Source organism: Paenibacillus sp. Soil522 (genome assembly GCF_001428245.1).
In the GTDB taxonomy this organism is placed as follows: Bacteria; Bacillota; Bacilli; order Paenibacillales; family Paenibacillaceae; genus Pristimantibacillus.
The window spans coordinates 1-57,671 of record NZ_LMRV01000040.1; the positions used below are offsets into that span (position 1 = coordinate 1).

The following is a 57,671-nucleotide window of genomic DNA, read 5'->3' on the forward strand; positions in this document are numbered from 1 at the left end:
AGCTGCTGTTTCGTCCAAAGTCCCATGTGTTCTCCCAACCTTTCGTCTATTCCTATTTTAATAGGTTTTGGAGTTTACACAAAGAATTTTACAGACTCATGTAGAACGATTGATTTTGTTGAAACAGTTGTAAAAAGCTTGGACTTACTAATAAAAACGCATGGTATTGTTGGATTCAAGGAATGTTGGTATGAACATGATTTTCCTCTATCCAGTTTCTTGAAGCTAAAGAACTTCTATATCACGAGTAAAAATTTCAGCGTAATTGAGTATGAGGATAAAGGCTGTCAACTTGCTAAAACGGACATAAATAAGGACATTGAATTGTTATTTCGAGTCATATAAGCTTAATAAAAGAGTAGCTATAAAATAAGCATCACCATTCGATGGTGCTTTTCTTATGTCTATATAAAGCCCATCAGATAGTCGTGGCTACATTATAAGATTCGTGAGGGTAGGAGAATACATTAAAGACCTCAAAGAATAAGCCTGCCTTTAAATGTAGTGCGAGGATAGATTCGTTTGTTGAGGTGCGTCTGAAATGATCCTGTAGGCTCAAATTCAATCTCTGGCTGACTTGGGCATTCCTGATTCGTTTTGACACTGAAGATAGGCTTATGTGTGCTGTAGAGGGCTTCAATAATCTCTTATTCGTGTTAGTGCGTGATGGAACCTTCATGTCTTTTGCAAAGACTAGAAGGTTCATTTTACTCATATCAAGCTGCTTATTAGCTGCGTCTATATTGAACTATCATTACCCGATAGCCTGTACATAAAACGAATTAAACGGGATTACTCATGTTAAAAATGAAAGCAGCTACTATATCCTCAACTTCTTTAATGTTTTCGATATTCTTAGCTTCCTTGTATCCATCATCTAATTGTTTTAGTGTAAATGGTTTATTTACTAAGCTATCAAGTTCCTTATCAATATCCTGTAAGAATGGTGATCCAGCAAGAGTTTGTAAGCGTGTCTTATTCCAATGCTGTTTTAAGTGGGTATTCAAATAATCATGAATAGTTATCATTGTTTTCCTCCAAAATCAAATTTAGTTGAGCATATTCCTTTTCGACAATAAGCGTAAATTCCCTCTATCTACTAAAAACAAAAAATGTGATTATATACAATTGAGAAAGTTAACTCACCATTAGCTTAACGGGTTCTTCAATCGTTTAGCCTAGATCGTCATCGATGATTTTGTGTCTGAATGCAACTGGAAGTTAAGCATCTGGCTGCTGAACCGTCATCTGTAGCTGTGAGGAAGTACGCTACTCCTTCTGGATCATTCATCCTCGATAGACGAAGGCGTAGGCTGCTCAGAAATGGTTCTCCATAAAGCTTGGAGATGTTGTTGATACAAAAGACTCCTTAAACATGATGTAGATGGAAATTACGTATTATTATTTTGCTGCTCAGTTCTCTTCTAGTTTCGTTTGAGAATATTATCAACTTCTTTTTGTCTTGCCATTAGGAGTTTATCATGCAATAAATCTGGTAGTCCTTTAGGAGCGATATTCTTTGCTTCAAAACAAATATCATCAATCTCGTAAAGCGATGAGCTGACTGGCTCGCAATCTTTATAATCGAAGATTGTAATATTCCTTCCTTGTCCATGTAGTGAACTATTAAACCGTATTCCATCCAAGCCCAATGTTTTTATGAATTCGGCAACGTACTGGGTGGGGATATAACTTTTTTTGTCTGAATTTGCTGGTTTTGAAAAGTCATTCATTATTAAGTACATAAGAATTTCCCCCACACTTTGAAGGTCTTTCAAAGATTCATATGAAAAATCTGCTACAGTAATTGGCGAATTCACCCTTATCTCTGCAATGCTAACAACGCTTTTCAGATAAGGTCTCACTTCGACCATAGCTGTATAAGCATCTTCTGCTGTATATAGGTATTTAATAAAGGCAGGATTGGCTCTACCGTCATTTATAAAGTCGTTTTTCAAAGGAATAAAGGATTCTTGCTTATTGTACCCCCAGAATCCAGGATCACGTTTTAAGTTATAATGTTGTAAGAAGAATGCATGTTCTAGGGTGAAGCTAGAGTTTCCAGAGTTATTTTCATCGTTCTTAGCAAGGTCATTGAGATGTCGTACAGCTGATACGTCACCGTCAAATAGTCTTGCTCTGTATAAAACTCGTTCTGATTCAATGATTGTTTTATGATTTTCACTTAGATTTGTAATATAGTCTAAGACTTCATGGCTGATAATGAACCTGTTTTTGTATAACACTTCGTCTTTAAAACTACCCCATAACTCACTTGCATCGTGCAGTGCATCTTTGTTGGTCAGGAAAAACCCCTCCAAATTCAAAATGGTTACTACTGTAGATCGCTGTTCGTTATTGTTGTCGTTAAGGATTGGCTGTTTGGTTTAATATTACAGATAGATTTCCGATAGAAGAAGGCACATTTTCGTTAGCCTAGGAAATAAACTTAACGAGCATTGTACCTTATATGAAATCTGAATTTTATGTAACCGAACTAGGTGCTTGAAGTATAGATTTTAATTGGTTTATTCCTAGCCATGGTCTTTTTCGATGAAGCATTCTATGACAGTTAGAACAAACCAAAGCAATGTCCTCAATTTTGGTTATTGAGTTTCCATTTAACTCACTTACAGGTATTGTGTGATGTGCTTCGATAAAGTCTTCTCCTAAAGCCCCATATGTTTGTCCAAAATCAAAATGGCATACCTGACATATCAGTTTACCTAGCTGTTGCTTCATGTTCTGCTTGGCTAGTTTGACTACTTTTGAACTACGCTCTCTTTGCTTGTGAAGCTTCTCGTACAGGCGACCTTCTGGGAATTCACGCCGCACCTCTGGGGCGTCTTCAGAAAGTTCATCAGCTTTTAGCCTGTTGTCGACAAGTGCAAAGAGATCGTCGATGAAAAGTTCTAGTTTGTCTGGCGATGTTGGAATTGATATTGAGACATTAACATCACCACCAAAGTAGTGTTTGAAGTATGCTATTCTCTCTGGGTTTTTAATATCGTGCTTTTTAGGCGCATATTTCCATAAGAGATTAACACCTATGTGGGATATTGTTTGAGTTTGATGTAGCTCGACAATTGGACTCGACGATTTGACTTTTTGAAAAAGAATAAGGTGATAGTTTCCATCTTTTTTCTCGTGCCAATCAGTAAACAAAAAATAAAGGGCTTCGCCAGTGGATTTTTCAATAAAGAAAGAGTCAATTGCAAATGAGAGGGACGTCCTTTTATGAACAGTTTCAATTTGATCTTGTCTTAGTTTCGTGACTTTATAATTGTGTAGTTTATCTGACTGGCTATTTATCAAACCGACAAGATCAATTACAATATCATACTTCAATTATTTCATCCCATTTCCTCTAGTTTAGGTGTCTAGCAAATAAGCGAATAGGATAGTATAAGTAATCACTCTTGATTTGTAGTATTTGACCAATTTAACAGTCAATTATTATCCTCGATTCTTTATGAGATATACTAGGTCATTATAGCTAAAATGGAAAGATTATCAAAGAGTTTTGGAGGATACTGACAAAAGTAGTCGAAATCAAACATAAGCCAAAAGGTATAAACAGAATGATTAATGGAGGAACAGATCATGCCTATTCCCAAAAATATAAAAGCAAATCATATTATTAGTGCCATTGAATTTATAGACAAACATGGTATTGCTAACCATAGAGAATCAACAAAATATGTGGTGGTATACAATGAAAAACATTATCCACCTAAGTATGCGATTAGCATAGCAAATAGATATGCTAATGGCTCTGAACTAGAGCCTTCTGAATTCAGCGGAGGGGTTGAATCCAATAACTTTCTTAAGCGTTTAGGGTTCATTGTAGTGGAGGATTTCAATAATACAAAGTCAGATTTAAATGATATAGATGCTTTGATTAGGGGTTTTCATAAAACAGTAATTGACGCCTACAACACAGCTAGAAAAGAGTGTGGTTATAATGCATCCCTTTTCATCCAACTTATCAATAGAGATGGAGCTGTAAAGGTAGCACAAGATTTTCTTGCGAAAGACAAGGTTACTACAGGTTTTGATAAGTTATGGGAAAAGGGAAGGTTGGATTTAACTATTGAAGCAAGTGTACTGCTTCCTCAATATGTTGGCTTATTTTCATTAAAAGAACGTAAAACTGCCTATGACCGTTTAAAGCAGTATGAGTATGAAGTTCAAGGTATTGGCTTTAATGAGAATAAGTTAAGGAAAACAATCGAAGCAGACATTAAATCAGATGAAATTGAAAATGAATTAAGAAAAGAAGGAGCTTCAAAAGAATATTACGGAAAGAGATATGAACGTAATTCTCAAAATAGAGAGAGTGCAATACAAATACATGGCGTTGATTGTTACGCGTGTGGATTTAATTTTGAGAAAGTATATGGTGAAAGAGGAAATGATTTTATAGAGGTACATCATGTCAATCCGCTTAGTACGTTTGGTGGCGATGAGGTTGAGATTAATCCTGAGACTGATCTTGTACCTGTATGTGCTAATTGCCATAGGATGATTCATAGAAGACATGATGATGTACTAACGGTGGAACAATTGAAGTCTATGTTACGAAATAACAAGTGTAAACAATAAATTGTTAATTGAGGGTAGGCATATTAATGGTTAAGCTAACAAACATAAAGAATGTCTTTAGGTTGTACAAAAGTGATAGTTCAACTTTCGAATCAACGTTCTATGATCTCATAAGTGGTGACAATGAAACCAAACAAACCAAAGGGCTTGCGTATTTATTTTCTGTTTATCCTGGGTTGATTTCAAGACTGCTGCAAAACAAGTCAATTAGTACACTGCTTAAGAATAAAGTTAATGTAAATTTCAAATCTCTTGAATCATCAGATTTGGTAACAATTGATGCTGAAATGTTATCAAACGGCAAACCTATCATACGAAGAGATATTACAATAACATTCTATAAAGATAATAAGAAGCTACTTCTCCTTGTGATTGAGGCGAAGAGTATTAAGCAAAACGATGTCGGGGATATTACAAGTCAATTGTTAAGTTATTTTGATCCAACTTCTTTCCCAAGTGATGTTAACGTCCCTAAGATAGGTATAACGTTGTCAAAGTATCGTCATATTTTTGACAATGACAAGCATTACTTTGTAAGCCTAACTTGGATGGAAGTAATCGAAATACTTAATGATGTACTTGCTTTAATAAAGGAAGAGAGTATTCTACAAAAAAGACTTATTAGAGAATACCTGAAGTTTTTATTGGAGGTAGATGGTGGAATGAAGTTTTACGAAAAAGAAGTATTATCAGTTCCAGCAGCAGGTACAATACAACAGATTACTCAATATGACATTCATTCTTGTCCTAATTCTTATTCATACAAAACACCGTTGTACATTGCTTTTAGGGAAAAAGGCGGGTACATGGACACACTTTATCAAATTGAGGACATAGTTGTTATTAATCCGAATAATCCATCATATGAAGTTATTATTGATAAAAGTAATTTAGCTGGTAAAGAGAGAGTAAAGAGATATATAGAGGATCGAAGAGCAAACTTCGGATTCGAAAGGGACATTGAATACAGATTTTATGTATTATCCAAAAAGAAGAATATACGGTTGGTTCATAGACCAAGAATTAGCGGACTTTCAGGACATTGTTACTTTTCATTGTCAGAGTTATTGAATGGTCACGTAGATGTAGTTGTTGAATCTAAAGAATAGCTTCAATATAAAAATCAGCCATCCCTCATATTGAGTGGATGGCTTCTTACTGCATTCAGTCGCTTGAACGGTGGTTACAATTGCCGTTTACGTTAAAGATCATGACAAAACGTCAGTCAAGGTTTTTAAGAGATTTATCGTTAATATAGGTTATTCAGACGCTTCCATAAAACTTATGTTTCATCGAAGGTGGTCAGAGGAAGCGGCAACATCCTCATTTGATGGCGAATATTCTTTAAGTGCATTGATAATATGGATGTATTCAGTCGGAGTGAACTCTTCGTTATGTTCTAGGTATAAATCTTCACCGTTTGCATTTACGTAAGTTAGATAAGCTTCTTCATAGGGAACATTGTAGAGTCAGAGTGCTTAATGTCCCTAAATGAATAAGAACTGAAACCAATTTTGTTACGAACTGACTTAGTATTTGAAAAGTAGAATTGTAGTCCATCATATGCATATACGATTGCAATTTTATCAGAATGTCCAAAAGTGATGACTGCAAGTAAATCAATAAATGACAGTAAGTCAACCTGAGAAAGAATTTCTTCAATACTTTCTCTATCTACATATTTATGTTTCACTACATCTAATACTGAAGGTAACTTCTTTTCTTCAATCATAAAATCTTGAACATGAGCTTGATATACCTGAGTGTTTTTATAACATTCAATGTTCTCTGAGCCTATGTATTTTTCTACAAATTCTTCGGTGTATGGTTCAGTCAAGGTATCTCCTGTTCTTAAGTAAATTTCTTCGTCCATGAGCAATACTGGCATAGGGTCTATCGTAAGTCTGAGGACTGCAATCGCTCCAATACATATTTCTGTAAGTTGTGTAAATTCATTATGGAATGTTGATTTGTCTTTGTGCTGGTTAATTGCATGATTACGTGAAACATAGAAAGTATTGAATCCTAACTTGTGAACAATCTTGTTAAGGCGCTCTTTTGCACTTTGAAGATCTATGAAGTAACTAACCATTTGCTTTCTCATATCTGCAAAGACGTTCCCATTTGTGTTCAAGAATTTTATCATCTGGTTAAACATTGGGAATGTACTTTGAGACTTCCACTTCTTCAACTCTTCCTCACGTTTCTCTGATTCCAATTCCATTAGATAGACCATTGATGTTGATATTTCTATAGATTGTCTTAATGAGTAGTAGGCACAATCAAAGTAGCCCATCTCATAAACAGATATTGCATTAACGATCAATTGGACAGATTCATGGATAAAAGTATTGGCGATTTGGGCATCGACTCGTCCTGTCCAACTACCTTCAATGTTTGATAGGTCACGATAATATTGCTCTTTTCCTGATAATTGGTATGGAATGAGATTTTGCTTTTCTCTATGTTCGATAAATAAGTGCATAAATTCACTCCCGCTCACTCTAACTTCTTCTACAGTTATCTTTGATGGTCATAACAATAAATGCGTCCATTAAAGCGCTTTTGGTTCGACGATGTTGAAGGCGAGTATAAATCCGCAGTCAACTGCTAATTCAATTGCTAATTCCTCAAAGGTCTGTTGTATCTTACGTCGTCTTGCCATTGTTGATAGTCTCCTAATCTGTTGAAATATGGTAGTATGTTATATAGGTCATTATAACTGGAATGAAAGGTTTAGAAAACCAACACAACTGAAAGAAATGGAGTAATATATGAGTTTCGTTGAGAAATGGCTTCAGATCATCAGAAATTGTAGCTTTGACAATACATATAAAGCTTCATGGGCAAAGGCTATTACAGAGTTAGCAGTAGAGTTCAAAGATGATGGCTCTACTGAACGAGTTGAGATTAGCTTGAAAAGTATCGCTGAGAAGGTACTTCGCTTTTACTTTGAACAAACGATATTCTTCAATCTTCAACAAAGTTCAAACCCTAATAAACCGCCTGTCATACTATCAATCGTACAGAATTTGATTAAGTATTATCAGCAAAAGACAGGTTCGCAGAAGCCAGTGAAATGGTACAAGTCTAATATCGAGAATATTTGTCCCTTGGAACTTAAAAAAGCTATAAGAGATACGGTTAGAGCATTGAAGACAGATGTAAGCTATCGCTTTATACGAATTGAAGGTAAAGATGTAGAGGGTATCTACGAATACGAACAAAAAGAAGATAGTTTGTTTATGAGTAAGGACAATCTAATTGCATTGAAGGAGAACTCGTTGATAGTATTCGATGCTATAAACTATCGTTGGGTTCAGATGCTAGAGCAGTTCAATCACTCGCCAAGGTTATCCAAGAAAGTTCGCATTATTGATGATGAACAAATAAGGCGTAAGCCGTTAGGTAAGTTTTCAACATACCTAGATTCCGAAAACCCTGACCATCTTTGCTTCTTATGTAGAGAGAAGATTGAGTATGAAACACCTGCTGTCGATCATGTCATTCCATGGTCGTATCTATATGCAGATGACATATGGAATTTGGTGTATGCTCATCAAACCTGTAATAGTAGCAAGTCAAATGTTATTCCAAGTGAAGAGCTTATCGCCAAGTTAGAAGCCAGAAATGTGCAATTGTTAGAACAACTACGTAGTAAAAGCATCAGGGACAAGCATTATGCAGAACTTGAAATGGCTATCGATAATAACTTGGTTAGGAAGTTTTGGATTTCATGTCAGGGGTGAGTTGTAAGTTGAATGTGAACAATGTCTATTTTGAGCAGCTTGATAAACTGTTAAAGGATGATGTAAAGACCATCACTTGTTCTGAAATGAGTGACCTTTATTTTAGCTTTGGTAGAAATCTGAAAAATCTCACTGGTATCTCAGCAAATTACACTTGGTTGTCAGAGTTCTTAATTTTTAGATACGTGTACCACTATTTATGCTTCAATGAAGGAGCTATTCTTGATGAAAACTCTAGAGTTCAGTTTCAAAACAATAGGGATGGTTTGACTCTGATACCCAATAAAACTGTTACTGTAAATGGGAATACACAAGTACCAGATGTGGTTGTGATGAAGAATGATTCGATTCTTCGACTTATCTCAGTGAAGACGACAATGCTGAAAGTAGAAGAGGATTTTGAGCGGATAAGTAATATTAGGGCTGGAGTACATTCGAACTTCAGGTCAGTCACAGTTACATTTGACGAAATGAGGAATAGCACAAAGCTAAAGATGCAAGAAGTTGAGTTAGATTATGAATGGCATAAGTATATAAGCTTGAAGAATGAGAAGCATACCTTTTATTCTGTTCTAACTGAGAAGCTTAAACTGAAAGAGGTGCTACTACAATGATTACATATAACAAGCTTGTGCGAGATAAGATACCTCAGATTATTGAAGCTAATGGTAAGAAGTGCGAAGTGAAAGTTCTGTCACAAGACGAATACCTACAAATGCTTAAAGTAAAGCTACAGGAAGAACTTGATGAATTCCAGAGTGCTGAAGAGAATAAGCAATTAGACGAATTAGCAGATTTAGTCGAAGTAGTATATGGGATTATTGCAAGTAAAGGCGTAGATATAGAAGCCTTTGAAAGAATACGACTTAAAAAGAAAGAAGAACGTGGTGGATTTGAGGACAAGCTTTTACTAATAAGTGTTGAATAGGACTAGCAATGTAAGTGAGATGCTAAAAAATTACTAAATCTAATAAAAGAATAGATTAAATAACCGATAGCGTGATTAATAGTTATATTGTAGTGTGAGTATTACTAATGTAAATGTAGTTGAATAGGAGTGAGTTTGATGGATGTTTCTGAAATAATATCTTCCTCAATTTTTGATTACCAAGTAAATACTCCTATTACAATTTATGAAGGCGAAATGTTACTTACATCTGAACATGAAAAATCCATTTTAATTAACGGGAAAATAGAACTTAATTGGTTACCAGTACCGCAGCTATATTTTGAGGGGTATGTTATTAAAGGCTTATCTGATTATTTTCATTTAAAATTTGTAAACTATAACTTAAGTACAAATAGTGGCTTCTCGTCAGGCATAATGATTACAAGTGTTACTCATGCTTCTGACACGAGTAATAAAATTGAAGGAATATGTAAAAATGAAATATCAAAAGGGTCGAATGAATTAACTAAATTAGAATTTGGAATTGTAAATTTCATAAATATGCATGGAGATTTTATCAAAAAAGGAGCTTTAAATTACACAGGCAGAACAGAACTACTATATAAGGATTGGAAGATAACGATCATAAAACGCTACGACTGTAAAAGCTATTATGAACAATTAAATAAAAAAGGTGGATACGGTGTTACGCATATCGGAGTATTAGAAAAATTGAATAAAAGTAGCTTTAATTATAGTGATGTAATAGATTTACTAGAAAATGTTAGCTGGGTATTATCATTTTGTGCAGGTAGATCAGTAGGTATTAGTGTGCTAAATGGATTTAATGGCGAACATTTGGTACGGACTATTTATCAGCTTCCAATTATTACAGATTGGAAAAAGCAAACTACTTGGTTGGCTCATCCCGTAACGGATGTTGGAATTAATGACTTGTTTATTAATTTCAATCAGCTATTGAATAACCCATTATGGACAAAGACGATAAAAATAATTTTACTATGGTATTTTGATTGTTATGTAAGTACGTATACGGAAAATAAGATTGTTACAACTCAGATGGCTTTAGAAATGCTTGCTTGGACCTATTTAGTAGAAGATCAGGCAATCCTCACAAAACAGGAATTTAAGGCAAGAGATATGACTGCCTATAAGCGAATAAAAAAATTATTAGAAACTCAATCAATTAAATTTGATATTCCAGATGTACACTCTTTAACGACTTATAAGAATAAATGTGATGATGGTATTCATCTGTTAACAAGGGTTAGGAATAGTATTGCTCATCCTGTTAAAGAGACTGATATAGCATCAATGAACTCAACCATTAAATACGGAGTTTTATGTATGGGGACACAATTCCTTGAATTATCTATACTACATATACTGAAATACAAAAGTGAAATTCATAATCGATTAAGTCCAAGTAAATGGTTAGGAGAAACTAATCAATTAGTACCTTGGGTTATCGTTGAGAATAAAGATGTGAAACCAGATTTAGATGAATAGAGAATGTTTGCTGCCTTCAACAAACCGCGGCGTGTTACATATGCCGTTGCTTTTTAAACTTAAAGTATCATCTCTGAAGTTAAAGCTTTTACTCACTCTTCCTATTTTATTAGTATATGAAGTAAGTGGATGTTAATAAATCAAATAAATAACCGTATTCCTGATATGTTTACTATGCTCTATTGATCTTTACTGAAAAATTTGCTGATGACGATCTCTTAACGTGATTACAGAGTTAAACATTGCAATTGTATTGAGTTAATCATTCGAACAAATGAAGCTGTATTTATAGGGGGAAAGACAATGGATGCAAAGAGTGTGATTAATGAAATAAATGAGCTTATAGAAAGTGGTCTTGGATTAGATCCAATAGAGACATTTCCAAATGGTCCGAAAAAGGGGAAAGAAGATTTTTACTATCAACATTACATTTTAAATCATGCACCATGGAATTTGAAAAATCTGATGATGCGTATCAGATGTTATAACATTCCGACAGAAGCATGTACACAAACTAGGGTGGAATTTGGATTTAGTCAAAGAGATGCTAAATTGTCAGATCCACAAAAAAATGCATTGAGGAAAATGATGCGAGCGTATGCTGAACTTCATGGATATGAAGTAAAAGACAATGAAAACTTTAAGATACATCGTGAGATCAATAACAATAAATTCTTAGCAATCGAAGAAACAATTAAGCGATTAACTGGACTTTTTAAAGATATGGACAAAATTCTTCAAACTTTATTGTAAGAGGGTAGCAAGTAAATCTAAGATTAGGTCTACGCGACCATGCAACTCTTATTTGTAGCTAAAATAACCGCATAGAACATGCGGTTATTCTTTTAGCCATAGGATCATTATTTTTACGTAGATAAAATCCGACTTTTATCTAATGCGTGATCTGAGAGCGCTGAAGGTTGTTTAGTGCTCTCAGACCTCCAACCTAGGCTAAATTGATTAGTTAGAAGCATCATATTCCAGAAGTGAAATCTGTTGCTATGAGATATACCTACATAAATGACTTTGATATATTTATTCAAGGTTTATCTTTTTTCTAATGAAGCTTACTATTTCTGTTCCAATCAGTTTTTTCTTTACACCGTCTAATCTTACATGTAATTCATTACCATTCACAAAATAAATCGCTGATTTATCAGGTGAAATAGGAGTAATTACTTCAATAATATAAAGGTCATCTATTATTTTTCTATCTCTATCGTATACAGGATGGTAGTTTATTTCAAAATGGTCTGGTGAGATTGCAGGATTTATTAAAAATAGTCTATCGTAGATAACTATTTTGATTTCATCCTTATCTTTGGAAGTTGCTACAACGCCTTTTACAACTTTCTCATTGGTAATTCCATAAAGCACTCTTCCTCCTCTTCCATTAAGAAACGAAGAAGCATACTCAGAAATAGTATTTTTCACGCTGTTTTTAGGGTTACCTTTTATCTCCTTAAACTCATAACAATAGTCTTCCTCGAAACGAACTACCTCATTAATAGTATATGTAAAGTAATTTTCTACTTCTTTATGTACTTCACTGTTAATAGAAATAATTCCTCCAGCTATCATATACGCTTCATTTACTTCTTCAATCAACTTATCATCAAGATGTGCTATCTTATCCATAAGTCTTGTTTTATCAATTGTTCTCAATTGATCTAGTTGAACGAATGAATCTTTTGGTAAGCCAGTTCTTTCAGCACGTAGTTCAACATGGGTTGGAAGTTTGGCTTTTCGTGTTTTGGTTGTAATTGGTGCAATAATAACGGTAGGAGAGAAGCGATTTCCAATATCATTCTGTACAATTAGTACAGGTCTTACCCCTCCTTGTTCAGAACCGACTGTTGGAGAAAGATCAGCAAAAAATAGATCCATTCGTTTAATAATCATATAAAATCCCCTCTATTATTACTTGAAAAAATTGTTTATTTAAGACATTAAGGATAGTTCGGCATTAATTGAAGATTTCCTCTTTATGGATAGGAATGTTTTCACAAATTCAAGTATTTATGTAAGGTATGCTCTGAGAGCGCTGGAGGTTGTTCAGCGCTCTCTTTTATATTACAAGGGAATTAGTATTCAAGAAGATGCTCTCCGTTCAGAATATAATTCTGTTGGTTATAAAGCAAGGAGGGAGGGTGATTGAAATTCATATACAGGACTTTTTCTATGTACTTTTGATAAACCAATGTGATTTATCTTCATTGGGTTTACAAAAACCACCAGTCATTTCAATAACACGACCAGCCGCTAGTAACTTTTGATTGTTATTAAGCCATGAAAAGTTTTCTGGATAGTCATACTCAACTTCTTGAATAAAGCCTAAGAAAAATTTACAAATAGTATCATTCTTTATATAGTCTACAACTTTGGATACGTCAGCATAAAACAGTTTATCATTTGTAGAGTCCAAATATTTGAATTCAAAAATGGCGATAGGAACTTCTAGTTCTTCCTGCTTCACTAAAATCGCCATATCGACATACTTACCTTGATAATAATATTCTGGGTAGATAAACATTTTAAAATAATCTAGTGTGGAGTCTCCAAGTTCTCTTCTCATATGGTAATAAAAACAGTCCTGAAGAGAAGCTTCTCTGTACAAACGACCAAGAATATAATCATTAGATATATTATTTAGCCAAACGGTTTTTGCAGTTTTCTCTACTAATTTTGATAACTTATTGAGGATCTCCATCTTCATACTTTATATCCTCTATTCTTTAAGTACTTGTTACTTTGTTTCTTATACATGACTAACGTTGATGTGCATAGCAATAAATCCTGTCATTAAATCGTTTTATCTTTGATGTAGCGTTTAGTAAGTATAGGTCACTATAACTAACTGACAGCTACCTATTTCTTCTCTAAATGGCAACTACAGCAAGTGTAGTGATTCCACGTATTTCCTCCAATACGTTTTTTGGGCAATTATCAATGAAATATTTGTAGCAGTCGGGGTTGTAAAGAATGACATGAACATGACTATATTCAAACGACAAATGATTAGGCAACCGCCATTCCCTTTCGTGAGTCCAATCGGTTAAATTGTTGTCATTAGATAAGCTAAAATCTACAATGCGCCAATGTTCATTTGGAGAAAGGTATTTTCTTGCAGTGGTACTGTCATCATAAATGACTGGTCTGCCATTTTTTTTATAAATGAACTGTTTCATAAAAGCCAAGCCTACTCCACAATATCTTAATTTTTCGGTTGGATTATTTTTTCTTCTTTCTTCTTCATGACGAATGTTTTGTATAAGTCCTGTTAGTGGAGCGTCTTGAAAGCAAACAGCAGGAGTTGAACCAGTAATATAACCTGTACTGGTAGTGCTACCATTAAGTTTCTTGTCCTGCAAGATTTTTAGCAAAGTATCAACTGCTTTAATATTAATTTGCGAAAAGGTTTGGTTTGTTAAGTCTTCGCTATGATTGGGTTTTGTTAAATGTGTACACATTCTAGACAAGTCGCTTCTTGAATTGAACCTTTCTCTCCATTGTTTTATTGTATATGCCATTTTACACATCTCCTTATGAATAATTAGTCCTATTAAGTTCGACTTACCAATATCTAACACCTTCTTGATAACGAATGTTTTTGAGAAGAATCGTACCGATCACTAATTCTTCCGTATAATTGCCTAAAAGTAGTATCAAAAGCCATCTCATTATCAAAGAAACATTAGACTGGACAAAGACCCTTTTTGAGAGTACAGTCTGGTCTGTTCTTATGAAATAGGAGGGATTTTTTATGGCTCGAATCGGCTATGGAAGAGTAAGTACACTTGACCAATCTTTAGATTTACAAACAGACGCTTTGATACAAGCAGGATGTATAAAGATTTTTGAGGAAAAAGTATCGGGTAAAAATGATGATCGAATAGAATTGGCAAAAGCTATTGAATATCTTCGGGAAGGCGATGCTTTAGTGGTATACAAGCTGGATCGTCTTGCAAGATCAACCAAGAAGCTTATTGAAATAAGCGAGCTGCTGGATCAAAGAGGTATTGAGCTGATTAGCATACGTGATAACATTGACACAACAAACGCCGTAGGACGTGCTATGTTTAAAATGATCGCTGTCATTGCGGAATTGGAACGCGATATAATTAGCGAGCGTACAATGGCAGGATTAGCCGCAGCTAGAGCGAGAGGGCGTAAAGGTGGAAGACCTAAAACTGACGAGAAGAAAGTTAATCAAGCCATCAAACTATACGACAGCAAGCAATACAGCTTGAACGAGATAACCGAACTAACAGGTGTATCCAAACCCACTTTATACAGAGAGCTATCAAAAAGAACGGAATCGAAGAAGTCTTCTTAAAGAAGGCTTTTTTGTTTTATGTATAAGGGGTGGGGGATCAATATTACTTTTTTAAGCTTTTCTCAATACTCAGACCCCATAGGCACTCCGTCTCAGCGACCTTATATATTGGAGGAACATAAATGGACGAATATTTTCATTTTATTGTAGAGAATCTTGATGTTCAGGACATTCAATTTTTGAGAATGTTATCAAATGATGGGGCGAATGCAAAGTATAAAGCATTGCTAAGTGCTAAAGCATTTGAGAAAAGTGGCTTATCCGAAGCAAAATATAGGAATGTGATTATACGTCTTGGAGCTGTACGCTTTATAGAGGTTAATACCACATCTAAGGAACATTCTTTATTCATTAATGGCTATGGTAAGAAGGCATTGGCGATAATTTTTGATAAACAATGATTAAACTCACATATTTGAAGTTTTAACATTCATCAATATATCAGTATTGGAAGCCTTTCATGTGAAGGCTTCTTTTTTAGGGAGCGAATGAAAAGGATAAAAATACTTTTTTGTTTTAATAAATGACCAGAACCCTAGTGACAGGAAATTCGTATAGGTTTTTTCATGGAAAATGAAGGGAAATGAGAAAGGGTGTCGAAAAAACCAAGATAAAGATATATGAACCGAAAAGTTTTATATCGGTTCAATATAATAAACAAGATGGAGTGGGTAAAATGACAAAAAATGAATTAGGAGAAATTCTGAAGCAAATGTATGATAAAGCACCTCAAGGTTATCAGGTAGCAAATATTCATTATTTTGGAGTGAAGTATGCTGAAGTTATAAATCGATATAATTATAATGTGAAAGATATTATTGGTTTATCAGGTCTAAATCCTTCATATGCCACAGAAGTAAGTAAAGGAATAAAGCTATCTAAATACGTAATGCCGAGGTCGTAGATATAGCGAAAGCTTAAGAAATGGTGATAAGAATGATGATTTATGAGTATTATAGTTTGTTAATAGGTGAGTGGGTGTGGTTGCTGGTGGAATTACAGCAGAACTTAAGTATGTTTAATTGAGGGGAATAGCTGCATTTCTAATGAGGAATCAAAAAACGTTAAGAGGGGTTCTCTTAACGTTTTTCATTCTGCAAATGCTCAAATTCAATTTCAACTAGACGTACAAGTTCAGAAGGTTTCATATTCAAGCCTTTAGATATATCAAATAAACTAGTCAGTGTGGGTTGATATTTACCGTTTTCAAGCATTGAAATGTAACTGCGTTCAAGCTTACTATCAAATGATAATTGTTCTTGTGTAATGTCTTTCTTAATTCTAAGGCTTTTAACGACTTTTCCAAAAACAGATTCAAGTTGCAAGGAAGGACTCCTTTTAGAATCATTATCTGAGAAATCGTCCGATTACCTTGTCTAGTATACTACTCAAAATGGTACACAATTACAATTTAGTGTGATAGAATTTTATAGTTACTATTTAGTTGCTTTAAATGGAAGCTACATTCAAAAAACAAAAAGTGGGTGTTCTTTATGAAGTCAGTCATGAAATTCATAAAAGAAGTAGAGGGTAAACTCCAGATTTATTGCGATGAATGTGGAATGGTAAAGGAAGTTCCAAGTACCCAATGTGCTAAAAGTCAGTTCTCACCTTACATAAACTGTATTTGTGGCAACGAAGGTAAGTTGTTGAGTGGAAGGCAAAAGAAAAAAGAGAGTATTCTTAATGCAATAATAACCTTAGTAATAGGAGTAGGTATAACTATATGGTTATTTACATTGTCAAGTTTAATAGGTTGGATTTCTTTGGTATTTTTCTTACTCATTACTTTAGGTTTTCTTGCTGGACAAGATGATACAGAAGCACATAAAAAAGGGAAGATACTAGATACTTTTAATTCTCATAAATCTAAACTAGTGAACTCAAATGCATACTATATCTCTTGTGATATGAAATCTGCATTGTGCATTGACAGTGTGGAAAACAAAATATGTGTAATGTCTTCGGAACTTAACATAGGAAAGGTTTATTCATCAAATGATATACTTGAAGTGGAAATTGTTGAGGATGGGAAATCAGTTATTAATACTTCTAGAGGGAGTCAAGTTGGTGGTGCATTAATTGGGGCTGTTTTAGCTGGCGGTGTAGGAGCAATCGTTGGTGGATTGTCTGGTAAGAAAATACAATCTGATACAGTTAATCGAATTGATATGAAATTGTTGTTAAATGATATTGAGAACCCAGTGATTATGATTAACTTTATGAATGACTTCAATTTCGCCACTAAAACCAAAAATAAAGAGGGAGAGAGAAAGGATAGTAGAAAATACAAAGAAGCTATTGAACTAGTAACACATTGGCATGGATTGGTAAGTGTATTAATAAAACGAGCAGATGATGGAGACAACGCTTCAAACCAAAAAAACTACATTACAAATTTCTCTATAGCTGATGAATTAACAAAACTAGTTGAACTACATAAAAATGGTATCCTTACTCAGGAAGAATTTGAACTGCAAAAGAATAAAGTGCTTTCGTAATAAATGAATAAAAAGTAAAACAGCCTTTGGGTACTTCACAAAGGCTGTTTCTATTAGCAGTGTCTCCGCATTAATGTAATAAAACATTTCCTTTTTAGCTATAAATTTCTGTCTAAAAATGTTTCTCTAACCATCGTTGTATCCAATGATAACGCCAGTGATGGTCTTCGGAATATATGGTAAGTATTTTGTGACATGAACCAAATGCCTTATGCGCTAGTTGTTCTCCATCGTCTAACGTGGCTTCAAATTTCATGAAGTACCTTATCCTTCAATATAATTAACTGGCTTTTAAAGTGTATTTATTGTACAGTTTTTTTAGATAAGCGTGTAGTTACTACAGTTTGAAGTATTTACCCTACGTATATATTTTAGTTTTCCCCGAGAAGCCTTATTTTATATGGATAACTGCCAATCGTTCAACTTTCATTATATAATTCAATTGCTGCAGGAACGACTCACAAAGTAAACATCGAACTCATTCTTCAGCTCATCCGCGAGTGCGGCAAAATTCCTGCCCAGCGGGATACGAAATATAATATCCGATAAAGCTGATCTTGATTTTATTATGCAAAACTAGCTTGTTTTGGTCATATATAGTAATGGATTATATGCGTTTGTCGATCGTTCTCCTCTTAGCAGGCAAGAACGCTCGGCAGACGTTTTTTTGTATGCCCGGATTCCCTTACATTCCAATGTCTTCATCGTATATCCCCGTGTGCGGCACCATATACTGATAAGGAAGGAAAGGGGTGAGCTTATGGAGCTATTTACGGTATCATTGCCTACAAGCCTCCAAAAGTCGGTTAATAAACTCGCGAATTTGTTGACGGAACAAGCGCTCGTCGATTTACATATTGGCTCAAATGCTGAGCAACCAGCCGTAATCGAATTTTTGCAGGTATCCGGTCAGGATATCCGGTGTCAGGCATTATTGCCGCATTTTCAACTGGAAGCGCATGGTCCAGCCGTGTATAAGTCAGCGGCGGCGGCGATTGCCGAATTCGTGGTCAGCGAATTGGAGCCGGGCATGCTGTCTATCATTATCCGCAGAAAATATCGGAATAATCATTCGACCGATGCGGCCGCTATTGAACGATATTGTCATGACTTGCTGCATGGGAAAGAGTGGGATGGCCTAGGCACAAGGTTTCTGGACGCAGACCGGTTAAGGCGCAAAAGCAAGGTGGCCGCTGAGGTCGAGCAGTTTTTACAGAAAAATACGCAGCTTAACGTGACAGGATTTACGACTTTCAGGCTGGAGCCTTATCGAAAGGAATTAGCCGAGGTCGTTGAATATGCTTTGGATGAATATGTACTCGATAAACAATACCAGGAGTTTATTTCCCTGTTAAAATATTTTGTTTTTCTCCAGGATACGAAGCTGCCGATGGTCCATTTGCTGCATAAGGGCGGGCATGATTTCATGCTCTATAATGACAGCTTTCAGCAGCTTGACCCGAATCCGCCAACGGATCGCATCGTAGCGGAAATGCTTGAAACGGAAATGAATATCGAGGATATGGTCATTAGCTCGTTGATTTCGGTATCGCCAAAGCATATCACGATTCATACAAGGCAGCCTGATATGCAGGTCATTCGAACGATTGAAACGATTTTTGATCAGCGGGTAACGGTTTGCGTGCAATGCGCATCGTGCAGCAGCAGCCTGGATGAGCTCATACAGCCTTAGAAAATGGAAAACAGCCGAAGCATACAGCCTTGACCAAACGCGCAAGTCGAGCTATAATGACACACATATACGATCTAATCAGCAATGACAAAGACATGTGTCTGCTTACGATATTTGGTCCAGAGAGAGGAAACCCGGCTGTAATTTCCTTCCATGATGTCCGCAGATGTACCCCTTTGAAGCTGTATGGCCCAACCTGTAGCTTACTCCATTTTGAGCGAGGCTGCAGCAGTATGCTGTACCGGAAATCTCCGTTACCAGATGATACGAGGACTGCAAGCCTTAAGCATTTGCGCTGGCACAGTCGAAGTAGGGTGGAACCACGAGCACACAAGCACTCGTCCCTTTTTTAGGGATGCGTGCTTTTTTTGTGTTCTTTTTGCTTGGAATAATGGAAGTAAGCGATTCGCTTACAGACAAACTGGAGGATGAACGAAAATGGCCATTCAAATCACTTTGCCGGACGGCGCGGTAAGAGAATATGCCGCCGGCACAACAATTGAAGAAGTAGCGCGCTCCATCAGCCCGGGACTCAGGAAAAATGCGATTGCCGGCAAAATCGACGGCAAGGTAGTCGATGTATATACAAAGGTCGATGCGGATGCGGCTATCGAGATCGTTACCGTAGAATCGGCTGACGGTCTTGAAGTATACCGCCACAGTACGGCTCACTTGCTGGCGCAAGCCATTAAGCGCCTGTACGGGAATACAAACGTAAAGCTTGGAATCGGTCCTGTAATCGAGGACGGTTTTTACTACGATATCGATATGGAGCAATCGTTGACGCCTGAGGATCTCGTGAAGATCGAGAAGGAAATGGAGAAAATCGTTCAGCAAAATATCGACATTCGCCGCCGCGTCGTCAGCAGAGACGAAGCGCTGGCGATTTTCACAGAGCTGGATGACAATCTGAAGCTGGAGCTTATTCGTGATCTGCCTGCTGATTCGGTCATTACGATGTATGATCAAGGCGAGTTTTTCGATTTGTGCCGCGGACCGCATTTGCCGTCTACCGGCCGGATTAAAGCCTTTAAGCTGCTAAGCGTCGCTGGCGCTTACTGGCGCGGCGATTCCAAAAACAAAATGCTGCAGCGGATTTACGGAACGGCTTTCCCGAAGAAAGCGCAGCTGGATGAACATCTCCACTTCCTGGAGGAAGCGAAGAAGCGCGATCACCGTAAGCTGGGCCGCGAGCTGAAAATGTTCACGTTCTCGCGTGAGGTTGGTCAAGGCTTGCCGCTATGGCTGCCGAATGGCTCAAAGCTGCGCAGAACGATGGAACGTTATATCGTTGACCTAGAGGAAAGACTGGGCTACGAGCATGTATATACGCCTGTTCTCGCCAATGTGGAGCTTTACAAAACCTCCGGTCACTGGGAGCACTACAGCGAGGATATGTTCCCGAAAATGATCATGGACAACGAGGAGCTTGTACTTCGTCCAATGAACTGTCCCCACCATATGATGGTATTTAAAAGTGATATGCGCAGCTATCGCGATCTGCCTGTAAGGATTGCCGAGCTTGGAACGATGCACCGTTATGAAATGTCGGGCGCGCTCACCGGGCTGCACCGCGTACGGGCGATGACGCTCAATGATGCCCATATTTTCTGTCGTCCAGATCAGATAAAGGAAGAATTCGCACGTGTCGTCAACCTGATCCGCAAAGTATATGAGGATTTCGGCATTAAAGAATACCGTTTCCGCTTATCCTACCGTGATCCGAAGGATACAGAGAAATATTTCCAAAATGATGAAATGTGGGAAATGTCGCAGCGCATGCTTCGCGAGGTAGTAGAGGAGCTTGATCTTCCGTTCTTCGAGGCAGAAGGCGAAGCGGCATTTTACGGGCCGAAGCTCGACGTACAAATCAAAACAGCGCTTGGAAAAGAGGAGACGCTGTCGACAGCACAGCTTGATTTCTTGCTTCCTGAGCGCTTCGAGCTTGAGTACATCGGCGAGGACGGCAAGAAGCATCGTCCGGTCGTTATCCACCGCGGCATCATAAGCACAATGGAAAGAATGACTGCGTTCTTGCTTGAAAACTTTGCAGGCGCTCTGCCGCTTTGGCTGTCGCCGGTGCAAGCGAAGGTCATTCCGGTATCGACTGCTTACGAGAGCTATGCGCGCAAGGTAGCTGAGCAGCTGCAATTAAGCGGCGTTCGTGTGGAGAGCGATCTGCGAAACGAGAAGCTGGGATACAAAATTCGCGAGGCTCAGCTTGAGAAGATGCCTTACATGCTTGTCGTTGGCGAGAATGAAATGCAAGCGGAGGCTGTATCCGTGCGTAAACGCGGCGAAGGTGATCTCGGCGCGATGCCTGTTGCTGAGCTAATCGCTTTGCTCCAGAAGCAAATCGCAGACAAAGAACAATAATGAACAATAATGTATAGCGCATAAAGCTTGAGCCATCGGGGCATTATTCTTCTGAGGAGGAAGTACCCAGATGGCCACAAGCTTTTTTTATTTTAGAAAAGGACTAACCGCCCTGCTGCTCCTTTCTGTTATCGTTATCGGTTTAAATGCAACGAGAGGCTTGGAGCCGGCCGCCGCTTCATCGCCTCAGCGCAGCGCTGCAGGCGACAGGGCCGCAAGTAAGAGCAGCAGCACAAGTAAACTGGATGCATCCGCCCGCGCCTCTAAACAGGCAAAGCCGGATACCGTTGAGGTTATCGCCACAGGCTATACGGCAGGCGTGGAATCGACGGGCAAACGTCCGGGGCATCCGCAATACGGCATTACGTTTTCGGGCGTGAAGGTGCGCAGGGATCAAGTGTCGACGATAGCTGCCGATACGAGACTTTTTCCGATCGGAACTTTGCTCTATATACCCGGCTACGGCTACGGCGTAGTGGCGGACACAGGCTCAGCCATAAAGGGAAAGCGCATCGATCTGTATTTTGAAACGATCAAGCAGGTGTACGAGCAGTGGGGTAAGCGGACGGTTCACGTAGAGGTGCTGCGAAGAGGAACGGGTAAGCTATCGCAGGCGTGGCTGAACAAAATCAATCTGGCAGTCGAAGCCGGTAAGCCTATCCCGCAAACATATTTGGAATCCTAAAAACCCGTATAATAAGCGGCAGGACTGCCATACTATCTTTGAACGGGGAGGTGACCTACAATGGCTAAAAACAAAAACAACAAAGCCCAAAACAATAAATTTAATGCAGAGTTCGCAGAAGAATTTAATCAAAACAATGCTGCCGGTAAACAAGCAGCTAATACAGCTCAGCAAAAAGCTGAGAAGTAGTATTTTTTGCCATGTAATAAATGAAGAAACACGGAGGAACCGATGCGGTTCCTCTTTTCTTATGTCCGGAGTATTGTTTTGACGGTGAGGCAGCGGTTGTAATAGGCGCAGATATTTCCATATCATAAAAAACAGTTTTCAAATGACCCTTATCTGTTGTATGATTAAATATGTAAGAGATAATAACATGACAAGACAGGTGAATTCTCATGACAGATCCAATCATGCATTCAGGCTTTGTAATTGCTGCCCATCATCGTAAAGCGGGCGAGGTTTTTCCTTTTATAGATGCCTACGTAGCTAAGAAAGAGCAGGAAATAGCCGAAATTGAACAGATGGTTGAGCGTTATGAGAAAAGAAGAATGATGGAAGACCGCGCTTATCAATCGATGTCTACTTTAAGAAGAATGCTGACGGGTAAGAAGCCTGATCATCACTTGGCCGTTGAATATATTCATTTTGTAAGAAAACCGATGGAGAAGGTTCGCGCGCTCCGCTTAGAAATCGATAGCGCCCGTTCCATCAAGAATGTGTCGGCTCCGACTGATATTGTGACCGTATCCTATGAGCTCGCCAGTGAAATGAAGGAGTAACGCATCTGAGCTAATAATAAATGAAAGAACCGTCCAGGCCGAAAGGGCTTAGACGGTTCTTTTCGTTTACTTGCTATTTTTCAGACGATCGTAATCGAGGAAATCATGCTCATGGCTGTAAGCAGGAACGCCGTGAATGCCGACATCGAGACCGATAAGCTCCTCATCCTTGGAGACTCGGACAGGCGTAACCTTGCGAATAATCAACATTGCCCCCCAAGTTATAACGAAGCCCCATACGGATATGATGACTAGTCCGATCGCTTGAACGCCAAGCAAGCTGAAGCCCCCGCCATAAAATAAGCCATAATAGCCTTTGCCAACGCCCTCCATTAATTCCGGGAGAGCGAACAAGCCGACAGCGAGCGTGCCGATGCAGCCGCTAATGCCGTGTACGGCGAAGGCGCCGACCGGATCATCGACTTGCTTGCCCTCCAGCCATTCGGTTACCAGCACCATCACAATTCCTGACACAGCACCAATGCAGATCGCAGCAATATCGGATACGAAGGCACAGCCCGCGGTTATCGCAACCAGGCCTGCTAGCGAGCCGTTAATAACCATCGGGGGATCGGCCTTCTTATAGCGGAACATCGTGAATAAGATACACGCTGCGCCGCCTGCAGCCGCCGACAGCATGGTTGTAATCGCGATATGCCCGATCGAGCCGTTCGTTGCGCTGAGCGTACTGCCGGCATTGAAGCCGAACCAGCCAAACCATAAAATGAACGCTCCAACGGAAGCGAGCGGCAGGTTTGAAGGCGGTACGATGTTCACTTTGCCGTCTGCGCTGAACTTTCCGATTCGAGGGCCAATGAATATCGCAGCAGCAAGCGCTGAAAAGCCGCCCAAGGCGTGAATGACAGCAGACCCGGCAAAATCAATCATTCCGAGCTTTCCAAGAAAGCCGTTTCCCGACCAAACCCAATGTCCGGCGAGCGGGTAGATGAAGCCTGTCATCACAATGGTATATAAAATATAAGCTCTAAAGTTGATGCGTTCCGCAACCGCTCCGGATACGATCGAGATAACGGCAATAACGAACGCACATTGGAATAACCAATAAGTTTCGTGAGTAATATTTAATGCTATGTGAGACAAGTCTCCTTTAATAAGAAAACCGGTCGTGCCTATAAATCCGCCGGCATCCTTTCCGTACATGAGAGCGAATCCCAAAAAATAAAAAACGAGTGCGCCGAAAGCGATGTCGACGAACACCTTCATAATAATGCTGACTGCATTTTTTTGTCTGACAAAACCCGCCTCAAGTAAAGCGAATCCGCCTTCCATGAGTAAGATCATCGCTGCTGTCAAAACGACCCAGATGGTATCCAGTCCTTTTGACAGTTCAATAACGTCCATTGCTTCATCTCCTGTTCCAATTATACATGCATAGTAATCTCTTCTGCCTAATCCGTTCATCATTATAAATAGTAGAAGTAAACAATGTCAACGCTGTGCGTGATGTTTCGTGACGCATGTCAGGTTTGAATTGGATAAGATCAACAAATGCTCGGTCTAGAGGCGGATTGCGATTTCAATCGGCCGTCCCTTTTTCTAATGAATGCTGTCCGCTATACTAGAATTATCAAACGACGATGGAATCGTAAGGAGCTGGTGCCGCTTGAACGGAAATTTCGCAAACCGGTTATTCACCGGGTTAATCATTATTGTTATCGGTGTCTTGTTTTTACTAAGGCAAACAGGTCATGTGACCTTTGATATTAGTGATCTATTTTCCACCTATTGGCCTGTCATCCTTATTATTATTGGCATTCGAGGGCTGCTAACCAGTAGAACGTATGGTTCGGGCTCAAGCTGGTGGGGAGCTGTCGTGCTTTTAGTCGGATGTATATTTCTGGGACGCAATCTTGAATGGTTCTCATGGTCCATCGGTGACATCGTTCCTTATATTTGGCCAGTTGCGGTTATTTTAATCGGCATCCATTTAATTTGGAGGCCCAAATCGAGGCGCCATGAGCCTCCAACCGATGATTGGAAATCATATCGCCCGTATTCGGACCAAGCAGCTGTTCCTCCAGCGCCGCCTTTGCACCCTGATCCAACGAAGCCGACGGCAGATCCCTTTGGGCATATGCAGGAAGAGAAGCGGGAAGGCACAGACCATAATCAATTTGAAGGCTATTCCGCAAGCAAGAAGGACTTCAAGGACTGGAAAAAAGATCACAAATCTGAATACAAAAAGCGTGCGCATGAGTGGAAAAGGAATCATAAGGAGCATGTGGAGTGGTGGAATCACGAAGACTCGAATGTGCAGACCCGTTCCGGATTTATCGGCGATATTCATATCGGTCAAGATTATTGGGATTTGAAGCCGCTTAACATCTCTCATTTTATTGGAGACACGGTGCTCGATTTAACGAAGGCGCAAGTATCGCTGGGCGAAACGAAAATTCATGTTTCTTCCTTTATAGGCGACGTAAAGGTTTATGTGCCGAATGATTACGAGGTAGGCGTGCAGGTCGTATCAAGCGCTTTTATCGGCGATGTGAAAATTTTAGGACAGAAAGAAGGCGGCATGTTTACGAACATCAATATCCAATCGCATTCCTATCAGCAGTCCGACAAAAAAATCAAGCTGATCGTCAGCACGTTTATCGGTGATGTCCGCGTCACGAAGGTGGGGTGAGTTCAGATGATGGTTCGGTTTTTGAGGAGCGGAAAGTGGGAGCTCATCGGAATGTTCGTCATTGCATCTGTGTTTTCACTGATGCTTGGAGCTGTGGCTTGGATTGGTCTTGCGGATGAAACAGGAATGACGGAAGTGCGCCTCGGGGCCGCCTCCGTCTTCCTGCTTGTGAGCGCGGCCTTCGGCTATTGGGCGGCACAGCGCATCGGGCGCAGGATCGATACGCTTCATTTATCGCTCAAGCAAGCCTCTAACGGCAATTATGGCGTTCGAATTACGGAAGGCGGACATAATTCATTTATTGAGGTGTACCGTGAGTTTAATGAGCTTGCAGAGCAAATGGAAGAGAAGATGAAATGGCTGCAAATGCGCGGTGAAGAGTATGTGATGACGGAATCGGCTTCGAATGAAGCAGCTGTGCTCGAGGAGCGCAAGAGGCTGGCAAGAGATTTGCATGATACGGTAAGCCAGCAGTTATTTGCCATTCATATGTGCGCATCTTCACTGCCTAAGCTGCAGCAGGTTGATCGTGAGCGTGCCGATGCCGTGCTGGAGCAGCTTGTTCATATGTCTAATTTGGCCCAAAAGCAAATGAGAAATTTTATTGCGCAGCTGCGGCCAATGGAGCTTGAGGGCCGGACATTGTATGAAGCGCTTGATAAGTGGTTTCCTGATTACTGCCGGCAAAACAATTTGCAGGGAGAGCTGGAATGGCGTCTGAAGGAACATTTATCCGAGGCGAAGGAGCATCAGCTTTTTTTGATTGCGCAGGAAGCGATGGCAAATATCGTAAAGCATGCAGGAGCGGGCGGCTGTACGCTTACGCTGGCGGATAATGAACGTCAGGTCGTTATGATTTTGCAGGATGACGGGATTGGCTTCAAGGCAAATGAGGTGAAGCAGGGCTCATACGGGTTGTCCACGATGCAGGAGCGGGCACAGAAGCTTGGCGGAGCGGCAGAAATATGGAGCAAGCCGGGAAGCGGTACGAGAGTAAAGGTTACGATACCTAAAATGTTGCGGGGAGAGCATGAATAATGTATGGATCTGAGCTAATAAAAGTAATGATTGTTGATGACCATGATATGGTAAGAACCGGCCTGCGAACTTATCTGATGCTGGAACCGAGGTTTCAGGTCATTGCGGAAGCGGGTAACGGGCAAGCGGCTATCGACATGCTGGAGACGTGCACGGACGATAAACGCCCTCATATTATTTTGATGGACCTCATGATGCCTGGAATGGACGGCATCGAAGCGACGAAAGCGATTATCTCCCGTTTTCCCGAAATGAAAATCGTCATGCTGACCAGCTTCCTTGAAGATGACAAGGTGTATGGCGCGATAGAAGCGGGAGCTGTAAGCTATGTGCTCAAAACCGTTTCCGCTGAAGAGCTTATCTACGCGATAAGCGGTGCGTTCAAGGGCATGCCGGTCATGACCGCCGATGTTTCCCAAGCGTTAACGAGAGGCTTGAGGCAGCGGACGGCTCAATCTGGCGATGAAGGCTTGACGGAGCGTGAGAAGGAAGTGCTGCTGCTCATCGCGGATGGACAATCAAACAAAGAGATTGCGGAAGAGCTGCATATCAGCGTAAAAACGGTAAAAACACATGTCAGCAATTTGCTTATGAAATGCGAGCTGGATGACCGGACGCAGCTTGCTGTGCTCGCTCACCGCAAGGGCTGGGCGAACCGCACATAAACGAAGAAATGGGCGGGTATACTACCAACTAGCAAAAATTGAAAAAAAGCTAGTAAAGGAGCAGCTGTCATGATACCCATTTCGTCCGTGCTGGAGTCACGGGAACAACATTTTTTAGAGACGAAGGAGCTGCTGGAGACGCAGCAATTTACGCTTGGCGGCAACTGGGAGTACGATGGCGGGTCCTTCGACCGTTCGCTCGATGAAGCGCATAAAGTATGGCTCCGCATTCCGTTTGAAGTCATTGCCGGCCATATCGATGTTGAAGAAAAGGATAATGAAGCGACGATCAAGCTCGGTACTCCCTATGTGCTCAAGCATCTCTACCGTGAAGGAAATGATCCTGAGGCATCTGTACGCGTGGCCGGTGCGCTATTTGATCAATTTCAATCCCCCACCAATCCCGATGCCGCGTTGGAGCCGCAGTGGATTGACCGCGCGAAGCAAGCGATGAATGAAGTCGAATAGCTTTTTCCAAGCTGATTTTTTAACATGAATGGGCAAAAAAACGTTCCTAAAATGACGAAGGAGCGTTTTTTTTTATTTCTGTTTAAATTCCTTTTAAGTTTGTTTTAAGGTAGAATGTGCATGATAGAGATAAATGAAATGACATGCAGCGTGGCAGCAGGCCAAGCAGACGCATGATGGAATAAGATTCAAGGAGGAGAACGTACATGGACGATCAAAACAACAAAAAGGGCTTCGACGATTTTTTTCGTGAAAACGATGAGGGGCAAGGCGCTGCTGAGAGCGCTGACAGTGGAATAAATGCTAAGCCTGATGTTTTAAACGAAGCGCAGGAGCAATCCGCTAAGCCATCTTATTACTATTCATATGGACCGTTTAAAGCAAACTCGCAGGAGGACGGCAGCCCATCCAATCATGGGTATGCTGCAGACAAGCCTAAGCTGATTCAAGATCAGCCTTATGGGATTACAGGAAACACTTCCCAGGAGGCAGCATATGCCCAGCAATCGGAAAGTCAGCTGGATTCGCTTGCTGAGACTGAGCAAGCAGCGCCAAGACCGTCTCAGCAATCGCAAATTCGATCCTTTACTCCTTCATCGCAGTCCTCCAAAGGAACATGGCAAGTACGGGAGCCGCGCCGGACGTCCTTTAAAGCGGTATTCGCATCGTTTCTTGCAGGCGTCATCCTTGTAGGTTCCTTAATGTATACAGCGGATTTAAATAACTGGTTTACGAAAGAGCAAGCGTTAGCATCAAATACGCAATCGAGCGGCTCGGGCTCAGCATCCACTTCCAATGCAGGGACTAGCAGCTCGGGTTCAGCTTCAACGGTAGCCGCCAGACCGGATAATATCGCTCATTTATTCGAGACAGCAAGTCCGGCCGTTGTCAAAATCGAAACGTATGTGAACACGGCAAAACGCAGCAACAGCGGCAGCATGCTCGATGATTCGTTTTTCCGTCAATTTTTTGGCGATGACTACCCGGGTACGTCACAGCCGGAAGCAGGACAACAAAATGAGGAAGGCCAAATGCAGCAGTCGGGCATTGGTACCGGATTTTTCTTCGAATCGAATGGATATATTTTGACCAATCAGCATGTGGTTGGCGATTCGGATCAAATCAAAGTCATCGTTCAAGGCTATGACAAGCCGTTTACTGCTGAATTGCTCGGCTCCAGCTACGATCTGGACCTCGCTGTAATTAAGATAACTGGCGATAAAGCGTTTCCGACGCTTCCGCTCGGCAACTCTGATAATATCAATATTGGCGACTGGGTAGTGGCGATCGGCAACCCTTACGGCTTCGACCACACGGTAACCGTTGGCGTACTGAGCGCGAAGGAGCGTCCAATTGATATTCAAGACACGCAAGGCGAGCGCAAATACGAGCATTTGCTGCAAACGGATGCGTCCATTAACCCTGGTAATTCCGGCGGTCCGCTTCTGAACGTGAACGGTGAGGTTGTAGGCATCAATACGGCTGTCAGCTCGCAGGCGCAAGGTATCGGCTTTGCGATTCCGACGAGCACGATTCAGGAAGTACTGGATAATTTGAAAAATAACACAACGATTCCTAAGCCGGCTGCTCCTTACATTGGGGCTGAACTGCAGGATGTAACAGAAGAAATTGCGAAACAGTTAGGCATGGACAAAGTGGAAGGCTCAATTGTTCGCAATGTATACTATAATTCACCAGCTTACTTGGCAGGGCTGCAGCAATTCGACGTCATTGCGGGTATCGACGGCAAGGAATATGAGAATACTCAAGCTCTTATTACAGCGATACAAGCAAGGAAAGTCGGCGATAAGATAGAGCTGAATATCGTTCGCAAAGGAAGCGGAATGAAGCTGCAAGTGGAAATTGGTGACAAGAATACGCTTGGCGCTCAATAAAGCTGAAAGAGATTGATAGAAATGAAAAGCGCAGAGAGACGCAGGCTCTGCGCTTTTTGTTGCAAATAGAGGGGGAAAAAAGATGAGACAGCATATTGTAGTGGTGGATGACGATGATAAAATTATTTCTTTGCTTCGGAGAAGCTTAGCATTTGAAGGGTACGAGGTGACGACAGCAGCTAATGGAATGGAAGGGCTGAAGGTGCTGCTCAAGACTGAACCGGACTTGCTTATTCTCGATGTCATGATGCCGCAGGTGGACGGCTGGGAGGTTTGCCGCCGCGTGCGCGAGAGCGGCAGTACGATACCGATTATGATGCTGACCGCCAAGGATGATATCATTGACCGCGTGAAGGGGCTCGACCTTGGCGCCGATGATTATTTGGTAAAGCCGTTTGCGCTTGAGGAGTTGTTAGCCCGGGCGCGCGCATTACTGCGCCGCAAATCGGATAAAATCGAGCAATCCGCCAATCAGCTGCTTTATGAGGATTTAATATTGGATATGGATGCCAGGGAAGCTGTACGCTCCGGACGCCGGATTGAGCTTACGTCCAAGGAATATGATTTGCTTCTCCTGTTCATGCAAAATCCGCGCCGCGTGCTTACGCGTGATGCGATCATGGAGAAAATTTGGGGCTATGACTTTAGCGGTGAATCGAATGTGCTGGAGGTATACATCGCGATGCTGCGCCAGAAGGTAGAGGACGGAGGCAGAAACCGGCTTATTCAGACGGTTCGCGGCACCGGCTATGTGCTTCGCGGAGAGGCAGGATAACATTATGTCCATCCGGCTCAGACTAACGCTATGGTATTCAGGGTTGCTTGCTGTAACGCTTCTTGTGTTTGGCATTACGATTTATTTATTTATTAACTGGAATACGTATACGGATTTAAAGGAGCAGCTTAGGGATCAGGATCGCAATATTGTAGTTACAGGCGGAACCACTTTTTTGGATCAACTTGATTTGGATCTGGATGATCGGAAATCGCGAATTGAAGAGAAGGACATGTATATCCAGATTGTCAACTATATAGAGGGTGCCATTAAGCAATCATATAATTTGCGGCAATTGAATTTTGTTTTCCCATATGCAGATGCTTCTACTAATCCCGAGAAGGGTATCAAGAAGGTTCAGGTGGAAATTAATAAAAAAAAATATAGCATGCTTATCCATCAACGACCTATTTTTTTAAATGATGGAACACTAGTAGGGCTTCTTCAGGTCGGCACAATTCCTTACAATGAAGAGAAGTTTCTGTCAGGCGTCCGCACGACACTTATATTTTCATCATTGCTTGTGGTCTTTATCGCCTTTACTGTAGGCTTATTCATCGCCCGTCAAGCACTTCGTCCGATTGAACGCGTCATCCGCGCAACGGAGCAAATTGAAAACGGGTCCGATCTGAGCGTGCGAATTCCGGCGATGGGACCAAAGGATGAAATCGGACGGCTCGTCAGCACGCTGAACGTGATGCTCTCCCGATTGGAAATGGCATACAATGAGCTCGATGAGGCGTATATGGCACAGCGCAGATTTGTCTCCGATGCTTCGCATGAGCTTCGAACGCCGCTCACGACAATACGCGGCAATATCGAATTGCTTGAGCGGATGTGGACGAAGGTTCGGGAGACGAACCGGGATGCTGAGACAGGTGACTGGCTGCCTCTTGATTCCGACCGCTACGAGCTTTCAAAGGAAGCGATGAGTGATATTTCCGCCGAGGCGAAGCGAATGAGTACGCTTGTGAACGACCTGCTTGCTCTCGCAAGAGCCGATGCGGGCTATATGATGGAGAAGACGCCGCTCGACCTGCTGCCGCTCACGGAGGAGGTCGTGCGCAGAGCGCAGCTCCTTCCGCGTACGGCTGAGTGGAAAGTGGGCGATCTGTCTGCTCTGGAGGGCATACGCGTTAAAGCGAACCACAATTATTTGCAGCAGCTGCTGTTTATTTTCATCGAAAATGCTTTCAAGTATACGCCTGAGGGCATGATCGAGCTGAGCGCATTAAGGAAAGAACAACAAGTCGGTTTTGTTATTGAAGATACCGGCATCGGAATGAATCCAGAGGAGATCCCCCATATCTTCGAGCGCTTCTACAGGGCGGATGAATCGAGAGGGGTGACGGTCGGTACAGGTCTCGGCTTATCGATTGCCAAATGGATCATTGACGAGCATCAGGGCTCCGTGGAAGTGACGACTCGCGAAGGAAATGGAACGAAGTTTACGATTTGGCTTCCGATAACCTTTTCTGACACGTCTCATTCGTCTATAATAGTAGCAACGGATGAATTAAAGGAATGATAATTTATACGCATACCCGGTCAGAAAGCAGGTGCAATAAATGGAAATCGTTAGAATATCACCGCGCGGCTATTGCTACGGCGTCGTTGATGCAATGGTGCTTGCTTTGCAAACAGCCAAAAATTTGGAGTTGCCGCGGCCCATCTATATATTAGGCATGATCGTCCATAATGCGCATGTAACGGAAGCATTCGAGCAGGAAGGCGTTATTACGCTTGATGGCGCAAACCGTCTCGATATTTTGGATCAAATTGATAGCGGTACTGTCATTTTCACTGCGCACGGCGTATCGCCGGAGGTTCGCCAGCGCGCCCGTGATAAAGGACTGTCAGTCGTTGATGCGACTTGTCCGGACGTTACGAGAACACATGATTTAATCCGCGCGAAGTCGGCGGATGGCTACCATATTATTTATATTGGCAAGAAGGGCCATCCCGAGCCGGAGGGCGCGATCGGAGTTGCGCCGGAGCAGGTCCATCTTATCGAGCGTGAAGAGGAGATCACTTCACTGAGCATTCCGGAAGGGCGCATCATTATAACGAACCAAACGACGATGTCGCAATGGGATATTCGCCATATCATTAGCCGTCTTCTTGAACGCTATCCTGCGGCGGAGGTTCATAACGAGATCTGCATGGCCACGCAGGTTCGGCAAGAAGCGGTTGCGGAGCAGGCTGGCGAAGCGCAGCTGTGCATCGTCGTCGGAGATCCAAGAAGCAACAACTCTAACCGCCTTGCCCAGGTGTCCGAGGAAATTGCCGGCGTCAAAGCCTACCGGGTATCCGATGTGTCCGAGATCGAGCAGGAGTGGCTCAAAGGGGTTGACCGTGTTGCCGTTACGTCCGGCGCTTCTACCCCGACGCCGCTGACTAAAGAGGTCATTACGTATTTGGAGCAATATGACCATAACAACCCTGATACATGGGAAATCCGCCGTACCGTAAATATGAATAAGCTGCTTCCTAACGTCCGGATTAAGTCAACCAATACGGATTCAGCAACGGCAACAGCAGAGAAGCCTGAATAAATCGCTTACCCCAAAAGTGAGGTGAAACGTATTATCCGTGAGGAACACGAACGAGGAATACGTTTTCCCTCATTTTTTTTAAGAGATGGGTTGACGGGAACGGTCTTCTCTTGTATATTTACTTTAGTGATTAAAAGCGTAGAAGCTACGAAGCATAAAAGCTATAAAGCGTATAAGCGTTGAAGTGCGAATACAATCAAATGAATACTTACAGAGTAAGCTTCATTTTACAAAACTTTTAAGGAGTGATCCCCATGATCGTTATTACTCATTCAAACATTTCAGAAGAACGCATTACAGAAATCGTTTCCCATATTGAAAGAGCCGACGTGCAGGCGCATGTGTCAAGAGGAACCGACCGTACCGTTATTGGAATCATCGGACATGCCGCGCCAACGCTTGCTGAGCATTTGCGCCAGATGAAGGGTGTAGAAAATGTTATCAAAATTTCGAAATCCTACAAGCTTGCAAGCCGCGACTTCCATCCCGACGACACGGTTATCGATATCAAGGGTGTGAAAATTGGCGGAAGCAACCTTGTTATTATGGGTGGCCCATGTGCCGTTGAGACTCCGGAGCAAATCGATGAGATCGCCCGTCTAGTTAAAGCGGCCGGCGGCCATGTGCTTCGCGGCGGCGCGTTCAAGCCGCGTACAGGGCCTTACAGCTTCCAAGGAGTAGGTGTGGAAGGTCTCGTCATGATGGCGGAAGCAGGCAAGAAGCATGGGCTTCTGACGATTACGGAGGTTATGACGCCGGAGTATGTGGACGTTTGCGCGGGATATGCCGACATCCTTCAAGTCGGTACTCGCAACATGCAGAACTTTGACTTGCTCCGCAAGCTGGGCACGATTCAAACGCCAGTGCTGCTGAAGCGCGGATTCAGCTCAACCTATGATGAGTTTTTGAATGCTGCTGAATACATTTTGGCAGGCGGCAATCCGAATGTTATGCTTTGCGAGCGCGGAATCCGAACGTTCGAGACTTACACGCGCAACACGCTCGATTTGTCAGCTATTCCGGTGCTTCAATCGCTTAGCCATCTGCCGGTTATTTCTGATCCGAGCCACGGCACAGGCCGCCGCGAACTGGTAGAGCCAATGTCCAAAGCATCTGTAGCTGCGGGAGCGAACGGGCTAATCGTAGAAATGCATACCGACCCGGACAACTCGATGACTGGTGACGGGGTACAATCGCTATTCCCGGATCAATTCGCTAATCTTCTGAAGGATCTGGAGCAGCTTGCTCCGATCGTCGGCAAACAATTCGATACGCCTAAAGCGCCTGCAGAGGCCTTTAAGAAATGGAAAATCTAATCCAGCTAACGAAAAAGGCTTTGTCATCCTGCGATGGCAAAGCTCTTTTTATGCTTGCTGATTTTTTACAGTTATATATTTGATTAAAACTGAAGATACTATATTATTCAAAGGCTGCGGGGCATTTCATTGCCTATTTAGGAGTAATTGTGAACAACTGTACAAACTTGTAAGTATAGCTCACATAACTCAAAAAATACCTTACATAGCTATTGACGGGGCTTAAGGGCTAGTTTTATAATAACGTCATGGATTTGGAGCAATAATTGAACAATACCTGTTCAACACTACGCTAATGTTCGGAAATGGAGGAAATTATTAATGTCAGTTCAAAATGTTTTGGACAATATTAAAGAAAACAGCATTCAGTTTGTCGATTTCCGCTTCGTGGACCTTCTTGGTCATGCACACCACATCACTCTGCCTGCAGCTGAGGTTGACTCTGATACTTTTGTAAATGGGGTAGCGTTTGACGGTTCTTCCATCCACGGTTTCCGTGGTATCGAGAATTCCGATATGGTTATGATCCCAGACACAGAGTCTGTATTTATCGACCCTTTCACTGATCACCCTACACTGAACATTATGTGTAATATCCATACTCCTGAAGGCGAACGCTATGACCGCGATCCGCGCAGCATCGCTCAAAAGGCTGAAGAATATCTTCAAACAACTGGCATCGGTACGACAGCATTTTTCGCGCCTGAGCCTGAGTTCTTCATTTTCGACGAAGTTCGCTATGAAAGCTCAATGAACGCTTCTTCTTACGTGGTTGAATCCGAGGAAGCTGGCTGGAACACGAACCGTAAAGAAGAAGGCGGAAACCTTGGTTCTAAAGTTCCGGTTAAAGGCGGATACGTTCCAGTAGCTCCGGTTGACTCCCAACAAGACATCCGCAGTGAAATGGTTCGCCTCTTGCAAGAATCGGGCCTTCGCGTTGAACGTCACCACCATGAAGTTGCAACAGCTGGACAAGCAGAAATTAACTTCCGTTTCGATACGCTTACTAAAACAGCTGACAACTTGATGAAATTCAAATATATCATTCACAACACTGCTCGCCAATATGGCAAAACGGCTACTTTCATGCCGAAGCCATTGTTCGGTGACAACGGTAGCGGTATGCACGTTCATACTTCTATCTTCAACGGCGATGCTCCTTTGTTCTACGATAAAGGCGCATATGCAAACCTGAGTGAACTGGCTATGCATTACATCGGCGGCGTGCTTTATCACGCACCGGCTTTGATTGCTATCACTAACCCGAGCACGAACTCGTTCAAACGTTTGGTGCCTGGTTATGAAGCTCCAGTTAACCTTGTATTCTCCAAAGGTAACCGTTCTGCAGCGATCCGTATTCCGATTGCAGCTGTAACGCCTAAAGGTTGCCGTATTGAGTTCCGTACACCGGATAACACGGCTAACCCTTACCTTGCATTTGCAGCGATGCTGCTTGCTGGTTTGGACGGCATCAAGCGTAAACTTGATCCAGTTGCTCTTGGCTACGGTCCTTTCGACAAAAACATTTACGAATTGCCGGAAGAAGAGAAAAAAGAAATTCGCAGCGTTCCTGGAACGCTTGACGAAGCGCTTAACGCTCTTGAAGCTGATTCCGAATTCTTGACTGAAAGCGGCGTGTTCACGAAAGAATTTATCGATAACTATGTAGCAATCAAACGTCAAGAAGCTAAAGCAGTTGCAATCCGTATTCATCCGCATGAGTTCAGCCTTTACTACGATTGCTAATCCAATCGTTAGGATTTATACGAAACGGGTCCTTACAGGGCCCGTTTTTTTATTGATTATGAAGGAATTATGAATAAAAACCGAATGTTTGTTGTCAGTAATTTGACATACGTTCGACTTTTTGTTTTTTGAAAATGTGGAATACACTTGATGCGGCCCTTCAAAATTGCTATCATAACCATATCATATATAACGAAACAGAGGTGGGTATCCGAAGATGACAAGAGCGTTTAATTTTAATGCAGGACCAGCCGCAATACCACTTGAGGTACTGAAGCAAGCGCAGGAGCAATTTGTCGATTATAAGGGTGCAGGCATGTCCATTATGGAAATGTCTCACCGAAGCGCATTGTACGAGCAAGTAAACAATGAATCGCAAGCCTTGCTGCGCGAACTGTTCGGCATTCCAGACAATTATCATGTGCTCTTACTGCAAGGCGGTGCAAGCACACAATTTGCAATGCTTCCGCTAAACCTGCTTCGTCCTGGAAAACCGGGAGCTTACGTCATGACAGGAGCTTGGGCTGAAAAAGCGCTGAAAGAAGCGAAACTTGTCGGAGAAACGGTTATTGCCGCTTCGACAGAAGCTGACAAATTTATGCGTATGCCGACAATGTCTGAAATTGAAGTTCCAAACCATGCTTCCTATCTTCACCTTACTTCGAATGAAACGATCGGCGGAACGCAATTCAATGAGTTTCCGGACACAGGAGATATACCTCTTATCGCCGATATGTCGAGTGATATTTTGAGCAGACCAATTGATGTAAGCAAATTCGGCGTTATTTATGCCGGCGCGCAAAAAAACCTGGGACCATCGGGGGTTACCGTTGTCATCATTCGTGACGATCTTGTCAAAGAAAGCCCGAAAACGATTCCGGCCATGTTCCGTTACGAAACGCATGCGAAGAGCAGCTCGCTTTATAACACACCGCCGTCTTTCTCGGTATACATGGTGAATCTGGTGCTGCAATGGATCAAGGACAAAGGCGGAGTTGCTCAGCTTGAGCAATACAACCGAGACAAAACGAAGTTTATCTATGATGCAATCGATCAAAGCAGCGGTTTCTACCTGGGCTGCGCGCAGCCTCAAAGCCGTTCTAACATGAATATCACATTCCGTATTCACAGTGAAGAGCTGGAGAAGCTGTTCATTAAAGAATCGGAGAAGGAAGGTTTCGTAGGATTGAAGGGACATCGCGATGTAGGCGGTCTGCGGGCTTCAACCTATAACGCTGTGCCGCTGGAAAGCTGCCAGGCGCTTACGCAGTTCATGATCGATTTCCAAAAACGGAACGGTTAATAAACCGTTTACCCCTTTCTAAAAAATAGCTGGGGTAGAAAAAAACCGCCCTCACCTTCTGAAAAAGAAGGGCAGGGCGGTTTTCGTTTGTTGAAAAACATGACTAAATTCGTTTAAGCTATAAGGCGTCTATGCTTGCGCAACTGTGTTCTCGGCTGCATAAGGCCCATTCAGCTTGTAGCCAACATTGCGCACGGTCATAATGTATTCAGGCGTGCGTGCGTTTTTCTCGATTTTGTCACGCAGATGGCTGATATGCACGTCGACGATTCTGGTATCGCCAAGGAAATGATAATCCCAAACCCCATGAAGCAGCTGCTGGCGGCTGAGCACTTTTCCTTTGTGGCGGCAGAGGAACAACAGCAGCTCGAATTCCTTTGGCGTAAGCTCAACAGGCTTGCCTTCGATGAATACTTCTCGCTGCTCGACCCTGACGTTCAAACGGCCGATGTCGAAAGCGGTATCGTCTGCGATGCCCGGCAGTGATTGAACGCGGCGCAGGATGGCTTGAATGCGGGATACAAGCTCTTGCGGGCTAAAGGGCTTCGTCATATAGTCATCGGCTCCGTTGTCGAGTCCGGCTATTTTATCTGTCACGTCTTGCAGCGCGGTGAGCATTACGATCGGTACTGCATTGCTTTGCTTGCGCAGCTCGCGGCAAACTTGAATTCCGTCCATTTTTGGCAGCATGAGGTCTAGAACAATTAAATCAGGACGAAAAGGCTTTAGCATGTCGAATACAGCTTCACCATCACCAACGCAACGCACATCATAGCCTGCCAGCTTTAAATTAAATTCAATCAACATCGAAATTGATGGCTCATCATCCACGACCAAAATCTTTTTTCGCATCGTTCAGCTCTCCTTCATGTGTTTCCGCCTATTATGGTTCCTATTATGAAGGTGGAAATTATGCTTGAGATTAACGGTACGTAAAGTGGGTGTAAAAATATTGAGCGTTTTCGTGTATAATAGGCAAAATGAGAGGTGAGATAGAAAGCTATGCCATTTCATATCGTATTGGTAGAACCGGAAATTCCGGCAAACACAGGCAACATTTCGCGTACCTGTGCTGCAACCGGCACGCATTTGCATTTAGTAAGGCCGCTTGGCTTTGATACGGATGACCGTACCTTGAAGCGGGCGGGGCTCGATTACTGGCATTCGGTACATATTGAGTATCATGATTCCTTCGAAGAGGTGCTTGCCAGCCATCCGGAAGGTCGTTTTTTCTATGCGAGTACAAAAGCGACTAAGCAGTATTCACAATTCAAGTACCGGGATGGCGATTTCTTCGTATTTGGCAAAGAAACGAGAGGGTTGCCGCAGGAGCTTATAGATGCGAATCTGGAAACCTGTATTCGAATGCCGATGACAGATACAGTGCGATCACTTAATTTGTCCAATTCTGCAGCAATCATTTTGTATGAAGCGCTTAGACAAAATGATTTTCCAGGACTTGAATAAAAAAAGTTACGCTATTTGTAATTTTTTGTAATTAATTTGTCTGAAAATGAAGATTTATTGCAGGATATTAAGAAATTATTAAAATTAGGAAGGAAAAGCCGAAGTACCATCGAAACACTATACGCAGAGGTTTCTCAGAGATGACTTGCGAAACCAGACACAGAAGAGGTGAAAGTGATGAAACCAGCAGGTGTAGTAAGGAAAGTGGACCAACTCGGCCGAATTGTACTTCCAAAATCATTACGTAAACGTTATTTGATGAACGAGGGCGATCCCGTTGAAATTTTCGTCCAAGGTGACCATATTATTTTGGAGCGTTACCGTCCAAAATGCGTTTTTTGCGGTTCTATGGTTGAAGTTCGTGAGTTCAAGGATCGCTACGTTTGTGGCGTGTGTATGGAAGAAATGGCAGAGCTGCAAAGCTAACCATCGTTTGGTCTGCTATTTTAACGAAAAGAAGCTTCCCGTTTTGAGCGCATGCGCTCTGCGGGAAGCTTCATTTGTTTGAAATATGAGGAAGTATAAGCTTCAAACTTATACCGCCTTATACTTCACAGCGGAACGAATAGTTGCCGAAATGCTCGGCTGCAGTCGTCTACGCTTGCCATAAGCTCAACATTGCAGGCTTATAGTCCTTTTGTTTTGTCTTCATTGTAGGAGCTGGTCAACATCGCCGTAATGAACAATGCAAACACTGTCATGACAATAATAAAGTTCATCTGTGGGACACCTCCAAGCATACTGTCTTTTATTATAACCAACGTCAGCTAAAAAGAAAACTTTAAAAGTTGTGAACACATTGTTAACATAGAGAGTATGAGCATAGCGAGCCTTTAAAGCTTGCAAGGAGGAGCATACAATATGAATTATCGTTTTTCATCCAGAGTATCACAGTTAAAGTCGTCAGCGGTCAGAGATATTTTGAAGCTGACGCAAGGGAAAGATATGATCTCGTTTGCCGGCGGTCTTCCCGCAGAGGAACTATTCCCGGTACAAGCGGTGCGTGAAGCGGCTGACCGCGTTTTTACGGCAGGAGCAAGCGCTTTGCAATACGGCTTAACGGAAGGGTACTTGCCGCTGCGCGAGCAGCTTTGTGAGCGAATGGCGGCTAAGCAAATGCATGTTAACCCGGAGCAAATGATTTTGACGACAGGCTCGCAGCAAGCGATAGATTTGCTGATTGGCGTACTTACGGAGCCTGGAGATGCCGTGTTGGTTGAGAAGCCCACTTATTTGGCAAGCCTGCAGGTGTTTGCGCTGCATGGATTAAAGGTTATAGCGGCGGAGAGCGACGAGCATGGCATTATTCCTGAGGATGCGGAGCGGCTCATTCGCGAGCATCGTCCTAAGCTGCTCTATGCGGTGCCGACGTTCGGAAATCCGACGGGTCGTGTCTGGAGCGTGGAGCGAAGGAAGAAGCTGCTGGCCCTATGCAAGGAAAATCAAATGCCAATCATAGAAGATGATCCCTATGGGGATATTAAATTCGATGATAACGAGCAATTTCCGACGCTGCTGGCGCTTGATGGTCAAGTGGAGCGGGGAACCGTCTTCTATACAAGCACGTTCTCCAAAACGGTAGCGCCTGCACTTCGAACGGGATGGGCAATCGGGGATAGCAGTGCAATCAGTATGGTGGCTAAAGCAAAGCAAGCGGCCGACCTCCATTCGAGCGCGATCGATCAGCAAATTTTGAGCCAGCTGCTTTCAGGCTTTAAGCTGGATGATCATATACGGCTTATTTCCAAATCATACGGTGAGCGGATGCTTGAAATGCATGAGCTTCTGAAGCGGCAGGGGCTGAGGGATGTCACGTGGGTGAAGCCGAAAGGCGGCATGTTCCTATGGCTGGAGCTGCCTGACGGTCTCGACGCAGAGGCGCTCCTTCGGTGTGCGGTTCAGAAGGGGGTTGCGTTCGTGCCGGGCAGCTCGTTCTATGCCGATCAGCCACAGCGCAACACCGCCAGACTGAACTATACGTACAATACAGGAGAGCGTACGAAGCAGGGCGTTGAGCGCTTCGTAGAGGCGCTGGGCGAATTTACGGCGAGGAGCTGACGGATGCCGCCCATTCGGCTATCACATCGCCGTATTCGGATAATGCAGCCGCGCCTTCCGGACGAAGGCTGTATTTTCCCCGGGCGATACGTTCGAACCAGCCGTAATAATTGTTGCGCAGCGTTTCGCCGCTGTGCCTGTAGCCTGTAATGGCGGCCACCTGACTCGGAGCCAGCGGACCCGATGTATGAAGCGCGTAGGCGCAGCGGAGCGCCTTCTCGCGGTAGGCGGTAACAAGCTTGCGCCCGGTACTGCCGCCGACGTTGTAGTCGCCGCTGCGCTCTCTGAATTCAGTGAGCAGCTGTGCTTGCTTCTTGCGCCTTACGCCGCGCTGGGGCGGGTCGCCCGGCTGGCAGAGCAGCTCGATGACCGGCGGTTTTGTTTTGTAGAACGTAACGGTCATGAGCCCAAGGCCCAGCATCCGGCAAAGCTCAGTCAAATCACCGAAGCGCTGGTTGTGGGCGCCGCTTTTCTTTCGGTTCCGTTCAACGGCAAGCACGACTTGGCTATTCAAACGCAGACGTTCAACCCCTTGCAGCAGCAAGGCGAGGTTGAACGTTTTTTTCATTTCGACAATTATTGTTTCGGCGCTGCCTGGATGAACCGCAACCAAATCGCAATGAAGCACCTCGCTTTTTACAGTAAAGCCAAGCTGCTCGTAGTACTGTTTTATAGGTTTGTAAAGCTCTTCTTCGCGTGCAACTGCCACGTTTGCTTTCTCCTCTCCAAACGATCCTAAAGAAGCTTATGCCCCCATTATAGCAAAGGATTTTATGAGCTTGTCGTATTTTGATGGATGAAGGACAAAAATAGTGTGCAATTATCTCCCCGAATAAGCATAGGAATGTAATACCTCAATAAAAGTTGGCACCACTTGATAGAGCGTCTAGAAACAAATCCCGGGCGTAGAACGATTAGTGGAATGCGGAAGCGATGGGAGGAGGCACGGTATGGACATTTTCAAGCGAATATCGGAGTATCAGGCTGAGAGCGAGAAGCTCGCATGGACAGGAACATTCAAGGATTACATTGAATTGCTCGGGAAGGACCCGTCCCCGGCCATGACTGCACATTCACGCGTTTATGAAATGATTGAATCTCACGGGGTAGAAGACGTTGGAGGTCACAAGCAGTATAAATTTTTTGATCAAGAAATTTTTGGTTTGGATCGTGCGGTGGAGAAGCTGGTTGAGGAGTATTTCCATTCCTCGGCTCGCAGGCTTGAGGTTCGCAAACGGATATTGTTATTGATGGGGCCTGTTAGCGGAGGGAAGTCAACTATTGTCACGATGCTCAAAAAAGGGCTTGAGCGCTTCTCCAGAACCGAGCGGGGAGCCGTTTATGCGATTAAAGGCTGCCCGATGCACGAGGATCCGCTGCATCTTATCCCTCAAGAGCTTCGTCCTGATATTGAGAAGGAGCTTGGTGTCCGAATTGAAGGAAACCTATGTCCTTCGTGTCAAATGAGGCTGCAGACGGAATACAATGGCGACATTGAAAATGTACTCGTTGAGCGTGTGTTTATTTCGGAGGATAACCGCGTCGGTATCGGCACGTTCAGTCCATCCGACCCGAAATCGCAGGATATCGCGGATCTTACGGGAAGCATTGATTTTTCAACCATAACAGAGTACGGTTCCGAATCCGATCCGCGTGCCTATCGGTTTGACGGTGAGCTTAACAAAGCGAACCGCGGACTGATGGAGTTTCAAGAGATGCTGAAATGCGATGAGAAATTTTTGTGGAACTTGCTCTCGCTGACCCAGGAGGGCAACTTTAAGGCTGGCCGCTTCGCTTTAATAAGCGCCGATGAGCTCATTATTGCGCACACGAATGAATCGGAGTACAAATCGTTTATCAGCAACAAGAAAAACGAGGCGCTGCATTCCAGAATGATCGTCATGCCGATTCCTTACAATTTGAGGGTAACGGATGAAGAAAAGATTTATAAGAAGCTTATCGCTCAAAGCGACATGCGCCATATTCATATTGCCCCTCACGCGCTGCGTGCGGCTGCTATCTTCTCGATCCTGACAAGGCTTAAGGAAACGAAGAAGCAGGGCATGGATTTAGTGAAGAAAATGCGGATGTACGACGGCGAGGAAGTAGAAGGCTTCAAGGAAGCGGACTTGAAGGAGATGCAAAATGAATACTTGGAGGAAGGCATGACGGGCATTGATCCCCGCTACGTCATTAACCGAATCTCCAGTGCGCTGATTAAGCAGGATACACAATGCATCAATGCGCTTGACGTGCTGCGTGCGCTCAAGGAAGGACTGGATCATCATCCTTCTATCACGAAGGAAGAACGTGAGCGATACTTAAATTTCATCTCGGTTGCGCGCAAGGAATACGATCTGCTGGCGAAGAAGGAAATCCAGAAGGCATTTGTATATTCCTATGAGGAGTCTGCCCGCACCTTGTTTGAAAACTACCTGGATAACATTGAATCTTATTGCAACTGGGCCAAAATCAAAGATCCGTTAACCGGGGAGGAGATGGATCCAGACGAGCGCTTAATGCGTTCGATTGAGGAGCAAATCGGCGTTTCCGAAAATGCGAAAAAAGCGTTCCGCGAAGAGATACTGATTCGCATATCGTCGTATTCGCGAAAAGGGAAAAAGTTCGATTTTACGAGTCATGAACGTTTGCGTGAGGCTGTAGAGAAAAAGCTGTTCGCCGATTTGAAGGATATCGTCAAGATTACGACGTCCACCAAAACGCCGGATGAGAGCCAATTGAAGCGAATTAATGAAGTGACGAAGCGGCTTATGGATGAGCACGGGTACTGCAAAGTATGCTCGAATGAACTGCTGCGTTATGTAGGAAGTCTGTTGAACCGGTAATTTAACTGCATAAGCAGGAGAAAAGCTGATAGACAAATGTCTATCGGCTTTTCTGTACGGTTCGGGGTTTAAAAAGATTTTGTAAGACGATACTGATTCTTATGTGTTTTCCGATATAATAGGTGATAGTTGTCGACAAATGTGCTTCAGAGAGTTCTTCCTGAAGGGCAGGAAGTGGTGCATGCTTTGGCGAAATTGTTTAATCTGGATTCGCAATTCGTATGTTCGAATTGGACGAGGGTGCGCAATCTATTGCGGCTGCCGCAATTTCAACCTCGCAATCCCAGGATAAGACGCATACACTAGTAGGAGAGCTCGTGAGGAGAAGGGATACAGTCGAAGCTGCTTGATGGTCGATAAGGTTACGAAGGATTTACAGCAATTAAATCAATCCTAGAAAAAACGCAGCTTAGAAAAAGCAGGAATTCTCTCAGGCGAGAGTTCCTGCTTTCGTGTTATATAAGTTGACACAATTTTCAGATTTTAGTATGATATTCCTAACATTAAGATACAATATCGTTATAATTGTTAAGTTTTTTGACATAAATATAACATAATTGATCAAATGTTAATCAACTCGTACGAAATTGGTGAAGTGCCCATCATGGAGGAGGCGGTTGTCATGTCGACGGCCAAACAGTCGCAAACGCAATATTACGATTCTCAAACCTTTTACGATGAAATGTTCGACAAGGACTTGTCTGTTCGCGCTCACTATGACACCGTTCATCGTGTATTCGGAAGAATGAAGCCGGCAGAGCTTGCAACCCGTCAAAATGCGATTAACCAAAGAATGATGGAGGAGGGGATTACGTTCACGCTGTACAGCGGAGCCCAAAAAGAACCCCTCGAGCGAACGATTCCGTTCGATTTTATTCCCCGCGTTATTCCGAGGCATGAATGGGAAGGGGTAGATCGAGGCGTAAGACAGCGGATTCGTGCTTTGAACGCTTTCGTGCATGATGTTTATCACGGGCAGCGAATTGTGGCTGACGGCATCATTCCACGGAAGATGATCGTTTCAAATACTTATTTCCGTCCGGAAATGGCTGGTCTACATGTTCCTGGCGGTGTATATATTACAGCATCAGGCATTGATTTAATTCGTGACGAGAAAGGCCGTTATTATGTGCTGGAGGATAATTTGCGGTCTCCATCAGGCTTTTCTTACCTCTTCAAGGGTAGAACATTAATGAATGAGCTGTTCCACGATTTATATTTATCGAGTTCAGTACAGAGCATTGACCGCAGCTTAAATTGCTTTTTAAGCTCGCTCCGCGCCCTCTCTCCTAACGGTAAACGTGATCCGCTTATCGTTCTGCTTACGCCAGGTGCTTATAACTCCGCGTATTACGAGCATACCTTTTTAGCGCAGCAAATGGGCATCCACCTCGTTGAAGGCAGAGATCTCGTGTATAAAGACCATAAGATTTATTTGCGCGATATGCGCGGACTTCGTCAGGTCGACGTCATTTACCGCCGCATCGATGATGATTTTCTAGATCCGCTTGCCTTCCAGCCGGATTCCGTCCTGGGCGTACCGGGTTTGATGAATGCTTATCGCGCGGGAAACGTAGCTATTGCGAATGCGCCGGGTACAGGAGTTGCGGATGACAAGGCGGTATACGCGTATGTTCCGGATATGATCCGTTACTATTTGGGAGAAGAGCCCATTTTACACAACGTTCCTACGTACATTTTGTCGCGGAAGGAAGAGCGTGATTACGTGCTTGATCATTTGGATCAGCTCGTTGTGAAAGAAACCTCGCTGTCAGGCGGCTACGGCATGCTGATAGGGCCTAGCGCTACCTCTAAGGAGATTCAAGCATTTGCTGAAGCAATAAAGCGTGAGCCAGGACGCTATATCGCACAGACGACGATGAAGCTGTCCCGCGCTCCGGTTATGGTTGACGGAGCCATGACGCCTCGTCATATTGATTTACGTGCTTTTGCATTAATGGGAGAGGAGACGCATGTCATTCCGGGAGGCTTAACGCGTGTTGCAATGAAGGAAGGGTCGCTTGTAGTCAACTCTTCACAGGGCGGCGGAGTCAAGGATACGTGGGTGCTTAACCGATAATTATAAGGAGGGAATGCTATGCTGAACCGGAATGCAGAGGCATTATTTTGGATCGGACGCTATATGGAACGTGCTGAAAATCATGCCAGGTTGATTGATGTTCATTATCATCTTCAGGTTGAAGATTCATCAATGAGCATGGAAGGAATGCCGGAGGGCGTAGCAGCCGAGCCCAGCTCAAAGTGGGCAAGAATCGTCGATGCCTTAGGCAGCCGGGAAGCCTATGAACAGCAATACGGCAGCTATAATGAACGGGATGTGCTTTTTTACACGACGCTGGATCGTGATAATTCGAATTCGCTTGTTTCATGCGTTAGCCATGCCCGCGGCAACCTGCGAACGCTGCGCGAGAAGGTGCCGAGCGAAATGTGGGATGCGACGAATGCGTTCTATTTATGGCTTCGCGAGAAGCAGCCGGATGATCTGCTGCGCGAGTCTCCGCATTTGTTCTTCGGAAGGATTAAGGAATGGACGGCTTTGTTTCAAGGCGTCAGCCAATCCGTCATGCCGAGAGAGAACGAATGGCATTTCATCGAGTGCGGCCGATATTTGGAACGCTCGGAGAATACGCTGCGCATCATTAAAGCGGTAGGCAATGCGGCAAGCGGCGAAGGCTGGAACAGCGCGAGCGCTTATCCGTATTTGCAGGCCGTATTACGTTCCGTGAGCGGCTATCAGGCGTTCCGCCGATATTATGCGGACGGCATTTCCGTCGAATCAATCATTGAATTCGTCGTGCTCAATAGCGCTTTTCCCCGTTCCCTTCATTTTGCGCTTCATACGCTTGATGGTCATATGCGGCATATCGAGCTGCAGGATAAGCAGCTGCGGACGGCGCATGAACGTGTAATTCGGCAAGTTAGCAAAGTAAAAGCAGATTTGGCGTGCTTGGAGCGGGAGGATATGGTAATCGATCGCGGCGGAACGATCGTTGCGCATTTGCTTGACGCATGCCAGCAGCTTGGGCTCACTTTTGCTAAAACCTTTTTTCGCATGGGGGAGGCAAGCGCATGAAGCTGAGTATTTCACATGTGACGCAATACGAGTACGCGGATACGGTTACGGACAGTGTCAATGAAATTAGGCTGACTCCGAGCACGAATGAAAGACAGTCCTGCTATCAGCAAGCGATCGCCATTGAGCCGAATGCCTCTTTATTCAGCTATGAGGATTATTTCGGCAACCGGGTGCATGCCTTCTCGGTGAACGGGCCGCATAAGCGGCTTACGATACGCACATCTATGACTGTCGTTACGAAGCAGGCGCCATCACCTGAGGAGCGCGCGCAATATTTAAGCAAGCGGCCGCCGGAGCAGGCGTGGAATTGGCTGAGGACGGAAGAAGCGGCTAACCGTTTTACGGAATTTTTGCTGACGACTGAATATACGGCCGTAACGACCGAAGTGGAGCAATTTACCCGTGAAATTTCTGAGTTTTATGAAAGTGGCCAAGCTAGCGTACTGGACTGGCTGAGCGCATTATCGACGAAAATTCGAGCCGAATTTATTTATGATCCGGAAGCGACTGACGTTAAAACCAAAACATCAGACATGTTCTTAAGCAAGCGAGGCGTGTGCCAGGATTTTGCGCATTTGATGATCGCAAGCTGCAGGGCGATCGGTATTCCAGCCAGATATGTGAGCGGCTATCACTTTGTCGGAGATTTGCAGGGCGGAAGCGCGGATTTCGAGCAGGCTTCGCATGCTTGGGTCGAAGCCTTTGTGCCGGGGCTTGGCTGGTGCAGCTTTGATCCAACGAATGTCGACCCTGTCGGCGAGAGATATGTGAAGCTGGGGCATGGACGCGATTATAAGGATATCGTACCGGTAAAGGGTGTATACAGAGGCACAGGCGAGCAAGTGCTGCATGTAACGGTCGATGTAAGAAATGTTGAGGACTAATAGATGAATAGGCAAAAATAAAAAGAACAGTAATCCGCAATTTCAGCTTGCGGCCGACTGTTCTTTTTATTTTGTTTAAGCAATTTGGGAGTATTTAGCTGCTTTTGCCAGGTATGATTAACCGGGATTTGCAAATCTTATAATAATGAATCAGACCGGCATTAAACAGGAGGTGTAAAGTGTGAATAAACAGATGAAGCCCGTCGTTGTTTCGTTAATGGTTCTTGCATTAGGTCTTTCCATGACTGCATGCGGACAAGGCTATATGGCGAAAGAAAATGCGGTCCGTGTAAAAAATCGCCTTGAATCGAAGATGATGACATACCGGGACAACTTTACGGACAATAGGATGAATAAGTTCGATAACCGGATGAATACGCTGGATCACAGAAGAAACCTGGCGAATCCTTCGAGAAGCGCCAAGCAGCTTGCAAATCGCGCTGACAAAGTGCCGGGAGTAAGCAAGGCTACTGTCGTTATTCATAAAAATGATGCGATAATCGGTCTTGATGTGGACAATACGGGTAAAAAAGCAATCATTGAAAAGCAGGTGTACGCTGCCTTAAAAGGCCAATATCCGGAGTATACCATTTATGTAACCTCTGAAGGACGTATCCATCAAAAAATAAGGTCGCTTAACGTTAGTATGAATAATGGGCATCCCTTGAAAACATTAGCTAATGACGTAACTATTATTATCCGGAATATCGGTGAAACGGTAACCGCCCCGCTGCGGTAAAGATAGATGGAACGGCAGCTTCTCTGGAGCTTCCGGATCCTTATAGAGCTTAAGTACGACTAGGATATTATCGTTTGATTAAAGGAATGGCAGACTGGCGTCTCCTTTTTGATGCTGGCCTGCCATTCCTGTTTTCTATGCATCCATTTTTCCGGTTGACAATCGCAAAAACGAGCTATAAAATAAAAAAAGTAATGTGTAACCGATTACATATCTGAAATGAAAAACTAATGCGAACAAAGAGGTGCAACAAATGAACAAACCGAAAATTACGGTTATCGGAAGCATGAATATAGATATGGTTACAGAAACGGATATCATGCCAAATCAAGGCGAGACGATATTTGGTAGCGTTTTCTCCAGCTTTACTGGCGGAAAAGGAGCTAATCAAGCTGTTGCTTGTGCACGTCTTGGCGCACATGTGACGATGGTAGGATGCGTTGGCGAGGATTCTTTCGGCAAGCAGCTTATGGAAGCTCTGGAGAAGGAAAGCATTGATACAAAGAATGTGAAAACGGTTCCTCATATAACTACAGGCGTAGCTTCGATTACCGTATGCGACAACGATAACCGAATTATTGTTATACCCGGCGCAAACCATTGCCTGCTGCCGGACGATGTTTTTTCCTTGAAGGAAATCATTGCGGGTTCGGATATTGTGCTGCTGCAGCAGGAGATTCCATTTATTACAGTGGAAGCATCCATTAAGCTGGCGAATGAGCTGGGCGTTTCGGTTATTTTAAATCCTGCGCCCGCCGTCAAGCTGCCTAAGGAGCTGCTGGAGATGATTCATATCATTACGCCGAACGAATACGAGCTTGCCATATTGCTAGGCTTGGACGACAAGCAGGAACGCACGTATGAGCAGCTGATTGAGCTGTATCCGCACCGTATCGTCATGACCGGCGGCAGCAAGGGCGCATTTTACAAAACAAATGACGGTCAGATCAGACAACAGCCGGGGAGAAAGGTAGAAGCAGTCGACACGACCGGCGCAGGCGATACCTTTAACGGCGCATTGGCCGTTAGGCTGAGCGAAGGCTCGACGCTGGAGGAGGCGGTAAGGTTCGCAGTCTCTGCCAGTGCATTGTCGGTAACCAAGCTTGGTGCTCAGAGCGGAATGCCATTACGCACTGAAGTCGAGCGTTTTATGGAAATTCAGCCCTAATCGGGTAGGCTGATTCGTGAAAGGATTATGTCATTTATGACTACAATTAGAGATGTAAGCAAGCTGGCCGGCGTGTCCGTCGCCACCGTATCCCGCCTGCTGAATCAAAGCGGCTATGTCAGCAAGGAAGCGGAGACCGCCGTCATGTCTGCGATACAAAAGCTGAATTATAAGCCTAATACTATTGCAAGAAGCTTAGCGGGCAAAAAGACTGCAGCCATCGCTTTAATGGTGCCAGACATTTTAAACCCGTTTTTTCCCGAAATAGCCCGCGCAGCCGAGGATGCCGCAGCGGCTCAAGGCTATACGCTCGTGCTGTGCAATACGGACAATAATCCGGACAAAGAAAAGAAGTATATAGAAACACTGATTAACAAGCAAATTGACGGTATTATTATTTCATCCTATACGGTTCTTCCCCAGCAGATCATTGCCTTGCAGGACCGTTCCATTCCGATTGTAGCCATCGACAAATCCTTTTCTGATTATCCGATCCTTTCGGTTACGGCCGCTAACCGTCATGGCGGCGAGATGGCTGTACAGCATCTTTTATCTGGCGGCTGTCGCAAGATTGCTCATATTTCCGGTCCCGCGCATGTGCATTCCTCCAGGGAGAGGACGCTTGCTTATGAGAGTGCGTGCAGAGATTTACCGTGGTTTGTGCCAAGTCTGATTGGTTATGGCAACTTCAACGTTGCAGGCGGTTATGAGGCGATGAAGGAAATTTACAAACAGCATCCTGATTTGGACGGCGTGTTTGCAGGCAATGATCTGATGGCCGCCGGAGCCTTGAAGGCGTTAATGGAGCTCGGAGCAGCGGTGCCGGAGCAAGTGAAGCTAATCGGCTTCGACGGGATTCGAATGGATATGGTGTACCCTGAAATTACAACGATATCCCAACAGATTTACTCGATGGGCAAAACCGCGACGGACTATTTGATCCGGTTAATCAACAATGAGCCTGTCGAGCGGAAAAATTACGAGCTTGACGTGGAGCTATTGCAAAAGGCAACGACCTGACATCCCGTGCGGTATCATTAAAAATCTGCTTGGCCTGTGTAACTGCAGTTCCTCTATCGGGACAGCAGGTCGCGGGCTCTTCTTCGTACGTTCTCCCGCGATTTATCGTATTCTACTCGGAAGTATTTTTCTCAATATCACTATCTTGCTCTTATATTCGATTATCCGTACAAATGTATGCCGGTGAGGTATATTACTTACTATGTGATTAACGTGGGACTTTTTGCAGCCTTATTTATCGTCCTATAAAGAATATGATATCCGTTTTGGAGTAGTCATGCTTCTAGATTTTTATATTGATGAAGAATATATTGGCAGAGTTTTGCCGTTGCTCGATAACGTTGAACGTGAAGGCTACTATGTCAAGATGGCGGTTGCTTGGGCCATATCGATCTGCTATGTGAAGCTTCCTGAGCCTACGATGCATTATTTGAAGAACAATTCATTGGATGATTTCACATTCAACAAAGCTTTGCAAAAAATTACAGAATCTTACCGTGTGGATCAGTCTGCCAAAAATATAATTCGCAGCATGAAGCGATTATAAATAAAAGAACAAGCAGCCTATCATTTGTTTTTACAAATGAGAGGCTGCTTCGCTGTGTATCGTTCTGCTAGACGATCAGGCATGCTGTAAAACGCCATCGAGAAGTACGCCGTTCTGCTCCAATTGCAACAGCTTCGTTTTCATATCTATGCCGCCGCGATAGCCGGTTAAAGCGCCGTTTTTCCCGATAACACGATGACAAGGAACGGTAATCAAAACGGGATTTGCACCAATGGCGGCACCGACTGCGCGAACGGCGGCCGGTTTTTGAATCTGCTCGGCAATATCCGAATAAGATTTGGTTTGCCCATAAGGAATGGTGCAAAGCGCGTTCCACACGGCCAGCTGAAAAGGCGTTCCGGAAAAATCGAAGGGCATAGTAAAGCTTTTGCGCAAACCCTGCAAATATTCGATAAGCTCATCAGCATAGGGCTGCAGCTTCGCATCTTCCAGAATTAGCATGCTGCCCGGTTTCCGGGCAGCTGACCAGTCTGCCAATTCATCCAACGGGCGATTTTGTGAGCCTACATAACAAAGTCCTTCCGTTGTAGCCGCGATGTGCATATTCCAATTCTCATGCGTTAAAAATGTCCAATAGATCGGCGAAATCAATTGGTTTCCCACTTTCGCTCACCTCCACGAACAGTATAACCCCAAATATAGACGATTGTACGGCTTCTCGAATGTAACAGCAAGATAATGAAATGATAGGCTGTTACGCTTGGAAAATTTACTTAATTCACGAACAATGTTTACTAAACAATATTCGTAAAAACAACTCCTAAAACCTGAATAATGTTGGTTAAATACAAAATTCGATTGTATTAGATTATTTTTTTTCGTAATCAAGAATGATATTGACAATGAAAGCGTTTTATTGATAATATTAATTTGCAGAGATTAGTAAACATTAAGTAAACAAAAAAGTCGTTACAAGTTAGTGGGGATATAGATCATGTCAACGATAAGAGATATTGCTCGCGAAGCTCTAGTGTCCGCGGCTACCGTGTCCAGGGTGCTTAATGAAGACCATACGCTTTCGGTATCCGACGAAACGAGGACTAGAGTGCTCTCAGTCGCGCAAAAGTTGGAATATGACCTCTCAAGAAGGAAGAAAAAGAACTTGCCGGAGAAGCAGGGGACAGAGAAAGCCGGGATCGGTCTTCTGGTATGGTGCCCACCCGAAAAAGAGTTCGAGGATCCCTATTTTCATTCCATTCGTCAAGGAATTGAAAAGCAGCTGCTCGATCTGGGCATAGAAGTGTTTAAGGTATATCGGCTGAACGGACAGCTGCCGGAAAATGATTTAAATGAACTCGAAGGTTTGATTGTGATCGGAGTGGCTTCTGACTTAATAGGACGAATATTTACCCGGGACGACCGGGTCGTCTTCGTCAACCACTCGCCGGATGAAGAGCGTTACGATGCTGTCGTTTCCGATTTCAGGCAGGCCACTGAAAAGGCGCTTGGCCATCTATTTCAGAAGGGGTACGAGAGAATCGGGTTTATAGGAGGTAGGGAGCATCTCCATCGGCTAAATGGGGATAAGACGGATATCGTGGAACAACGCTGGCTGAACTACGAAAGGATATTGAAGCAGAAAGGATTGTTCCGATCTGAAGATGTTCATTTTGGAGAATGGTCTATCACAGAAGGATATCGCCTAATGAAAGCGGCGATCAAGCAGGGTAACCTTCCGCAAGCGTTTTTCATAGCAAGTGACCCACTCGCGATAGGTGCACTGAAAGCACTTCAGGAGGCAGAGATCTCGGTTCCTCAGCAAGTGGCGCTCATCGGCTTCGATGACATTGAAATGGCTTCCTTCGTAAGCGTGCCATTAACAACGGTCAAAATATTCACGGAACAAATGGGCAGGACGGCGGTTAATCTGCTGATGGAGCGCATTAACGGCAGATCTATTCCAATCAAGGCCGTGATCTCGACTAAGCTTATCGTTCGCGAGAGCTGCGGCGCTTAATTTGTATCGCGATGAGAGGAGGTGCTGCCTGGCATGGTAGGGGATATTTACAATTCGGCGGGGGGAATAGTTACCGCCAAGAGTCATGAAAAAAAATAAAAAAAGAGACTCCCACGAAGGAGTCCAAAAAAGGAAAAATTGTTTCAAGCTCCAGTATAGGCGAAGGGTAACATACCGTCAATTCCTTATTCTAAGGTTAACTAATTCATTAATTTGGAGGCAAACCTATTATGAAAAAAATGAAGACGCTATCCATATTGTTTTTTCTTATCCTTACTTTGATCGTTTCCGGCTGTTCGTCAAATAAAGGCGGCAATGAGCCTGAACCGGCTGCAAATAACGGGAAAAATACAGAAGCAGCAGATCAATCAGCCACAAACGGGGAAAAAGTAACGCTGACGATTTACAGTACAACGAATGACCAAGGCACGCAGGATGTAATGGAAGAAATCGGCGAGGCCTACTCCAAAGAACATCCGAACGTCAAGTTCGAATGGCAGTTTCCTGCTAATGACTACGAGAACGTCCTGAAAATGAAAATGGCCGCGAAGGATATGCCGGATATTTTCGATACACACGGCTGGTCCCAAGTCCGTTACGGCAATTTTGTTGCGGATCTGTCCGACCAGGAATGGGTCGCGAATTTGTCCGATGCGATGAAACCAATCGTAACCGACGCTAAAGGCATGGTATACACCCTGCCGCTGAATGCTGCGAAGGATGGTATTACTTATAACAAGGATGTGCTTGATAAATACGGCATTGAAGTGCCAAAGACGCTGGATGAATTGATTGCTGCCGGCGAGAAAATAAAACAAGAAAGCAAGGGCGATGTCATTCCGTTTTTCTTCTCTGCGACCGACGCGAGTTCGTTAGCTCAATTCTTTGATTATTTCGCGACTTCGTTATTGATTAGCGCGGAGGAAAACCATGCTAAAGCCTTACTAGACGGCAATTTTGATTGGAACAATTGGACACCGCTAGCGGCGAAATTCAAAGAAATGTACGATAAAGGATTGATGAGTGAAGATGTATTAACAATACGTGAGACAGACCGTCCGCAGCTGTTCGCCGAAGGTAAAATTGCATTCTCCTTTACTGCCCCAGGCTTTGTGCCGGATGCATTGAAAATCAATCCTGAAGTGAAAGTAGGCATCATGCCGGTTCCTGCCATCGTGCCTGGCGATACACCTACGTTCTCCGGGGGCGAACGCTTCACGATGTCTGCCTGGAAAGATGGGAAGAATCTGGAAGTTTCCAAAGACGTCATTTCTTTTTTTGCAAAACCGGAAAACCTAAAGCGGATCTCGGAGGCCTCCGGAACGCCGGCGGCTATGAATGGAATCACGCCGAATCTCGGCATCTACACCGAATATTATGACATGTACAAAGACATTCGCGTCTTCCCGTACTTCGACCGCGTCTATCTGCCTAGCGGGATGTGGGATGTTATGCAAACGACGTCTTCCCAAATTCTTGGCGGTGAGTTGACACCGGAAGATTCTTCACAAGTCTACAAACAAGAAGTTGAACGCTTGAAGGCTCAACAGAAATAAATCCGCATTGGATTGGAAGAAGGGGGCTTCTATAGCCCCCTATATCTCCTCTTAAGGAAGGAATCAAAATTATGCGACCGAGCCGTAATTCGACGTTTTCGCTAAACCTTATGTATGTCCCGGCGTTGCTATTGTTTGTATTGTTCATTTATTACCCCTTCTTTGAAGGGATTAAAATTTCATTCACGAACTGGGATGGGTTTAATCCATCATACAGCTGGGTCGGATTTGATAATTACGTCCGTATGTTAGAGGACAAAAATATCGGTACCGTTATACGTAACACGCTTATCTACGGGGTGGGAAGCACTTTTTTTCAAAATCTTATAGGACTGTTGTACGCTTTGCTGCTCAACCAAAGCATCCAGACCCGTGGTTTGACCCGTACAATCGTTTATTTACCGGTAATCGTGAGCCCGCTTATCATGGGTTACATCTGGTACTTCTTTTTTCAATACCGGGGTGGGGCCCTTAACGATATCATTCTATTATTCTCGGATAAGCCGGTAAATTTACTGGCCGATCCCCAAATCAACATCTTGATTATCACATTCGTGAACACATTCCAGTATCTCGGTATTGCAATGGTGATCTATTTAGCCGGTTTGCAATCGATTCCGAAAGATTATTACGAAGCGGCTTCCATCGATGGGGCGAGTCCACTCATAAAGTTTTTCAATGTTACGCTTCCGCTGCTTGCGCCTTCGATTACAATTAATATCGTTCTTAATTTGATCGGAGGACTGAAACTGTTCGATGTCATTATCGCGCTTACGAAAGGCGGACCGGGCTTCGCGTCACAGTCGTTGTCCACGATGATGTATAAAACCTACTTCGGTGCCCAGGATGCAGGTTATGCGGCCGCTATTGGAAATCTGATGTTTTTCATGATTGCAGTCATCAGTATCGCTGCCTTGATTTATTTCCGCAGGAAGGAGATCCAAGCATGAAAACAAATCATAAGCTTTCGATTGTACTATCCGTCCTCATTGGGCTCATTCATATTCTTCCATTCTATCTGCTGATAACGACCTCGTTTAAGTCCATGAGCGACCTCAGCTCCAAATGGAGTCTTCCGAAATCGATGGATTGGAGCAATTTCACCAGTGCATGGGAAGGCGCTAATCTCGGGCAGGCTTTTTCGAATAACACTATCATAACGGTATTATCTCTACTAGGGATTATTCTAATCGGAGCGTGTTCAGCTTATCCGCTCTCACGTTATCAGACGAAGCTGAACAAATTTGTCTACCTGCTTTTTATTTCAACACTTATTGTACCGCCGCTGACGATTCTTGTTCCGTTATATCAATTTTTTATCGATATCCACGGGATGAACACGTATTGGGGAATCGTTCTTCTTCATGTGACGTTTAATTTGCCGATGACCATTTTCCTGTATACCGGGTTTATCAGTACGATTCCAAGGGAATTGGATGAAGCGGCGATGATGGACGGCATGAGCCGATTGATGCTGTTTTTCAAAATGATTTTGCCCCTGCTCAAGCCGGTGACGGCGACGGTTCTCATTATGACGGGGGTCGGTATTTGGAACGACTATCAGTTCTCGGTATTTTTCCTGCAAAAGGTTGAAATGCGGACGGTGACAGTGGCGCTCGCATCCTTCTTCGGACCGAATGCCAATCGGATCGGCTGGGTAGCCGCCGGCTCTCTTCTTGCCGCATTGCCTGCCACGATGATGTATTTGTTTATGCAGCGTTGGTTCATCTCCGGCCTCGCTTCGGGAGCAGTTAAAGGATAGTTTGACAGTAATGAACAAGGGAGGATTTTAGCGTGTCCATACTTTACGACGAAGAGCGAAAAATATTTCATCTCGCGACGAACAAAACTAGCTATGTTTTAGAAGTCGTAAGGGACGGTTATTTGGCACACCGGTATTGGGGAAAGAAAATCAGCCGGTTCCGGGATTCGAATACCTTGGTTTCCATCGACCGCCCGTTATCCCCAAACCCGTATCCGCATCGGAAAGAGAGCGCATTCTCACTCGATACCTTGACCCAGGAGTATCCAGGCTACGGCACGACCGACTTCCGAACGCCGGCGTATCAAATCCAACTGGAATCCGGGTCGACAACCACTGATTTGCGTGTGCATACCCATCGTATTTTTAAGGGAAAACCAGGATTGGAAGGCTTGCCGGCAACGTATGTGGACAATGAAAACGAAGCAGATACGCTCGAGATCGTGCTTAGGGACAGCATTCTCGATTTGACCGTCATCCTGTCCTACTCCGTGTTTGAACAAGGGGACGCGATTACGCGCTCGGTCCGATTCATTAATGAAGGCGACGAAAAGCTTAGATTGCTTCGCGCTTCCAGCATGAGCGCCGATTTTGGCGACGCGGAGTATGAAATGCTGCATTTGTCCGGAGGGTGGTCAAATGAACGCAACGTGATCAAAAGACCGCTCCAAAAAGGAATACAATCAGTCGAAAGCAAGCGGGGGGCTAGCAGCCCCCAGCATAATCCGTTTTTGGCGCTTCTCCGCCGCGGTGCAGGAGAAGATTGTGGCGAGATCTATGGATTCAATCTCGTATACAGCGGGAATTTCCTTGCCAATGTGGAAGTTGACCAATACGATACGACTCGCGTTTCCATCGGAATCAATCCGTTTGATTTTGCATGGCTCCTGAAGCCGGACGAAAGCTTCCAAACGCCTGAAGCCGTGATGGTGTATTCCGACGAAGGATTGGGCGGGATGTCCAGAATCTATCACAGACTCTACCGATCCAGA

At 43.5% G+C, this 57,671-nt stretch carries 54 protein-coding genes and 2 pseudogenes (1 of these 56 running past the window's edge); 43 read left to right on the plus strand and 13 right to left on the minus strand.

Annotated features, from left to right (window positions below; translation table 11 throughout):
- Positions 1 to 782 precede the first annotated feature (782 nt).
- The 3 genes from ASG81_RS12355 to ASG81_RS32735 form a co-directional block, all read right to left on the minus strand.
- The gene (locus ASG81_RS12355; RefSeq protein WP_056634151.1) at positions 783 to 1,028 is read right to left on the minus strand and encodes a hypothetical protein; all 246 of its coding nucleotides are present in this window, start codon (positions 1,026 to 1,028) and stop codon (positions 783 to 785) included.
- A 396-nt stretch (positions 1,029 to 1,424) separates the two neighbouring features.
- Positions 1,425 to 2,327 carry an RES family NAD+ phosphorylase gene (locus ASG81_RS12360; RefSeq protein ID WP_056634158.1) on the minus strand — a complete coding sequence of 301 codons (903 nt, stop codon included), beginning with the start codon at positions 2,325 to 2,327 and terminating at the stop codon, positions 1,425 to 1,427.
- Positions 2,328 to 2,484: 157 nt separating this feature from the next.
- A complete protein-coding gene (locus ASG81_RS32735) occupies positions 2,485 to 3,348 on the minus strand; it encodes an HNH endonuclease (RefSeq protein WP_056634161.1) in 864 nt (287 codons plus the stop codon).
- A gap of 255 nt (positions 3,349 to 3,603) precedes the next feature.
- Between ASG81_RS32735 and ASG81_RS12370 the strand changes: the two genes are divergently transcribed.
- Together ASG81_RS12370 and ASG81_RS12375 are read left to right on the plus strand one after the other, a co-directional pair.
- A complete protein-coding gene (locus tag ASG81_RS12370) occupies positions 3,604 to 4,605 on the plus strand; it encodes an HNH endonuclease (protein ID WP_056634166.1) in 1,002 nt (333 codons plus the stop codon).
- A 26-nt stretch (positions 4,606 to 4,631) separates the two neighbouring features.
- A complete protein-coding gene (locus tag ASG81_RS12375) occupies positions 4,632 to 5,714 on the plus strand; it encodes a hypothetical protein (protein ID WP_056634169.1) in 1,083 nt (360 codons plus the stop codon).
- Positions 5,715 to 6,040: 326 nt separating this feature from the next.
- On the opposite strand, the gene ASG81_RS12380 is transcribed toward ASG81_RS12375, so the two are convergent.
- Positions 6,041 to 7,108 (minus strand): hypothetical protein, encoded by a 1,068-nt coding sequence (locus ASG81_RS12380; protein WP_235548846.1) that lies wholly within the window; start codon positions 7,106 to 7,108, stop codon positions 6,041 to 6,043.
- A gap of 271 nt (positions 7,109 to 7,379) precedes the next feature.
- On the opposite strand from ASG81_RS12380, the gene ASG81_RS12385 reads away from it, so the two are divergent.
- The 5 genes from ASG81_RS12385 (at position 7,380) to ASG81_RS12405 (ending at position 11,526) form a co-directional block, all read left to right on the plus strand.
- A complete protein-coding gene (locus tag ASG81_RS12385; RefSeq protein WP_056634175.1) occupies positions 7,380 to 8,354 on the plus strand; it encodes an HNH endonuclease in 975 nt (324 codons plus the stop codon).
- An 8-nt stretch (positions 8,355 to 8,362) separates the two neighbouring features.
- Positions 8,363 to 8,968 (plus strand): hypothetical protein, encoded by a 606-nt coding sequence (locus tag ASG81_RS12390; protein WP_155971472.1) that lies wholly within the window; start codon positions 8,363 to 8,365, stop codon positions 8,966 to 8,968.
- Positions 8,965 to 9,282: a nucleoside triphosphate pyrophosphohydrolase gene (locus ASG81_RS12395; protein WP_056634181.1), complete on the plus strand. Its 318-nt coding sequence runs from the start codon at positions 8,965 to 8,967 to the stop codon at positions 9,280 to 9,282. The genes ASG81_RS12390 and ASG81_RS12395 overlap by 4 nt, the downstream gene beginning before the upstream one ends.
- Before the next feature lie 138 nt (positions 9,283 to 9,420).
- Entirely contained in the window at positions 9,421 to 10,773 is a 1,353-nt protein-coding gene (locus tag ASG81_RS12400; protein ID WP_056634184.1) for a hypothetical protein, read from the plus strand.
- Between the two features lie 303 nt (positions 10,774 to 11,076).
- Positions 11,077 to 11,526, plus strand: coding sequence for a hypothetical protein (locus ASG81_RS12405; protein ID WP_056634187.1), 450 nt, complete (start codon positions 11,077 to 11,079; stop codon positions 11,524 to 11,526).
- A gap of 282 nt (positions 11,527 to 11,808) precedes the next feature.
- Here the strand turns inward: ASG81_RS12405 and ASG81_RS32740 are convergent, their stop codons facing one another.
- The 4 genes and pseudogenes from ASG81_RS32740 to ASG81_RS12420 all read right to left on the minus strand — a co-directional run bounded on the left by ASG81_RS32740 (position 11,809) and on the right by ASG81_RS12420 (position 14,303).
- Positions 11,809 to 12,354, minus strand: a complete 546-nt coding sequence (locus tag ASG81_RS32740; RefSeq protein ID WP_235548850.1) for an ATP-binding protein — start codon at positions 12,352 to 12,354, stop codon at positions 11,809 to 11,811.
- A pseudogene (locus tag ASG81_RS32745) lies at positions 12,334 to 12,675 on the minus strand (type II toxin-antitoxin system PemK/MazF family toxin); the annotation flags it as partial. The pseudogene ASG81_RS32745 and the gene ASG81_RS32740, both read right to left, overlap by 21 nt.
- Positions 12,676 to 12,952: 277 nt before the next feature.
- Positions 12,953 to 13,489: a hypothetical protein gene (locus ASG81_RS12415; RefSeq protein ID WP_056634190.1), complete on the minus strand. Its 537-nt coding sequence runs from the start codon at positions 13,487 to 13,489 to the stop codon at positions 12,953 to 12,955.
- 163 nt (positions 13,490 to 13,652) lie between these two features.
- Entirely contained in the window at positions 13,653 to 14,303 is a 651-nt protein-coding gene (locus tag ASG81_RS12420; RefSeq protein ID WP_056634193.1) for a hypothetical protein, read from the minus strand.
- Between the two features lie 233 nt (positions 14,304 to 14,536).
- Between ASG81_RS12420 and ASG81_RS12425 the strand changes: the two genes are divergently transcribed.
- The 3 genes from ASG81_RS12425 (at position 14,537) to ASG81_RS12435 (ending at position 16,013) form a co-directional block, all read left to right on the plus strand.
- Complete coding sequence (locus ASG81_RS12425) at positions 14,537 to 15,109, plus strand: recombinase family protein (RefSeq protein WP_056634197.1); 573 nt, start codon at positions 14,537 to 14,539, stop codon at positions 15,107 to 15,109.
- Between the two features lie 122 nt (positions 15,110 to 15,231).
- Complete coding sequence (locus tag ASG81_RS12430; RefSeq protein ID WP_056634200.1) at positions 15,232 to 15,510, plus strand: hypothetical protein; 279 nt, start codon at positions 15,232 to 15,234, stop codon at positions 15,508 to 15,510.
- A 182-nt stretch (positions 15,511 to 15,692) separates the two neighbouring features.
- A complete protein-coding gene (locus ASG81_RS12435; protein ID WP_235548847.1) occupies positions 15,693 to 16,013 on the plus strand; it encodes an HTH-like domain-containing protein in 321 nt (106 codons plus the stop codon).
- A 175-nt stretch (positions 16,014 to 16,188) separates the two neighbouring features.
- Here ASG81_RS12435 and ASG81_RS12440 read toward each other — a convergent pair whose 3' ends face one another.
- On the minus strand, positions 16,189 to 16,434 hold the full coding sequence (locus tag ASG81_RS12440; protein WP_056634202.1) for a helix-turn-helix domain-containing protein: 246 nt from the start codon (positions 16,432 to 16,434) through the stop codon (positions 16,189 to 16,191).
- Positions 16,435 to 16,602: 168 nt separating this feature from the next.
- Between ASG81_RS12440 and ASG81_RS12445 the strand changes: the two genes are divergently transcribed.
- The 6 genes from ASG81_RS12445 to ASG81_RS12465 all read left to right on the plus strand — a co-directional run bounded on the left by ASG81_RS12445 (position 16,603) and on the right by ASG81_RS12465 (position 23,146).
- Complete coding sequence (locus tag ASG81_RS12445) at positions 16,603 to 17,610, plus strand: SHOCT domain-containing protein (RefSeq protein ID WP_056634205.1); 1,008 nt, start codon at positions 16,603 to 16,605, stop codon at positions 17,608 to 17,610.
- Positions 17,611 to 18,370: 760 nt separating this feature from the next.
- Positions 18,371 to 19,303: a putative sporulation protein YtxC gene (locus tag ASG81_RS12450; RefSeq protein ID WP_056634207.1), complete on the plus strand. Its 933-nt coding sequence runs from the start codon at positions 18,371 to 18,373 to the stop codon at positions 19,301 to 19,303.
- Positions 19,304 to 19,741: 438 nt separating this feature from the next.
- Positions 19,742 to 21,679 (plus strand): threonine--tRNA ligase, encoded by a 1,938-nt coding sequence (gene thrS, locus ASG81_RS12455; RefSeq protein WP_056634210.1) that lies wholly within the window; start codon positions 19,742 to 19,744, stop codon positions 21,677 to 21,679.
- A 70-nt stretch (positions 21,680 to 21,749) separates the two neighbouring features.
- The gene (locus ASG81_RS12460; RefSeq protein WP_056634213.1) at positions 21,750 to 22,364 is read left to right on the plus strand and encodes a 3D domain-containing protein; all 615 of its coding nucleotides are present in this window, start codon (positions 21,750 to 21,752) and stop codon (positions 22,362 to 22,364) included.
- Positions 22,365 to 22,424: 60 nt separating this feature from the next.
- Positions 22,425 to 22,553 (plus strand): hypothetical protein, encoded by a 129-nt coding sequence (locus ASG81_RS33500; RefSeq protein ID WP_268795776.1) that lies wholly within the window; start codon positions 22,425 to 22,427, stop codon positions 22,551 to 22,553.
- A gap of 209 nt (positions 22,554 to 22,762) precedes the next feature.
- A complete protein-coding gene (locus ASG81_RS12465; protein ID WP_056634215.1) occupies positions 22,763 to 23,146 on the plus strand; it encodes a hypothetical protein in 384 nt (127 codons plus the stop codon).
- 66 nt (positions 23,147 to 23,212) lie between these two features.
- Here the strand turns inward: ASG81_RS12465 and ASG81_RS12470 are convergent, their stop codons facing one another.
- Positions 23,213 to 24,508: an ammonium transporter gene (locus ASG81_RS12470; protein WP_056634218.1), complete on the minus strand. Its 1,296-nt coding sequence runs from the start codon at positions 24,506 to 24,508 to the stop codon at positions 23,213 to 23,215.
- Positions 24,509 to 24,770: 262 nt separating this feature from the next.
- Between ASG81_RS12470 and liaF the strand changes: the two genes are divergently transcribed.
- The 11 genes from liaF (at position 24,771) to serC (ending at position 37,557) form a co-directional block, all read left to right on the plus strand.
- Complete coding sequence (gene liaF / locus ASG81_RS12475; protein ID WP_056634221.1) at positions 24,771 to 25,796, plus strand: cell wall-active antibiotics response protein LiaF; 1,026 nt, start codon at positions 24,771 to 24,773, stop codon at positions 25,794 to 25,796.
- A gap of 6 nt (positions 25,797 to 25,802) precedes the next feature.
- Complete coding sequence (locus ASG81_RS12480; protein WP_056634224.1) at positions 25,803 to 26,834, plus strand: sensor histidine kinase; 1,032 nt, start codon at positions 25,803 to 25,805, stop codon at positions 26,832 to 26,834.
- Positions 26,834 to 27,499, plus strand: a complete 666-nt coding sequence (locus ASG81_RS12485) for a response regulator (RefSeq protein WP_056634227.1) — start codon at positions 26,834 to 26,836, stop codon at positions 27,497 to 27,499. The genes ASG81_RS12480 and ASG81_RS12485 overlap by 1 nt, the downstream gene beginning before the upstream one ends.
- Positions 27,500 to 27,568: 69 nt before the next feature.
- Positions 27,569 to 27,967: a YugN family protein gene (locus ASG81_RS12490; protein WP_056634231.1), complete on the plus strand. Its 399-nt coding sequence runs from the start codon at positions 27,569 to 27,571 to the stop codon at positions 27,965 to 27,967.
- A gap of 206 nt (positions 27,968 to 28,173) precedes the next feature.
- Entirely contained in the window at positions 28,174 to 29,862 is a 1,689-nt protein-coding gene (locus ASG81_RS12495) for a S1C family serine protease (protein ID WP_056634234.1), read from the plus strand.
- Between the two features lie 82 nt (positions 29,863 to 29,944).
- A complete protein-coding gene (locus tag ASG81_RS12500; RefSeq protein WP_056634241.1) occupies positions 29,945 to 30,637 on the plus strand; it encodes a response regulator transcription factor in 693 nt (230 codons plus the stop codon).
- Positions 30,638 to 30,641: 4 nt separating this feature from the next.
- Positions 30,642 to 32,165 (plus strand): sensor histidine kinase, encoded by a 1,524-nt coding sequence (locus tag ASG81_RS12505; RefSeq protein WP_056634248.1) that lies wholly within the window; start codon positions 30,642 to 30,644, stop codon positions 32,163 to 32,165.
- A gap of 40 nt (positions 32,166 to 32,205) precedes the next feature.
- Complete coding sequence (locus ASG81_RS12510; protein WP_056634251.1) at positions 32,206 to 33,192, plus strand: 4-hydroxy-3-methylbut-2-enyl diphosphate reductase; 987 nt, start codon at positions 32,206 to 32,208, stop codon at positions 33,190 to 33,192.
- A gap of 254 nt (positions 33,193 to 33,446) precedes the next feature.
- On the plus strand, positions 33,447 to 34,508 hold the full coding sequence (gene aroF, locus ASG81_RS12515; RefSeq protein WP_056634255.1) for a 3-deoxy-7-phosphoheptulonate synthase: 1,062 nt from the start codon (positions 33,447 to 33,449) through the stop codon (positions 34,506 to 34,508).
- Positions 34,509 to 34,829: 321 nt separating this feature from the next.
- A complete protein-coding gene (gene glnA / locus ASG81_RS12520) occupies positions 34,830 to 36,254 on the plus strand; it encodes a type I glutamate--ammonia ligase (RefSeq protein ID WP_056634257.1) in 1,425 nt (474 codons plus the stop codon).
- Positions 36,255 to 36,471: 217 nt separating this feature from the next.
- Positions 36,472 to 37,557: a 3-phosphoserine/phosphohydroxythreonine transaminase gene (gene serC / locus ASG81_RS12525; protein WP_056634259.1), complete on the plus strand. Its 1,086-nt coding sequence runs from the start codon at positions 36,472 to 36,474 to the stop codon at positions 37,555 to 37,557.
- 129 nt (positions 37,558 to 37,686) lie between these two features.
- On the opposite strand, the gene ASG81_RS12530 is transcribed toward serC, so the two are convergent.
- Entirely contained in the window at positions 37,687 to 38,409 is a 723-nt protein-coding gene (locus ASG81_RS12530; RefSeq protein WP_056634265.1) for a response regulator transcription factor, read from the minus strand.
- 150 nt (positions 38,410 to 38,559) lie between these two features.
- Here ASG81_RS12530 and trmL point away from each other — a divergent pair, with 150 nt between their 5' ends.
- The 3 genes from trmL to ASG81_RS12545 all read left to right on the plus strand — a co-directional run bounded on the left by trmL (position 38,560) and on the right by ASG81_RS12545 (position 41,082).
- Positions 38,560 to 39,024: a tRNA (uridine(34)/cytosine(34)/5-carboxymethylaminomethyluridine(34)-2'-O)-methyltransferase TrmL gene (gene trmL, locus ASG81_RS12535; RefSeq protein ID WP_056634268.1), complete on the plus strand. Its 465-nt coding sequence runs from the start codon at positions 38,560 to 38,562 to the stop codon at positions 39,022 to 39,024.
- A 177-nt stretch (positions 39,025 to 39,201) separates the two neighbouring features.
- Positions 39,202 to 39,450: an AbrB/MazE/SpoVT family DNA-binding domain-containing protein gene (locus ASG81_RS12540; protein ID WP_056634272.1), complete on the plus strand. Its 249-nt coding sequence runs from the start codon at positions 39,202 to 39,204 to the stop codon at positions 39,448 to 39,450.
- 435 nt (positions 39,451 to 39,885) lie between these two features.
- Entirely contained in the window at positions 39,886 to 41,082 is a 1,197-nt protein-coding gene (locus ASG81_RS12545) for an aminotransferase-like domain-containing protein (protein ID WP_056634276.1), read from the plus strand.
- Here ASG81_RS12545 and ASG81_RS12550 read toward each other — a convergent pair.
- Positions 41,066 to 41,791 carry a DUF2161 family putative PD-(D/E)XK-type phosphodiesterase gene (locus tag ASG81_RS12550; RefSeq protein ID WP_056634278.1) on the minus strand — a complete coding sequence of 242 codons (726 nt, stop codon included), beginning with the start codon at positions 41,789 to 41,791 and terminating at the stop codon, positions 41,066 to 41,068. The two genes, ASG81_RS12545 and ASG81_RS12550, sit on opposite strands and share 17 nt — an antisense overlap.
- A 241-nt stretch (positions 41,792 to 42,032) precedes the next feature.
- Here ASG81_RS12550 and ASG81_RS12555 point away from each other — a divergent pair, with 241 nt between their 5' ends.
- The 8 genes and pseudogenes from ASG81_RS12555 to ASG81_RS12590 form a co-directional block, all read left to right on the plus strand.
- Positions 42,033 to 43,928, plus strand: a complete 1,896-nt coding sequence (locus ASG81_RS12555) for a PrkA family serine protein kinase (protein WP_056634280.1) — start codon at positions 42,033 to 42,035, stop codon at positions 43,926 to 43,928.
- Positions 43,929 to 44,550: 622 nt separating this feature from the next.
- Entirely contained in the window at positions 44,551 to 46,008 is a 1,458-nt protein-coding gene (locus ASG81_RS12560) for a circularly permuted type 2 ATP-grasp protein (protein ID WP_056634283.1), read from the plus strand.
- 18 nt (positions 46,009 to 46,026) lie between these two features.
- Positions 46,027 to 47,022, plus strand: a complete 996-nt coding sequence (locus ASG81_RS12565; protein WP_056634286.1) for an alpha-E domain-containing protein — start codon at positions 46,027 to 46,029, stop codon at positions 47,020 to 47,022.
- Positions 47,019 to 47,909, plus strand: a complete 891-nt coding sequence (locus ASG81_RS12570; RefSeq protein WP_056634290.1) for a transglutaminase family protein — start codon at positions 47,019 to 47,021, stop codon at positions 47,907 to 47,909. Before ASG81_RS12565 ends, ASG81_RS12570 begins: the two co-directional genes overlap by 4 nt.
- A 181-nt stretch (positions 47,910 to 48,090) precedes the next feature.
- Positions 48,091 to 48,648 carry a YhcN/YlaJ family sporulation lipoprotein gene (locus tag ASG81_RS12575; RefSeq protein WP_056634293.1) on the plus strand — a complete coding sequence of 186 codons (558 nt, stop codon included), beginning with the start codon at positions 48,091 to 48,093 and terminating at the stop codon, positions 48,646 to 48,648.
- A gap of 253 nt (positions 48,649 to 48,901) precedes the next feature.
- Positions 48,902 to 49,816 (plus strand): ribokinase, encoded by a 915-nt coding sequence (gene rbsK, locus ASG81_RS12580; protein WP_056634295.1) that lies wholly within the window; start codon positions 48,902 to 48,904, stop codon positions 49,814 to 49,816.
- A 36-nt stretch (positions 49,817 to 49,852) separates the two neighbouring features.
- Positions 49,853 to 50,836, plus strand: coding sequence for a LacI family DNA-binding transcriptional regulator (locus ASG81_RS12585; protein ID WP_056634298.1), 984 nt, complete (start codon positions 49,853 to 49,855; stop codon positions 50,834 to 50,836).
- Positions 50,837 to 51,050: 214 nt separating this feature from the next.
- Positions 51,051 to 51,383, plus strand: a pseudogene (locus ASG81_RS12590) (DNA alkylation repair protein); the annotation flags it as partial.
- A 75-nt stretch (positions 51,384 to 51,458) separates the two neighbouring features.
- Here ASG81_RS12590 and ASG81_RS12595 read toward each other — a convergent pair.
- A complete protein-coding gene (locus ASG81_RS12595) occupies positions 51,459 to 52,007 on the minus strand; it encodes a methylated-DNA--[protein]-cysteine S-methyltransferase (RefSeq protein ID WP_081417302.1) in 549 nt (182 codons plus the stop codon).
- A 331-nt stretch (positions 52,008 to 52,338) separates the two neighbouring features.
- On the opposite strand from ASG81_RS12595, the gene ASG81_RS12600 reads away from it, so the two are divergent.
- From ASG81_RS12600 to ASG81_RS12620, 5 genes are all read left to right on the plus strand, one after another.
- A complete protein-coding gene (locus tag ASG81_RS12600) occupies positions 52,339 to 53,361 on the plus strand; it encodes a LacI family DNA-binding transcriptional regulator (RefSeq protein WP_056634301.1) in 1,023 nt (340 codons plus the stop codon).
- A 230-nt stretch (positions 53,362 to 53,591) separates the two neighbouring features.
- Positions 53,592 to 54,917, plus strand: a complete 1,326-nt coding sequence (locus ASG81_RS12605) for an ABC transporter substrate-binding protein (RefSeq protein ID WP_056634303.1) — start codon at positions 53,592 to 53,594, stop codon at positions 54,915 to 54,917.
- Between the two features lie 71 nt (positions 54,918 to 54,988).
- Entirely contained in the window at positions 54,989 to 55,867 is an 879-nt protein-coding gene (locus ASG81_RS12610) for a carbohydrate ABC transporter permease (RefSeq protein WP_081417303.1), read from the plus strand.
- Complete coding sequence (locus ASG81_RS12615) at positions 55,864 to 56,679, plus strand: carbohydrate ABC transporter permease (RefSeq protein ID WP_056634309.1); 816 nt, start codon at positions 55,864 to 55,866, stop codon at positions 56,677 to 56,679. Before ASG81_RS12610 ends, ASG81_RS12615 begins: the two co-directional genes overlap by 4 nt.
- Positions 56,680 to 56,711: 32 nt before the next feature.
- Positions 56,712 to 57,671 carry the 5' portion of an alpha-galactosidase gene (locus tag ASG81_RS12620; protein WP_056634312.1) on the plus strand. 1,239 nt of this gene lie beyond the right edge of the window, so the window shows 960 of its 2,199 coding nt (coding positions 1-960); it begins with the start codon at positions 56,712 to 56,714; its stop codon lies beyond the right edge, outside the window.

Excerpts from the sequence above, each read along its gene's own strand:
- ASG81_RS12355 (WP_056634151.1), bottom strand. The coding sequence starts at position 1,028 with ATGATAACTATTCATGATTATTTGAATACCCACTTAAAACAGCATTGG.
- ASG81_RS12370 (WP_056634166.1), top strand. The coding sequence starts at position 3,604 with ATGCCTATTCCCAAAAATATAAAAGCAAATCATATTATTAGTGCCATT.
- ASG81_RS12375 (WP_056634169.1), top strand. The coding sequence starts at position 4,632 with ATGGTTAAGCTAACAAACATAAAGAATGTCTTTAGGTTGTACAAAAGT.
- ASG81_RS12385 (WP_056634175.1), top strand. The coding sequence starts at position 7,380 with ATGAGTTTCGTTGAGAAATGGCTTCAGATCATCAGAAATTGTAGCTTT.
- ASG81_RS12395 (WP_056634181.1), top strand. The coding sequence starts at position 8,965 with ATGATTACATATAACAAGCTTGTGCGAGATAAGATACCTCAGATTATT.
- ASG81_RS12400 (WP_056634184.1), top strand. The coding sequence starts at position 9,421 with ATGGATGTTTCTGAAATAATATCTTCCTCAATTTTTGATTACCAAGTA.
- ASG81_RS12405 (WP_056634187.1), top strand. The coding sequence starts at position 11,077 with ATGGATGCAAAGAGTGTGATTAATGAAATAAATGAGCTTATAGAAAGT.
- ASG81_RS32740 (WP_235548850.1), bottom strand. The coding sequence starts at position 12,354 with ATGATAGCTGGAGGAATTATTTCTATTAACAGTGAAGTACATAAAGAA.
- ASG81_RS12415 (WP_056634190.1), bottom strand. The coding sequence starts at position 13,489 with ATGAAGATGGAGATCCTCAATAAGTTATCAAAATTAGTAGAGAAAACT.
- ASG81_RS12420 (WP_056634193.1), bottom strand. The coding sequence starts at position 14,303 with ATGGCATATACAATAAAACAATGGAGAGAAAGGTTCAATTCAAGAAGC.
- ASG81_RS12425 (WP_056634197.1), top strand. The coding sequence starts at position 14,537 with ATGGCTCGAATCGGCTATGGAAGAGTAAGTACACTTGACCAATCTTTA.
- ASG81_RS12430 (WP_056634200.1), top strand. The coding sequence starts at position 15,232 with ATGGACGAATATTTTCATTTTATTGTAGAGAATCTTGATGTTCAGGAC.
- ASG81_RS12435 (WP_235548847.1), top strand. The coding sequence starts at position 15,693 with ATGAGAAAGGGTGTCGAAAAAACCAAGATAAAGATATATGAACCGAAA.
- ASG81_RS12445 (WP_056634205.1), top strand. The coding sequence starts at position 16,603 with ATGAAGTCAGTCATGAAATTCATAAAAGAAGTAGAGGGTAAACTCCAG.
- ASG81_RS12450 (WP_056634207.1), top strand. The coding sequence starts at position 18,371 with ATGGAGCTATTTACGGTATCATTGCCTACAAGCCTCCAAAAGTCGGTT.
- thrS (WP_056634210.1), top strand. The coding sequence starts at position 19,742 with ATGGCCATTCAAATCACTTTGCCGGACGGCGCGGTAAGAGAATATGCC.
- ASG81_RS12460 (WP_056634213.1), top strand. The coding sequence starts at position 21,750 with ATGGCCACAAGCTTTTTTTATTTTAGAAAAGGACTAACCGCCCTGCTG.
- ASG81_RS33500 (WP_268795776.1), top strand. The coding sequence starts at position 22,425 with ATGGCTAAAAACAAAAACAACAAAGCCCAAAACAATAAATTTAATGCA.
- ASG81_RS12465 (WP_056634215.1), top strand. The coding sequence starts at position 22,763 with ATGACAGATCCAATCATGCATTCAGGCTTTGTAATTGCTGCCCATCAT.
- ASG81_RS12470 (WP_056634218.1), bottom strand. The coding sequence starts at position 24,508 with ATGGACGTTATTGAACTGTCAAAAGGACTGGATACCATCTGGGTCGTT.
- ASG81_RS12480 (WP_056634224.1), top strand. The coding sequence starts at position 25,803 with ATGATGGTTCGGTTTTTGAGGAGCGGAAAGTGGGAGCTCATCGGAATG.
- ASG81_RS12485 (WP_056634227.1), top strand. The coding sequence starts at position 26,834 with ATGTATGGATCTGAGCTAATAAAAGTAATGATTGTTGATGACCATGAT.
- ASG81_RS12490 (WP_056634231.1), top strand. The coding sequence starts at position 27,569 with ATGATACCCATTTCGTCCGTGCTGGAGTCACGGGAACAACATTTTTTA.
- ASG81_RS12495 (WP_056634234.1), top strand. The coding sequence starts at position 28,174 with ATGGACGATCAAAACAACAAAAAGGGCTTCGACGATTTTTTTCGTGAA.
- ASG81_RS12500 (WP_056634241.1), top strand. The coding sequence starts at position 29,945 with ATGAGACAGCATATTGTAGTGGTGGATGACGATGATAAAATTATTTCT.
- ASG81_RS12505 (WP_056634248.1), top strand. The coding sequence starts at position 30,642 with ATGTCCATCCGGCTCAGACTAACGCTATGGTATTCAGGGTTGCTTGCT.
- ASG81_RS12510 (WP_056634251.1), top strand. The coding sequence starts at position 32,206 with ATGGAAATCGTTAGAATATCACCGCGCGGCTATTGCTACGGCGTCGTT.
- aroF (WP_056634255.1), top strand. The coding sequence starts at position 33,447 with ATGATCGTTATTACTCATTCAAACATTTCAGAAGAACGCATTACAGAA.
- glnA (WP_056634257.1), top strand. The coding sequence starts at position 34,830 with ATGTCAGTTCAAAATGTTTTGGACAATATTAAAGAAAACAGCATTCAG.
- serC (WP_056634259.1), top strand. The coding sequence starts at position 36,472 with ATGACAAGAGCGTTTAATTTTAATGCAGGACCAGCCGCAATACCACTT.
- ASG81_RS12530 (WP_056634265.1), bottom strand. The coding sequence starts at position 38,409 with ATGCGAAAAAAGATTTTGGTCGTGGATGATGAGCCATCAATTTCGATG.
- trmL (WP_056634268.1), top strand. The coding sequence starts at position 38,560 with ATGCCATTTCATATCGTATTGGTAGAACCGGAAATTCCGGCAAACACA.
- ASG81_RS12540 (WP_056634272.1), top strand. The coding sequence starts at position 39,202 with ATGAAACCAGCAGGTGTAGTAAGGAAAGTGGACCAACTCGGCCGAATT.
- ASG81_RS12545 (WP_056634276.1), top strand. The coding sequence starts at position 39,886 with ATGAATTATCGTTTTTCATCCAGAGTATCACAGTTAAAGTCGTCAGCG.
- ASG81_RS12555 (WP_056634280.1), top strand. The coding sequence starts at position 42,033 with ATGGACATTTTCAAGCGAATATCGGAGTATCAGGCTGAGAGCGAGAAG.
- ASG81_RS12560 (WP_056634283.1), top strand. The coding sequence starts at position 44,551 with ATGTCGACGGCCAAACAGTCGCAAACGCAATATTACGATTCTCAAACC.
- ASG81_RS12565 (WP_056634286.1), top strand. The coding sequence starts at position 46,027 with ATGCTGAACCGGAATGCAGAGGCATTATTTTGGATCGGACGCTATATG.
- ASG81_RS12570 (WP_056634290.1), top strand. The coding sequence starts at position 47,019 with ATGAAGCTGAGTATTTCACATGTGACGCAATACGAGTACGCGGATACG.
- rbsK (WP_056634295.1), top strand. The coding sequence starts at position 48,902 with ATGAACAAACCGAAAATTACGGTTATCGGAAGCATGAATATAGATATG.
- ASG81_RS12585 (WP_056634298.1), top strand. The coding sequence starts at position 49,853 with ATGACTACAATTAGAGATGTAAGCAAGCTGGCCGGCGTGTCCGTCGCC.
- ASG81_RS12600 (WP_056634301.1), top strand. The coding sequence starts at position 52,339 with ATGTCAACGATAAGAGATATTGCTCGCGAAGCTCTAGTGTCCGCGGCT.
- ASG81_RS12605 (WP_056634303.1), top strand. The coding sequence starts at position 53,592 with ATGAAAAAAATGAAGACGCTATCCATATTGTTTTTTCTTATCCTTACT.
- ASG81_RS12610 (WP_081417303.1), top strand. The coding sequence starts at position 54,989 with ATGCGACCGAGCCGTAATTCGACGTTTTCGCTAAACCTTATGTATGTC.
- ASG81_RS12615 (WP_056634309.1), top strand. The coding sequence starts at position 55,864 with ATGAAAACAAATCATAAGCTTTCGATTGTACTATCCGTCCTCATTGGG.